Here is a 57,251-nt window from a genome sequence, read left to right on the forward strand (position 1 = left end):
ACCATCGCGGACAAGGACACGGTCGTGGCGCTGACGGCGACGAACACGTACACGCCGGTGCCGACGCCGTCGCCGACGCCGTCGCGTCCGGGCAGGCCGCTGGCCAGGACGGGTGCGTCGAACGTGCTCGTGCTGGGTGTGCTGGGCTCGGTGCTGGTGGCTGCCGGTGGTGTGGTGGTCGCGCTCAGGCGTCGTCGTGAGCAGGCCTGACGGCGGGGCGCCTGGGTGGCTGCTGGCTGTCCCTGGCCTGTCCTGACGGTGGTGTGAGCCGCCGCCGCTAGGAGCGTGAGCGTCCTCATCCCGGTGCCCCGGGGTGGGGGCGCTCACGTGTGCCGCCCCGGGTGGAGGCGAGCCCCACCACACCTACCACCAACAGCTGCGCCTGCGGTGTCTCTCACACCGTCAGGCGAGGGGCGTAGGTCTTGTGTCAGGATAGTATGATGCGGTTCTTGACGCGGGCTGCCGGCGCGCCTCGAGGACCTGACCGCTACGACGTGCCCTGTCCAGGTCCGGCTTGATGACTGTGAGAGACGAGAGTATGCAGACGCAGATGCGGAGCCTGGCGTCCAGGGGGGCGAGGTCGAGGGTGGTTGCCACCGCCCTGACGTTGCTGGCGGCCCTGGCCCTGGTGGTCCAGGGGCTCGCCGTGCCCGCGGTGGCCGCCCAGGCCAACACCCTGTCCAGCGTCAGGACCGCAACCGTCTTCGACGACGTGCCCTCCGGCTTCGGCGGGTTCAACATACTGAAGCTTGTCGGTGGCGACGCGCACGACGTGGTCCGCAAGGACACGGACTTCACGGTGGAGATCCGTTACGTCCTGCCCCGCACCGCCGACGTCTACCTGGGGTGGCAGCCGCCGGGGATCCTGGAGGAGGACAATATGTCCGGTTCCACGAGCATGACGTTGAAGGCCAATGACGCGGTCTCCTTTCCCGGGTCATTCCCTGCCGAGACCAGGATCATCCTGAGCGAGGACACGGCCAGCATCGTCCCCGCCCCGAACGGCTACACCTGGGGCGCCCCGGTCTTCACCATCGGAGACGAGCAGGGGCCGACAGGCACCTTGGTCATCGAGGACCAGAAGGCCACCGCGGTCCTGCTCGTCAACACGGCGACGCTCGTGCCCGTGCCGCCGGACCCGCAGCCCACTGCCGACCCGACATCTGCTCCTACTTCTGCCCTGAGCTCGGTGACACCGTCCGCCTCCCCGCCCGCTTCCAGCCCGAGGCCCGGCAGCTCGCTGGCTGCGACGGGGGCCGGCATCCTGGCTCCGCTCATGGCCAGCGGGGCTGCGCTGCTAGGCGGTGGCGTGCTCATGCGGCACCGTCGTCACAGCGGCTCCTGAGTGTGCCGGAGCCTGAGCGCGCCGGCGGCCAGGCGCGACTCAGGCCCTACACTCCCCAGCGTGCGCCTGACCGCTCTGCTGCCCCCACTGCTCCTAGACCCCACCACCGCTGACCTCGTCGCCGACGCGGGCCGCCACCGGCGCACCGACCGCAGCGTCGTCGTTGCCGCCGGGGCCCGGCCCGCCGTCCTGGCCGCCATGGCCTACGGGCAGCAGGGCGTCGCCCGCGCCGTCGGAGCTGAGGACCTGCCCCCCGCGGCGGGACAGACGCCTCCGGCTACCGAGGCCGCCGCCGGCGCCGGGCCACAGGGCGGCACCCCGCTCCTCGTCCTGACCGCCACCACCCGTGAGGCCGAGGACACCGCCGCCGCCCTCACCTGCTACCTGCCCGAGCACGACGTCGCCGTCTTCCCCGCCTGGGAGACCCTGCCCCACGAGCGCCTGTCCCCGCGTGCCGACACGGTCGCCGCCCGTCTCGCCGTCCTGCGCCGCCTGGCCCACCCCGAGGACGGACTCACCGACCCCTCCCGTGGCCCCATCCACGTCCTCGTCGTACCGGTCCGTGCCCTACTCGCCCCCGTCATCGACGGCCTGGGACAGCTCGAGCCCGTCACCCTCGCCGCAGGACTGGAGGCCGGGCTGGAAGCCACCGCCGCCCGCCTGGCCGACGCCGCCTACACCCGCGTGGACATGGTGGAGAACCGGGGCGAGCTCGCCGTCCGTGGTGGCATCCTCGACGTCTTCCCCCCCACGCAGCCGCGTCCCGTGCGCGTGGACTTCTTCGGCGACGAGGTCGAGTCCGTCTCCTCCTTCTCCGTCAGCGACCAGCGCACCGTCGAGGAGCTCGGCACCATCACCGCCTACCCCTGCCGCGAGCTCCTGCTCACCGAGGCCGTGCGCGAGCGCGCCCGACGGCTCCAAGGCGTCATCCCCGGGGCCAGCGACCTGCTTGAGAAGATCGCGGCAGGCATCCCCGTCGAGGGCATGGAGTCCCTCGCCCCCGTCCTCGTGCCGCGTATGGTCCCCCTGCTCGACCTCGTCGGCGACCGCCTCGTCGTCGGACTCGAGCCTGAGCGCCTGCGTAAGCGTGCCGAGGACCTCACCGCCACCACCCAGGAGTTCCTCGCCGCCGCCTGGACCAGCGCCGCCAACGGCGGGCAGGTGCCCGTGGACCTGTCAGCCGCCGCCTTCGCCCACCTTGCCGAGGCCCGAGCCCTCGCCCTGGCCACCAACCGCGGCTGGTGGTCGATGACCTCCCTCAAGGCCACGCCCGACACCGTCGAGCTGCCCCTGCGTGACCCCCGCGGCTACAGCGGCCGGCTCACTGAGGCCGTCACCGACCTCGGCGCGCTCGCCAAGGACGGCTGGAGCGTCGTCGTCACCACCCCCGGCCCCGGGCCCGCCCGCCGCATGGCCGAGCTCCTGTCCGACGCCGACGTCCCGTCGCGCATCGTCAGCCAGCTCGACGAGCCCGCCGATATCGCCCCCGACGGCGTCGTGCGCATCACCCAGGCCAGCGCAGGGCACAGCCTCGTGTCCGACGCGCTGCGCCTCGCCCTCATCGCTGAGTCGGACCTCACCGGCCGCGCCGCCACCGGTCCCCGTGAGCGCAAGGTCCTGCCCGCACGCCGCTCCCGCAAGAGCGTTGACCCCCTGTCCCTGCACCCCGGGGACCTCGTGGTCCACGCCCAGCACGGCGTCGGACGCTTCGTCGAGCTCACGCGCCGCCCCATCGGCTCCGGTAAGAGCGCCGCCACCCGCGAGTACCTCGTCATCGAGTACGCCACCTCCAAGAGGGGTCAGCCGGCCGACCGCCTCCTCGTGCCCACCGACGCCCTGGACCAGGTGAGCAAGTACGTCGGCTCCGACAACCCCGCCCTCAACAAGATGGGCGGCGCCGACTGGCAGAGGACCAAGTCCCGGGCCCGCAAGGCCGTGCGGGAGATCGCCGGCGAGCTCGTGCGCCTCTACGCCGCCCGGACCGCCACCACCGGACACGCCTTCGGCCCCGACACCCCCTGGCAGGCCGAGCTCGAGGAGGCCTTCCCCTACACCGAGACCCCCGACCAGCTCGCCACCATCGACGACGTCAAGGCCGACATGGAGAAGCCCCAGCCCATGGACCGCCTCATCTGCGGCGACGTCGGCTACGGCAAGACCGAGATCGCCGTGCGCGCAGCCTTCAAGGCCGTCCAGGACGGCAAGCAGGTCGCCGTCCTCGTGCCCACCACCCTGCTCGTCTCCCAACACGCCGAGACCTTCACCGAGCGCTACGCCGGCTTCCCCGTCACCGTCGCCCAGCTCTCCCGTTTCCAGTCCGACACCGAGTCCGAGAAGGTCCTTGAGGGCCTGGCTGCCGGCAGCATCGACGTCGTCGTCGGCACCCACCGCCTCATCACCGGGCAGGTGCGCTTCAAGGACCTCGGGCTCGTCATCATCGACGAGGAGCAGCGCTTCGGCGTCGAGCACAAGGAGACCCTCAAGGCCCTGCGCACCGACGTCGATGTCCTGTCCATGTCCGCCACCCCCATCCCCCGCACCCTGGAGATGGCCGTCACCGGCCTGCGCGAGATGTCCACCCTGGCCACCCCGCCCGAGGACCGCCACCCCATCCTCACCTACGTCGGCGCCTACGAGACCAAGCAGGTCAGCGCCGCCATCCGCCGCGAGCTCCTGCGCGACGGCCAGGTCTTCTACGTCCACAACCGCGTCGAGGACATCGACCGCGTCGCCGCCCGCCTCCAGGACGCGGTGCCCGAGGCCCGCGTCGCCACCGCCCACGGGCAGATGAGCGAGAACCGCCTCGAGGAGGTCATCGACCGCTTCTGGCACAAGGAGATCGACATCCTCGTGTGCACCACGATCGTCGAGACCGGCCTGGACGTGTCCAACGCCAACACGCTCATCGTGGACCGCGCCGACCGCTTCGGCCTGTCCCAGCTCCACCAGCTTCGTGGACGCGTCGGGCGTGGACGCGAGCGCGCCTACGCCTACTTCCTCTACCCCGCGGACAAGCCCCTGACCGAGACCGCCCTCGAGCGCCTGCGCACCATCGCCACCAACACGGACCTCGGCGCCGGCATGCAGGTGGCCATGAAGGACCTGGAGATCCGCGGCGCCGGCAACCTCCTGGGCGGCGAGCAGTCCGGGCACATCGCCGGCGTCGGCTTCGACCTGTACGTGCGCATGGTCTCTGAGGCCGTCGCCGCCTACAAGAAGGCCCTGGCCATCGATCCCGCCACCGCTGAGGACGCCGCCGCCCGTGCCGGCGAGGACGGGGCTGGGATCGACGAGGACCTGCGCGTCGAGCTGCCGGTGGACGCCACCATCCCCGAGGACTACGTGCCCCACGAGCGCCTGCGCCTGGAGGCCTACACCAAGTTCGCCGCCGCCCGCAGCGAGGAGGCCATCCGCGACGTCCTCGACGAGCTCACCGACCGCTACGGCCCCGTGCCCGAGGCCACCGGGCGCCTGGCGGCCCTCGCGCGCCTGCGCTCCCTCGCCGCCCGCCTTGGTGTGCGCGAGATCGTCGCCCAGGGACGCTCGATCCGCTTCGCGCCCGTCGACCTGCCCGAGTCCGGGCGCATGAGGCTCACCCGCCTGTACCCCGGCACGACGATGAAGCCCGCCACCCGCACCATCGTCGTGCCCGCCCCCGGCCAGGCCCGCATGGGAGGCGGCGCCATCGAGGGCGAGGAGCTGCTGCGCTGGGCCGAGGTGCTGCTGCACGCCGTCGTCGAGGGGGACGAGGCCTACGAGGTCGAGGCCACCAGGTACCGCCGGCGCAGGTGAGCGGGCCGGGGTGCGGGGAGTGCCGGCCGGGGGCCGGGCGTGACCGGGCCGATGCCGTCGGGCGCCCTGACGCCGTCAGTCACGCCGCAGGTGAACGACGCCTGAGGACCATGGCCCTCGTGATCCGGCCCTCATACCGGTAGTCTGGCCCTGCATCCTGACCCGATTAGCAAGGAGCATCCACAGTGGCCCTCATCGAGAACGTTCACGCCCGCGAGATCCTCGACTCCCGCGGCAACCCGACCCTCGAGGTCGAGATCCTGCTTGAGGACGGCGCCTCCGCTCGCGCCGCCGTCCCCTCCGGCGCCTCCACCGGCGCCTTCGAGGCCGTCGAGCTGCGTGACGGCGACAAGTCCCGCTACCTGGGCAAGGGCGTCGAGAAGGCCGTGGCCAACGTCAACGACATCATCGCGCCCGAGATCATCGGCTACGACGCCTCCGACCAGCGCGGCCTCGACCGCCTCATGATCGAGCTCGACGGCACCCCCAACAAGGGCAAGCTCGGCGCCAACGCCATCCTGGGTGTCTCCCTCGCCGCCGCCCAGGCCTCCGCCGAGTCCGCCGGCCTTGACCTCTTCCAGTACGTCGGCGGCCCGAACGCCCACGTCCTGCCCGTCCCGATGATGAACATCATGAACGGCGGCTCCCACGCCGACTCCAACGTTGACATCCAGGAGTTCATGATCGCCCCCATCGGCGCCAAGACCTTCCGTGAGGCCCTGCGCATGGGCGCCGAGGTCTACCACGCCCTCAAGGCCGTCGTGAAGGGCCGCGGCCTGTCCACCGGCCTGGGCGACGAGGGCGGCTTCGCCCCCAACCTCGACTCCAACCGTGAGGCCCTCGAGCTCATCGTCGAGGCCATCGAGAAGGCCGGCTACAAGCCCGGTGCCGACGTCGCCCTCGCCATGGACGTCGCCTCCAGCGAGTTCTTCAACGCGGAGACCAAGACCTACCAGTTCGAGGGCGAGGCCCGCGACAACGCCTACATGGTTGACTACTACGAGAAGCTCATCACCGACTTCCCGATCGTCTCCATCGAGGACCCGCTCTCCGAGGACGAGTGGGAGGACTGGAAGGCCCTGACCGACAAGGTCGGCGACCGCGTCCAGCTGGTCGGCGACGACTTCTTCGTCACCAACCCCGAGCGTCTGGCCAAGGGCATCGAGATGGGCGCCGCCAACGCCCTGCTCGTCAAGGTCAACCAGATCGGCTCCCTCACCGAGACCCTCGAGGCCGTCGAGATGGCCCACCGTGCCGGCTACAAGTCGATGACCTCCCACCGTTCCGGCGAGACCGAGGACGTCACCATCGCCGACCTCGCCGTCGCCACGAACTCCGGCCAGATCAAGACCGGTGCCCCCGCCCGTGGCGAGCGCATCAACAAGTACAACCAGCTCCTGCGCATCGAGGAGGCCCTGGGTGAGGACGCCGTCTACGCCGGCGCCTCCGCCTTCCCCCGCTTCAAGGCCTGAGCCCTGAGCTGAACGCACCGGTGCCCGGTCGCTGTCGGCCCTCGACGGTGCCCGGGCACCGGTGCGCCTGCCGCACCCTGCCCCCACCCCTGCCCCCGCGCCCCCACCCCCACCCCCACCCCTGCATCCCTCCTCCAACTCCTCGGTTTGCTCTCGAACTCCCTGGGCATGTGCCGTACGCTCGCGCGCAAACCGAGGAGTTGGGGCAGGATGCCCCCATGAGCCCCCGACGTCCCGTGCCCGCCCGCCCTGGCAGCCGCCCCGGCGCGCGCCCCTCGGGACGCCCAGCCTCACGCGCAGCATCCCCCGCCCCCGGCCGTGCCGCAGACCCTCCCACCGCGCCCCGCACCGGCTCGCGCTCCACGCCGCGTGCGGCACGCCCCGAGGCCGCCACCGCGCCCACGCCCGCGCACACCGTCCTGCACCTGGGCGGTGCCGACGGCGTGTCAGTGCCCGCCCGCGTCCTCGTCGTCGCCCTCGCGCTCCTGGTCTCCTTCATCATGACCTTCCCCTACCTGCGCGGCTACCTGACCCAGCGAGCCCAGTACGACGCGGTGCGCCAGGAGATCGCACAGGCCCAGGCCGTCTCCACCGCCCTCGAGGCCGAGCTCGCCAAGTGGCAGGACGACGACTACGTCCGCTCCCAGGCCCGCGAGCGCCTCTCCTACGTCATGCCGGGGGAGACCACCTACGTCGTCGTCGGGGCCGACGCCTTCGAGCAGGAGCAGTCCTCCACCGCCACCACCGCCTCGGGCGCCACCGCCCGCCCCTGGTACGAGATTGTGCGCGAGTCCGCGCGCCTGGCCGGACAGACCGGTGAGGCGGCGCGCACCGAGCCGGCCCAGCAGGGCTGGTCCACCGCCGTGCCCACCGTGCCGACGCCGAGCGCCGCCCCCACCGACACGTCCGCCTACTCCCGAACCACCGGTGAGCTGTGACCGAGAGGACCCCATGACCCAGACCGACGCCGTCACCGACGCCGACCTCGAGGCCCTGCGCGAGCAGCTCGGCCGCGTGCCGCGCGGGGTCGTGGCCATCGCCGCCCGCTGCGTGTGCGGGCGCCCCACCGTCGTGCGCACGGCGCCCCGCCTTCCCGACGGCTCGCCCTTCCCCACGAGCTACTACCTCACCCACCCCGCCGCCGTGAAGGGCTGCTCCACCCTGGAGGCCGAGCACCTCATGGAGGACTACAACGCCCTCCTGGCCGAGGACCCCGACGTCGCCGCCGCCTACGCCGCCGCCCACGAGGACTACCTCGCCCGCCGCGCCGAGCTCGGCACCCCCGAGGAGATCGACGGCGTCTCCGCCGGAGGCATGCCCACCCGCGTCAAGTGCCTGCACGCCCTGCTCGGACACGCCCTCGCCGCAGGCCCGGGCGTCAACCCCATCGGGGACCGGACCCTGGTCGTGCTGCGCGAACGCGGCCTGTGGGACCCCGCCCGCTGCAGCTGCTGACCCACGGCCCGAGGAGCACCATGACACGCGTCGCCGCCATCGACTGCGGGACCAACACCATCCGCCTGCTCGTCGCCGACCTCCTGCCAGGTCCCGACGGCGCCCCCGCCCTGGCGCCCCTCGCCCGTGAGAACGAGATCGTGCGCCTGGGCCAGGGGGTTGACCGCACCGGCCGGCTGGACGAGCAGGCGCTCGCCCGCACGCTCGCGGTCGTGGACGACTACGCCGAGCGGCTGCGCGGGCTCGGCGCGCAGCGGCTGCGCTTCGTCGCCACCTCCGCCACCCGTGACGCAGAGAACCGGGCCGTCTTCGTGGACGGCGTGCGCGAGCGCCTGGGCGTCGAGCCCGAGGTCGTCTCCGGCGAGGAGGAGGCCCGGCTGTCCTTCAGCGGGGCGCTGTCCGCCGCCCACGGGGCCCAGGAGACCACCCGCCTCGTCGTCGATCTCGGAGGGGGCTCCACCGAGCTCGTCCTGGGCACCAGCGCGCCCACCGCCGCCTACTCGATGGACACCGGCAGCGTGCGCGTCACCGAGCGCTACCTCGCCGACGGCGTCACCCCCGCCGCCGAGGCCGTGGCCCGCGCGCACGTGCGCGACCTGCTTGAGGTCGCGGGCCGCAGCGTGCCCGTGGAGCGCGCCACCGAGCTCGTCGGCCTGGCGGGGACCATCACAACCATCACCGCCCACGCCCTGGGGCTCAGCGACTTCGACCCCGAGGCCCTGGACGGCGCCCGCCTCAGCGTCGAGGACACCCTCGCCTCCTGCGAGGCGGTCCTGCACTCCACCCCAGCCGAGCGCGAGTCCTGGGGCTACCTGCGTCCCGGCCGGCGCGACGTCATCGCCGCAGGCGCCCTCGTGTGGTCCGAGGTGGTGGCCCACGCGGTCGAGCGCACCGCCGCCCTCGGCGCCCCGCTGACGACGACCACCACAAGCCTGCACGACATCCTCGACGGCATCGCCCTGTCCCTGGCGGTCCGGGCGTGAGCACCCCGGTCTCCTGGCCCGACGGCGCTCCCGGCAGGCTCACGGCGGCGCTGGCCGCCCTGCGGGCCGAGGTCGAGGTCGGAGGCGCCAGGGCCCCCGGCAGCCCGCGCGCGCCGCGTCCCGTCCCACTGGGCACCGCGGTGCTCGGCGGGACGCTCCCGCTCGTCGCCGTGGCCACCACCGCAGGCAGTGAGCCGGAGGCCGCGCGCCAGGCGCTGGCCGCCTCCACGCGGGGCGCCGACCTCGTCGAGCTGCGGGCCGACCTCATCGAGCCCGAGCCGGGCGCCCCGGCAGCCCCCCAGCACCTGGCCGCCGCCTGGACCTCACCGGGGCTGGCCGCCGCCCGCCTGCTCGCCGCCCGGCAACGCACCACCCCCCTGCTGCTCACCGTGCGCACCACTGCCGAGGCAGGGGGCGCCGACGTCGATGACGCCACCTACCGCCGCGCCCTGCTCACCGCGGCCGGCCTGATCGGCGAGGCCCGCTCCACCGGCCTGGCCGAGAACGTGCGTGCCATCGACGTCGAGATCGCCCGCGGCTGCCTGGGGGAGGTGTCCTCAGCCGCCCACGTGGCCGGGCTTGCCGTCGTCGCCTCCGCCCACTTCTTCACCTCCACGCCCAGCGAGGAGCAGGTCGTGTCCCTGCTGCGCCACATGCAGCAGGAGGGCGCGGACGCCGCCAAGCTGGCCGTCATGCCCCGTGGCGGCAGCGCCGGACACGACGACGTGCTCACCCTCCTGCGCGCAACTGCCCGGGCTCGCGCCGAGCTCGAGGTCCCCGTCATCACGATGTCCATGGGGGAGCAGGGCGTGCCCACCCGGATGGTCGGCGGGGTCTTCGGCTCCGCCCTCACCTTCGCCACCGCCGGGGCACGGGCCTCCGCACCCGGGCAGCCGCAGATCGCCGAGGTGCAGGGCGTCCTCGCCCGCCTGGCCTCCCAGCCCCTACCGCACTGAGCAAGGCCGTGGTGCGTGCGGGTGTCCGGCGTCACCGGGACCGGGCTCGCCCCTCACAGGCCACAGCCCGTAGAGTGACCACGTTGCCCCGGCGAGGGACACGCGCAGCGCGCGTGCATCCGTGATCGACGTGGTGGTGCCGGAAGGTGCTGCGCGTCGTCGCGCCACGCCGGACCACCACACCCGCGGGGCCCGCTCCCCGCCCGAACCGAGGAGACCCACATGGCCCACAACGCCATCAGCCTCAAGGCCACCGTCCGCACCGACTTCGGCAAGGGCTCCGCCCGCCAGGCCCGCCGCGACGGCCTCGTCCCCGTCGTCGTCTACGGCCACGGCACCGAGCCCCACCACCTGCTCCTGGACGAGCACACCACCCGCCTCGCCCTGCGCGGCAACGAGAACGCCCTCGTCGAGCTCGACGTCGATGGTGACAAGGTCCTCGCCCTGGCCAAGGACGTCCAGCGCCACCCGATCCGCCCGGGCGTCCAGCACGTTGACTTCCTCCTGGTCAACCGCAACGAGCGCGTCGAGGTCGAGGTGCCCGTCGTCCTCACCGGTGAGGCTGCCCCCGGCGCCCTGCCCATGATCGAGCTCGCGCACGTCCTCGTCTCCGCCCCCGCCGTCGAGATCCCCGAGGCCATCGAGATCGACGTCACCGAGATCGCCCCCGGCACCGTCATCACCGTCGCGGAGCTGTCCCTGCCCGCCCACGTCGAGGCCGTCACCGACGCCGAGACCGGCGTCGTCAACGTCGCCGCCGAGGCCGCCGTCGCTGACGACGCCGAGGAGACCGCTGAGGCCCCCGCCGCCGAGTGACCTGCACGGCACACACGCACGAGGAGCTCGTATGAGCGACCCCTGGCTCATCGTCGGGCTGGGGAACCCCGGGGCCCGGTACGCCCGCAACCGCCACAACGTCGGCCACATGGTCATCGACGTCCTGGCAGGGCGCACCGGGTCCCGGCTGTCCCGGCACAAGACCCGCGCCGAGGTCGCCGAGGCGCGCCTGGGCACCATGCCCGGCGGCGCCCCCGGCCCGCGCGTCATCCTCGCCACCCCCGCCACCTACATGAACACCTCCGGTGGCCCGGTCAAGGCGCTCGCCCAGTTCTACGGGGTCGAGCCCACCGAGCGGCTGCTCGTCATCCACGACGAGCTCGACATCCCCGCCCACGAGCTGCGGCTCAAGCGAGGCGGCGGCGAGGGCGGGCACAACGGCCTGCGCTCGCTCAGCCAGGCCCTGGGCACGCGCGGCTACGTGCGCCTGCGGGTGGGGGTCGGCCGTCCCCCCGGCCGCCAGGACCCGGCCGACTACGTCCTGTCCGACGTCCCGGCCCGCGAGCGCGAGGCCCTGGCCGTCACCCTCGAGCAGGCGGCCGACGCCGTCGAGGAGGTCGTCACCCTCGGCTTCGAGGCCGCCCAGCACAGGCTGCACCGCGGCTGAGGCGCGTGAGGAGGCGGCGCAGGCTAGGCCATGAGCCCCGTCTCGTAGGCCACCACGACCGCCTGCACGCGGTCACGCACATCCAGCTTCGCCAGCACGTTGCCGACGTGGGACTTGACCGTCGTCGCGGAGACCACCAGGTGCTCGGCGATCTCCGCGTTCGACATCCCCTGCGCCATGAGCACCAGGATCTCGTGCTCGCGCGGCGTGAGCGCCGCGATGCGCTCGTCCTGCACCACCGCCTCCTGGCCGTCCTGCGGCAGGTGCGAGGCGAACATCTCCAGCATCCGCTGCGTCACCCGCGGCGAGACGACTGCCTCGCCCGAGGCCACCGTGCGCACCGCCTCCGCCAGCTCCGCCGGGCGCGTGTCCTTGAGCAGGAAGCCGCTGGCCCCGGCGCGCAGGCCCGCGAAGGCGTACTCGTCCAGGTCGAAGGTCGTCAGGATGAGGACCCTCGTGCCCGGGCACTGGGCGGTGATCGCCTCGGTCGCCTCGATGCCGTTCATCCCCGGCATGCGCACGTCCATGAGGATGACGTCGGGCCGCAGCGCGCGCGCCTGCGCCAGCGCCGAGGCGCCGTCCGCAGCCTCACCGACCACCTCGATGCCGTCCTGCGCTTCCAGCACCATGCGGAAGCCCATACGCATGAGCGCCTGGTCATCCGCCAGCACGACGGTCACGGGGGCGGTGACCTCGTGTGAGCTCACAACGGTATCTGCCACGACGTGGTCCCTTCGTTGCTCTCGTCCCAGCGCAGGACCGCACGCACCCGCCAGCCGGTGGGTGTGGGGCCCGCGTCCACGGTCCCACCATAGACGGCGGCCCGCTCCCTCATGCCGATGAGCCCCTTGCCAGAGCCGTGCACCGGGCTCGTCCCCGGGGCGGCGTCATTGTCCACCGTGAGGACGGCGGTGCCCGTGCGTCGCACGAGCCTCACGAGCACCCGCCGCGTCGTCGGCGCGTAGCGCAGCACATTCGTCAGGGACTCCTGGGCGATGCGGAAGACCGTCAGCTGCAGGCCCTTGTCCTCAGGCAGCGGCTCGCCGACCCACTCGTAGTCCACCGGCACCCCCGCGGCCGTGAAGCGCTCGACCAGGGTCTCCAGGTCCGAGGACTCGGGGGCCGGCGCCGTCGGCAGGTCCCCCGCGGAGGGGTCGGCGGTGGTCGCCGTGAGCCGCAGGGCCTCGATCTGCGCCGAGGCCTGCGTGGGTGCCACGGTGCCCGGCACAGCGAACTCGGGCACGGGCAGCGCCCGCACGGTGGGCACCGCCCCGCTCGCTGCCGTGGGCGGCGCGCCCGCACCGGGCGCTGTGGCCAGGGCGGGCCTCAGGGCCGGGTCAGAGGAGGCGCCCGGGTCGTCCCGCAGCACCCCCACCAGCCGCCGGGTGTCGGCCAGGGCCGAGCGGCCGGTCTCCGCCAGGACGCCCAGCGCCTCCTTGGCCATCTGCGGGTTGCGCTCCACCGCCGCGGCGGCGCCGTCGGCCATCGTCACCATGACCGCCAGGGAGTGGGCGATGATGTCGTGCATCTCCCGGGCGATACGGCTGCGCTCAGTGGCTGAGGCCAGCGCCGCCGCCTGCTCACGGGCCAGGGCGAGACGGTCGTTGCGCTGGGCGAGCTCGATGAGCTGGGCCCGCTGGATGCGCAGGATGATGCCCGTGAGCGTGCCAATGACGTTGATGAGCGCGTAGGGCATGAGGACCTCCACGAAGCCGAGGTGCAGGAGGTTGGGCACGCCGTGCTGAAGGCGCTCGCACAGGATGGACACGAGTGTGGAGGCCACGCAGGCCGCCCACGCCCACCCTAGGTGGCCACGTGAGGCGAGGGTCATGAGCACCACCGGGGTGCCGATGAGTGTCAGCGCCGGCAGGGCCCACGCCACGTGGCCGGCGCTGGCGCCGCCCGCCCCCGTCAGGTGCGCGACGACGAGGGCGTGCGCCAGGGGCACGAAGGTGACCAGGCCCCAGGACACGAGCGGGAGCAGCCTGCGCAGGAAGAGGCCGACGACGCTCAGGAGGGTGGAGGCCACGGCGGCCGCGACGATGAGGCGGGCGCCGGCGGACTCGGTCACAGGCGTGCTCATCAGGGGTGCGAGGCCCAGGGGGATGTTGAGCAGGAGGACGGCCGCGGCGACGAGTGCGTCCGTCAGCAGGACGTGGGCCTCGTACCAGCGCACGAGGCGGCGTGTGGAGGGAGGGACGCTCACGGCTGGTACCTCTGGGGTGGTCATGGCCTCATTGTCCCCGCACCCTCACCGGGGCCGGTGACGTGTCAGGCGTCGCGGCGCGAGAAGACGACGGCGGCGAGCACCATCGGGACCAGGGCCCACAGGGCGAAGCCCAGGGCGGCCTGCCAGTGCTCGAGGAAGGTGACGGTGCCCGGCTGTCCCCACTGCTGGATGGCTCCGAAGGGGTCGTAGACGGCGCGGGCGAGCACGCCCGGCTCAAGGGCCCGGACGGTGGTCGCCCACTCCCACTTCATCGCGGCGAGGGCGAGGGGGATGTCCACGACGAAGAGCAGCGACAGGACCAGGGTGACGGCCCCGGCAGTGGAGCGCATGAGGAAGCCCAGCCCCATGGCGAGCATGGCCGTGCCGGCGTAGGTCAGGCCCGTGCCCCACACGAAGCCGAGGTAGGTGGCGTCGGTCAGGGAGCCGGCCGCCTCACCAGCGAAGGGGACGGAGGCCACCCAGGCGAGGACCACTGACAGGGTGCCGATGACGAAGCTGAACAGGGACAGCACGGTGGCCTTGGCCAGCAGCAGGCGCCCGCGGCGGGGCACGGCCGCCAGGCTCGAGTGGATCTGCCCGGAGGTGTACTCCCCGGTGATCGCCAGGGCGCCGAGCACGGCGACGACGATCTGACCGAGCTGGGTGCCGCCGACGACATTGGCCCAGGGCTTGGGGTCCTCCATCTGGTGCAGGGCGATGACGAGCGCCGCACCGAAGCCGGCGGTGAGCAGGACCGCGAGGGCAGCGGTGACCCAGGTCGAGCGCAGGGTGCGCAGCTTGACCCACTCCGAGCGCAGCGCCCGCCAGAAGGCCTGGCCTGCGCGGCCCGAGGAGGCTGCTGCCTGGGCGGCGGGGGCGCGGTGTGCCGCGGAGCGCCGTGAGGCGGTGGAGGGCTGGGCGGGGGAGGGGCTGGTGGTCATGTCGGGCTCCATCGAGGACTCCAGGGAGGAGAAGGTGTGGGTCATGGGGGTGGTGGCACTCATGTCAGCGCGTTGACGAGGCGCGGTGGGAGGTGTGGGCGCCGCCCGCGGTGGCAGCCGGGGCTCCGGCGGCGTACTCGACCTCGCCGCCGGTCAGCTCCAGGTAGGCCTCCTCCAGGGAGGCGCGCTGCGTGGTGAGCTCGTGCAGGACGATGCCGTGTGAGGCCGCGGCCTCGCCGATGCGTGCGGCCGGCACGGTCGTTGTCGTGAGCGTGTCCGGTGCGGCGAGCTGGGTCTGGACGCCGTCGGCAGCCAGGAGCTCGGCCAGGCGGCCGGCGTCGGGGGACACGACCCGTACGACGTCGCTGGTGGCGGAGGCGATGACCTCGTCCACGGGGCCAGAGGTGAGGATGTGCCCCCGGCCGATGACGATGAGGTGGTCCGCGGTCATGGACATCTCGCTCATGAGGTGGGAGGAGATGAACACGGTGCGCCCCTGGGCCGCCAGCGAGCGGCAGGTCTCGCGCACCCACTTGACGCCCTCGGGGTCCAGGCCGTTGACCGGCTCGTCGAAGATGAGCACCTGCGGGTCGCCGAGAAGCGCCGCGGCGATCCCCAGGCGCTGGCCCATGCCCAGGCTGAAGCCCTTGACCCTCTTGCCGGCGACGGAGGTCAGTCCCGTGGTCTCAAGGACCTCGTCCACGCGCCGGGTGGGGATGCCGTTGGAGACCGCCAGCTGGGTGAGGTGGGCCCGGGCGGTGCGCGAGCCGTGCAGGCCCTTGGCGTCGAGCAGGGCGCCGACCTCGCGCAGCGGCGTGGCCAGCTCCCGGTAGGGGCGGCCGTTGACCGTGACGGTGCCGCTGGTGGGCTTGTCCAGTCCCATGATCATGCGCATCGTCGTTGACTTGCCAGCGCCGTTGGGGCCGAGGAAGCCGGTGACGCTTCCGGGCTCGACGGTGAAGGAGATGTTGTCAACGGCGGTCTTGGAGCCGTAGCGCTTGGTGAGACCGACGGCTTCGATCATGGGGATCAGCTCGTTTCTGGACGGCGGGCGCTTCGGCCGGCGGGTGCCGACGCCGCGTGTGCCCCCAGGCTAGGAGGCGTCGTTGCGCGGGCCCTCGGCCGGGGTGACGACATCCGTGGAGCGCGGTGACGGGTCCTGCGGCGGAGTCCTCTCCTCCTCAAGGAGGAGGGACGGGGCCGCCCGGGGCCCAGGTGCCGTCCAGGAATGTGGGGCACAATGCGGCTGTTGTGCCACGCAGGTGCTGACGGGCCGGCTCGCCGGACGCCGTCGGCCCCGCACGTGGCCCCGTCCGAGAAGGAAACACAGGACATGAGCAACCCGTTCTTTGACCGCAACCCGGCCTTCAAGCAGGGGGCGACGGCGACGTCCACCCGCACTCCTGCGGGCTACCCGACGATGCCCGGCTACGAGCCCGGCCGTCAGAGCCAGCAGCAGACGGGCTACGCCCCGGGCTCCTACGGCTACCAGGGCCAGCAGCAGACGCAGCAGGGGCAGGTCTACGGCCAGCAGCCCTACCAGCAGTACGGGCAGGTCAGCCCCGAGCAGCTCGCCGGGCTCGAGGCCCAGTACGGCGCGCCTGCCGCCACCAACGTCGATCGAGGGCGCATGACCTACGACGACGTCATCATGCGCACCGCCGTCCTGCTCGGTGTCATCGTCGTGGTTGGCGCAGTGTCCTGGATGCTGGCCACCAGCTCCGCCACCGCCGGCTTCGGCTTCATGGCGATGGCGGCCGGAAGCGTGGGCGCCCTGGTCATGGGCCTGGTCAACTCCTTCAAGAAGGAGCCCAGCCCGGCGCTCATCCTCGCCTACGCCGTCTTCGAGGGCATGATGCTCGGCGCCGTCTCCGGCGTCATGGAGCTCGTCTACCCCGGAATCGTCATGCAGGCCGTGGCCGGGACCGTCGCCACTTTCGGCGTCGTGCTCGCCGCCTACAAGGTCGGAGAGTTCCGTCTCAGTGGCAAGGCCTCGAGGATCCTCCTGGTCGCCATGGGCGGTTACCTCCTCTTCAGCCTCCTCAACCTCGTCCTCATGCTCGCCGGGCTCGTGAGCGACCCCTGGGGCCTGCGGGGCGCCACCGTCATGGGGGTCCCGCTGGGCCTGCTCATCGGTGGGCTCGCCGTCGTCATGGCCGCTTTCAGCCTTGTCGTGGACTTCGAGTCGATCCAGCGCGGTGTCGAGCGCGGCCTGCCCACCCGCTACGCCTGGGCCGGGGCCTTCGGGCTCACCGTCACCCTCGTGTGGCTCTACGTTGAGATCCTCAGGATCCTCGCGATCGTTCGAGGCAACGACTGAGCACAGGCCCCGGTGCCCGGCTGCGCGCGCTGCGGCCGGGCGCCCGCTAGGCTCGAGCCATGATCAACCTCAACATGCCCACGGTCGAGGGCGCCAAGGGCGCCAAGCCTGTCCTCACCTTCTCCTCCTCTGAGGCCCCCGAGGGCCTGCAGGTCCAGGTGCTCGACGCCGGCGACGGCCAGGTCGTCGAGGCAGGGGACCACATCGTCTGCCACTACCTTGGCCAGTGCTGGGACGGCAAGGTCTTCGACAACTCCTACGACCGCGGCGCCCCGCTGGACTTCCAGATCGGCGTGGGCATGGTCATCCGAGGCTGGGACGATGGCCTCGTCGGCCAGCGGGTTGGCAGCCGTGTGCTGCTGTCCATCCCCTCTGAGCTCGGTTACGGCGACCGTGGCGTGCCCCAGGCCGGCATCAAGGGTGGCGACACCCTCGTCTTCGTCACGGAGATCCTGGGCGTCATGTGACGCCTGCCGCACCTGCGGCGCTTGCGCACCTCGCCCCGCCCCGGCCCTCCCGGCCGCGGCGGGGCGATGCCGTGTGCTCCGGGGCGCGTGTGCCTCGGAGCGCGTGGGGCGGCAGGGCCCCGGTGAACAGATGCGCACGCCGCCTTGAGGGCGGCGTGCGCATCTGGTGGTGCTGCGGCGCGGGGCAGTGGGTCCCGCTGTGCCGGGTCAGGCGCGGCGGGTGCGCTTGAGCGCGAGGGCTCCGGCGCCCGTCAGGCCCAGGGCGGCGACGAGCGCGCCCAGGCCCGGGGCTCCGGTGCGCGCGAGGGAGCCGGAGGCTGCGCTACCCGGGCGGCCGGGCTGTGAGGGGGCGGCGGAGCCGGACGGCGCGGCCTGGCTGGACGTGGGGCCGGCAGTGGGGCCCGCGGTGGGGCCCGCGGTGGGGCCCGCGGTGGGGCCCGCGGTGGGGTCGGCGGTCGGCGCGGGGGCGGCCTTGGTCGTCACGCGGAAGGAGGGGGCTGTCGCAGGCGTGCCGTCAACGAGGACCTCCGGGGCGTAGGTGGCCTCGGCGCCGTGGGTGGCGGGGGCCTCCCGGGTGACCTCCACCTCGGCCGTCCAGGTGCCGTCCTCGTCCACCGTCCCGGTGACCGGCTGGCCGTCAACGGTGACGACGGGCGCGGTGGTGGGAGCGACGGGGTCCGCAGCGGCGGGCTGCGCCTGGGAGCCCAGGTTCCAGGCCGCCAGGTTCTCGCCGCCGTAGCCGCCCCGGCGGAAGGCCGTGAGCCTCGCTCCGCCCTCGGGCACCGTGCACGTGACGGTCACCTCCTGGCCCGGGGCCAGCTGGTGCTCCGCGGGGGTGCAGGTGCCGCCGGGCAGCTCGGCGCCCTGGTCGTTGGTGACGTGCAGGCGCATGTCGGCGGACAGAGGGAAGATGCCGCCGGAGTTCTTGATGAGCAGCGAGGCCTGGCGCGGGGCGGTCGCCGGGACCTGCGAGGGGACCGTGACCCGGTAGCTCCTCGTGACCGTGCTGGACGGCTCGACGTCCAGGGCGTCGGCCGGCGAGCTCAGCAGCTCGACCTGAGGGGTGCCCCAGGCGGTCTCGGGGGCGGGCTGGTCAGCGGTGTAGGAGGCCACGAGGCTGCCGGACCTGCCCGGCCCGCCGCACTGGTGGCCCGTTCCGACGCAGCTCAGGGACGGCGGCTCCGGGGCGGTGGCGGCGGTGGCCGCGGTGGCGGGCAGCAGGACGCCCCCGGCCATGAGGGCGACGGTGGCGGCCGCAGCGAGCGGGTGACGGAGTCTCATGGGGAACCTCAATCAAGACACGGGACAACAAGTGAGGAAAGCCTATCCGTAGGCCCTGGTCGCCTGGCGCCCTGCGTGGGGTGCCGTGGCTCAACTCACGTACCCAGGGGGTCCGCCCAGTGGCCGGTCCCACCGGCGGAGGTGACGCCGTGACCGCTAACCTGGCCGCTGTCAGCACCCGGCACGCACAAGGAGATCCCATGCCCCGCTACCGCAGCGCCACCTCCACCAGCGGCCGCAACATGGCCGGTGCCCGCGCGCTCTGGCGGGCCACCGGTGTCAAGGACTCCGACTTCGGCAAGCCCATCATCGCCATCGCCAACTCCTTCACCGAGTTCGTCCCCGGGCACGTCGGCCTGCGTGACGTCGGCAGGATCGTCGCCGAGCAGGTTCAGGCCGCCGGCGGCATTGCCAAGGAGTTCAACACCATCGCCGTCGACGACGGCATCGCCATGGGCCACGACGGCATGCTCTACTCCCTGCCCAGCCGCGACATCATCGCGGACTCGGTGGAGTACATGGTCAACGCCCACTGCGCCGACGCCATCGTGTGCATCTCCAACTGCGACAAGATCACCCCCGGCATGCTCATGGCCGCCCTGCGGCTCAACATCCCCACGGTCTTCGTCTCCGGCGGGCCCATGGAGTCCGGCAAGATGACCGCCAACGACGGCACCACCCGCAAGCTCGACCTCATTGACGCGATGATGGACGCCGCCGACCCCACCGTCTCCGACGAGACCATCAGCGTCATCGAGCGCCTGGCCTGCCCCACCTGCGGCTCCTGCTCCGGCATGTTCACCGCCAACTCCATGAACTGCCTCACCGAGGCGCTGGGCCTCGCCCTGCCGATGAACGGCACCCTGCTGGCCACCCACGCGGACCGCGGCGAGCTCTTCCGCCAGGCCGGCCGTCAGGTCGTCGAGATCGCCAAGCGCTACTACGAGCAGGACGACGCCAGCGTGCTGCCCCGCTCGATCTGCACCAAGGCCGCCTTCGAGAACGCCATGAGCCTGGACATCGCCATGGGTGGCTCCACCAACACGGTCCTGCACCTGCTCGCCGCCGCCCAGTCCGCCGAGGTGGACTTCACCATGGCGGACATCGACCGTCTCTCGCGCGTCGTGCCGCACCTGTGCAAGGTCGCCCCCTCCACCAACCTCGTCCACATCGAGGACGTCCACCGCGCCGGCGGCATCATGGGCATCCTCGGGGAGATCGACCGCGCGGGCCTGCTCGACACGACGACGACCAACGTCCTGGGCACCACCCTGCGCGCCACCCTCGACGAGTACGACGTCGCCCGCCCCGGCGCCGAGGTCTGCGACGCCGTGCGCAGCGGCTACCTCGCCGCCCCGGCGGGTGTGCGCACCACCCAGATGTTCTCCCAGGCCTCACGTTGGGAGCACCTGGACACCGACCGTGCCGAGGGCGCCATCCGTGACCGCGCCCACGCCTTCTCCCAGGACGGGGGCCTGGCGGTGCTCTTCGGCAACATCGCTGAGAAGGGCTGCATCGTCAAGACCGCGGGCGTGGACGCCTCCATCCTCACCTTCACCGGCCCTGCCGTCGTCTTCGAGTCCCAGGAGGACGCCGTCGAGGGCATCCTGGGTGGGGCGGTGGCCAGTGGTGACGTCGTCGTCATCAGCCACGAGGGCCCGCGCGGCGGGCCCGGCATGCAGGAGATGCTCTACCCGACGACCTACATCAAGTCGATGCACCTGGGCAAGGAGTGCGCCCTGCTCACCGACGGCCGCTTCTCCGGCGGCACCTCCGGCCTGTCCATCGGCCACGTCTCCCCGGAGGCGGCCGCCGGCGGGCTCATCGGCCTGGTCCAGACCGGAGACCTCATCGAGATCGACATCCCCCGCCGCTCGATCGTCCTCAAGGTCGATGAGGCCGAGATCGCCCGGCGGCGCGCCATCGAGGAGGCCCGCGGTGAGGCCGCCTGGAGCCCGCACACCCAGCGTCCGCGTCAGGTGAGCACGGCGCTGCGCGCCTACGCGATGCTCGCCACCTCCGCCGACCTCGGGGCCGTTCGGGACCTGAGCAGGCTGCCGCGCTACTGAGCGCCCCGCGAGGTGCCCGGGTAGCCAGGGGCGGCGCCCCGCGAGGTGCCCGGGGACGCGTGTGCCCCGGGTGCTGAAGGCGGGCGCCCACCCGAATTGAGAACGGATATCGTTGTCACATAGACTGCGAGCGTGACAATCGTTATCAGGAACCTGGCGGTGGAGATCGCCGGACGACGCCTCGTCAACGGCGTCTGCCTCGACCTCGCCCCCGGCAGCTCCTCCGCGCTCGTCGGCGCCTCCGGGGCGGGCAAGTCCCTCACGTGCGCCGCGCTCGCGGGCACCCTGCCTCCAGGCGCCCGGGCCGAGGGGCTGCTGATGCGCCGCGGCAAGGAGGAGCCAGACGGCCGGCCCGGCAACGCCGTCCTTCCCCTTCCCGCCCAGCAGCGTCCCGAGGACCTGCGCGTCGCCCTCGTCCAGCAGGACCCCGCCACCGCCCTGCACCCCCTGCTGCCCGTCATCGAGCAGGTCGCCCGCGCCGCCCGCACCACCCGCCGCGGAGCCGGACGACGACGCGGCGTCGCCCGCGCGCTCGAGCTCCTCACCGCCGTCGGGCTGGGGGCCGAGCTCGCCGAGCGCGTCCCCGGACGGCTCAGCGGTGGGCAGCGCCAGCGCGCCGCCCTCGCCCTCGCCCTCGCCTGCGACCCCGCCCTCCTCATCGCCGACGAGCCCACGACGGCCCTCGACGTCATCGCCCGCGCTGAGGTCCTCAACGTCCTCACCGCCGTCCTGGCCCGTCTCGGGGACCAGGCCCCCGCCCTGCTGCTCGTCACCCACGACCTGCCCGCCGCCGCCCTGTGCCAGCACGTCGTCGTCATGCACGACGGGCGCGTCATCGAGTCCGGTGAGGCCCTGAGCGTCCTCACCCGGCCCCAGCACCCCCTGACGAGGGCCATGTGCGCCGCAGCCCGGGAGGAGACCCGTGCCGGCGCCCTGGCCGCCACCTGGGCCCGCACCGTCTTCGGTAGGCGCCCAGACGGCGCCGCCCACGCCCTTGGGCTCTCCACCCTCCCGGCAACGGAGGCCGCCCGGTGAGCAGCCCCTCGCTCGCCGTGCGCCACCTCACCCGCTCCTACCCCGGTGAGGGTGGCCGCCCCCACCGCGTCCTCGACCGCCTCGACCTGCGCCTGGCAGGCTCCGAGACCGTCGCCCTGCTCGGCCGCTCAGGCTGTGGCAAGACCACCCTCCTGCGCGCCCTGCTCCTCATCGACCGACCCCAGCGCGCCGACGGCGGTGACATCCTCCTCGACGGCCGCAGCGTCCTCGCCGGTGGGCGCAGCGCCCGCGCTCTGCGCCCCTACCGACGCGCCGTCCAGTACGTGCCCCAGGACCCCGCCGCCAGCCTCGACCCCCGCCACGACGTCCTCGCCCAGGTCACCCGCACCCTGCGCAGCCTCGGGGTGCCCGGCGGCCCCGAGGAGCACGAGGCCACCGCCACCACAGTCCTCAGCGCCCTCGAGCTGCCCCGCGGGTTGTGGCGCCGTCACCCCCACGAGGTCTCCGGCGGCCAGGCCCAGCGTGTCGCCCTCGCCCGCGCCCTCGCACCCGCGCCCCGGTTCCTCGTCCTCGACGAGCCCGTCTCCGGCCTCGACCCCGCTCTGCGCCACCAGGTCCTCGACCTGCTCACCGGGCTCAGCGACGCCGACGGCGGCCTCTGCCTGCCCGTCGGCACCGACGGCGGCGCACCGGCGGGTGCCGGGACCCCGGGTCTCCTCCTCGTCTCCCACGACCTGGCGGCCGTCGCCCGCGTGTGCCGACGCGCCCTCGTCATGGACGGCGGCCGGATCGTCGAGGACGTCCCCACGGCCACGCTCCTGACCGCCCCACAGCACCCGGCCGCCCGCGCCCTGCGGGACGCCGTGCCCCAGATGCCCGCCGGCTGAGCCGGCACCCACACCCCGAAAGGACCCTCATGGACACCACCCTGGTCACCCGACGCCGCGTCCTGGCCCTCCTCGCCGCCGGGGCTGCCGCCGGCGCCGTCGCCTCCTGCTCCCGCAGCACCGCCGGCTCGGCCGCCACCGCCTCCGACGGGCGCATCCGCCTCGCCATGCTCCAGCCGCCCCGCTCCGGCCTCAACCCCCTGTCCGACGACGCCTTCAAGCTCTCTCGCTGGTCCACCGCCGAGACCCTCGTCGTCCTGGACGCCGACGGCAACGCCCTGCCCTGCCTCGCCACTGGCTGGACCCGCGAGGACGCCACCACCTGGCGCTTCACCATCCGCCAAGGCGTCACCTTCCACGACGGCACCGCCCTGACCGCCGAGCAGGTTGCCGCCGACCTCACCTTCGCCGCCGCCTACTCCACCCCGCCGCGCATCCTCGACGGCACCGACCTGGCCGCCGTCGCCGACGGCAACGACGTCATCGTCACCACCTCGACCCCCGACCCCCTCGTGCCCCAGCGCCTGTCCAGCCCCCAGCTCGCCATCCTCGCGGCAGCCGCCTACCCCGCCGACCTCAGCCCGGACGGCCCCGTCAACCCCCAGCACCACGGCACCGGTGCCTTCATCCTCACGCAGGTCGGTGGCACCGCCACGGCCACCCTCGATCGCAACGAGGACTACTGGGCGGGCGCTGCGGCCGCCACCGGCATCGACGTCTCCTACGTGCCCGACGGCACTGCCCGAGGCGCGGCCCTGCGCACCGGTGAGGCGGACATCGTCGAGGCCGTGCCCGTCTCCCAGGCGGCCACCATCGACGACGTCCTCCTCCACGAGGTCCCCATGCCCCGCACCGCCACGCTCTACCTCAACACCCGAGGCGGTGCCTTCGCCGAGCACGGCCTACGAGCCGCCGCCCGCGACGCCATCGACGTCGCCGGCCTCGTGAGCACCATGTACGAGGGGCACGCCGACGTCGCCGCCGGGCTCCTGGGGCCCGCGCTCGGCTGGAGCGCCCAGCAGCGCGCCTGGGGCTCGCAGGCCTGGGCGGGCCGCGACGGCGCCGCCGCCACCGGTGCGGCCCCCGGCGCCACCCGCGCCAGCGCCGTGCCCGCCGGCACCACCATCACGCTGGGCACCTACACCGACCGGCCCGAGCTCGCCGAGATCGTCGTCCTCATCGCCCAGCAGCTCGAGGCCGTCGGCTTCACCGTCACCCAGGACGTGCGCGAGTACGCCCAGATCGAGGCTGACGCCCTTGCCGGGCACTTCGACGCCTTCCTGCTCTCGCGCGCCACCGTCCTGGACTCGGGTGACCCTGTGGCCTACATGGTCTCGGACTTCTCCTCCAGCGGCTCCTTCTCACTGTGCTTCCTCCAGGACGCCGAGGTTGATGCCGCCCTGGCAGCCGCCGCGGCCCTCGAACCCGGCGACGAGCGCCGCGCCGCCATCGTCGCCGCGGAGCAGCGCATCCTCGCCACCGACTGCGCCGTCCCGCTGCTGCACGAGCGCGTCCTGCAGGGCGAGGGCGCCCGCCTGACCGGGGCCGAGCGCGACCCTCGTGAGCGCGCCCTCGTCACCACCGCCACCAAGGTCGCATGAGACGGCCCGCATGGCTCACGGGCGCCGATGGCCCGCCTGCCGTCACCGCTGTCTCCAGGGTGCTCGCCGTCGCGGCCCTCATCGCCCTGGTCGGGCTGCTGCCCTGGCTCAGTGGCAACGACCCGGCCCTGACGGTCCTGCGCGCCGCCTCTGCCGAGCGTGAGGCCACCGCCGAGGTCCTGGCCGCGGTCCGTCAGCGCCTGGGCCTGGACGGTGGGCCCGTGGGCGTCATCGGCCACTGGCTCGCCGGGCTCGCCCACGGCGACCTCGGCACCTCGTGGGTCTCCGGAGCCGCCGTCGGGCCCGGGACCCTCGAGGCCTTCGGCGTCTCCCTCACCCTCATGGGTGCGGGCCTCGCCGTCGCCGCCGTCACCGCCGCCCTGCTCGCCGCACCCTTCCTGCACGATGCCCTCACGGGACGGAGTCGCAGCCGCGGTGGGGCCGTGGCCGCCGCCCTGACCTCCCTGCCCGAGTACCTGCTCGCCCCGGTGCTCCTGCTCCTCATGAGCGTCCACGCCGGGTGGCTGCCGCCCTACGGCTGGGGAGGTCCCGCGCAGCTCGTCCTGCCCGCCCTGTCCCTCGGCCTGCCCGCAGGGGGCCTGCTCGGCGGGCTCGTGGCCGACGCCGTGTCCGCCGTCGCCGCCGAGGCCTGGGTCGCCACCTGGGCCACCGCCGGCATCCGTGGGCGTGCTCTCGCCCTGCCCCTGCTGCGTCGTGCCCTGACCCCGCTCACCGGTCAGGTCGCTCTCGTCGTCGTCGGCCTGACCGGCGGGGCCGTCGCCGTCGAGAAGGTCTTCGCCATCCCCGGGCTCGGACGCGCCCTGCTCGGCGCCGCCACCGCTCAGGACGTGCCCGCCCTCCAGGCAGGCGTCACCCTCCTGCTCGCCCTGGCCCTGGGCGCTGGGGTCCTTGCCTCGCTCGCCCGGCGCCTGCTGCTCGGGCGTGCCGCCGGGGCCGGTGGCATCGCCGCCGCCCCCGCCGTCAGCCGTCCCGGACGCGGCGCGCCGCTCGTCGCCCTCGGTGGTGGCCTGACACTGGGCCTCCTCGTGCTCGCCGGCCTCGGGCGCGACCCCTACGCCGTCGTCGCCGGGCGCCTCGAGGCCCCCGGTGCCGCCCTGCCGCTCGGTGCCGCCCTGCCGCTCGGTGCCGACGCCCTCGGGCGCGACGTGCTCGCCCGTGTCTCCCAAGGTGCGCTCTCCACGATGGCCACCGCCCTCGTCGTCACCGCCGCGTGCCTGCTCATCGGCCTCCTGCTCGCCCTGGTGCCACGCGCCTGCGCCGGTCCCGTCGAGGTCGCGAACGCCGCCCCGCCGGTCCTCGCCGGGCTCATGGTCGCCGCCGTCACCGGCCCCAGCGCCCTCGGCGCCGCCGTCGCCGTGGCCTTGGTCGGCTGGGCCCCGCTGGCGGCACACGCCGCCGCCCTGGTCCAGGAGGCCCGCGAGCGCCCCGACATCGCCATCGCCCCCGTCCTGGGGGAGGGGAGGGCGCGGGTCGCGCTCACCCGGGTGCTGCCCGCCGTCGTCGGACCCCTCCTGCGCCATGGCGCCCTGCGCCTGCCCGGCACAGCCCTCGCCCTGGCCGGGCTCGGCTTCCTCGGCCTGGGCGCCCAGGCACCCGATCCCGAGTGGGGGCTCGTCCTCGCCGAGGCCCTGCCCTATATCGAGCGCGCGCCCTGGGCCGTCGCCGCTCCCGCCGTCGCGCTCGTCCTGCTCAGCATCACGGCCGTCGCCACCTCCCGCAGCGCCCGGCGCGGCTGAGCGGTGCGGGAGGCGCGGCTGGTGCGGGAGGCGCGGCTGGGCGCTGCGTGCTGGCGGATCACGCGCGTGCGGTTGGATCACGTGCGTCGCGCTTTTGGGTGATCCGTCGGCGTGGAGGTGATCCGACGGGGCCGGAGGTGATCCGTCGGTGCGGTGGGGCTCAGGCCTGGCACAGCGTGGCAGGGGCCGTGGAACGGCCGCGCGAGTCCGTGGCCGCGCGAGTCGTGGCCGGCGCAGACCTCGGTAGGGTGAGCGCGTGAATGAGCTTGGCACCGATGGCATGACCTGGGACTCCGCCCGCTACCTCAAGGAGGTGCTGCGCGCGCCCGTGTACGAGGCTGCCGAGCACACCCCGCTGCAGCCGATGCCCGCTCTGTCCGCCCGCCTGGGCTGCACCGTCCAGGTCAAGCGCGAGGACCTGCAGGCCGTCCACTCCTTCAAGATCCGCGGCGCGTACAACGCCATGCGCTCCCTCGACGAGGCTACCCGCGCCCGCGGCGTCATCACCGCCTCAGCCGGCAACCATGCCCAGGGCGTGGCCCGTTCAGCATCCCTGCTCGGGGTCAGCGCCACCATCGTCATGCCCACCGTCACGCCGCGCATCAAGGTGGATGCCGTGCGCGCCCTGGGCGGTGAGGTCCTTCTCCACGGGGACAACTTCGACGCCGCCGCCCGCGAGGCCCGGCGCCTGGCCGAGGCTGAGGGCCGCACCTACGTCGCCCCCTTCGACGACCCGCGCGTCATCGCGGGGCAGGGCACAATCGGCCTCGAGCTCATCCAGCAGGACGCCGAGCTTGACCGGGTGTTCGTGCCGGTGGGCGGTGGCGGCCTCGTGTCCGGCATCGCCGTGCTGGTCAAGGCCCTCATGCCGGACATCGCGGTCATCGGCGTCGAGCACGAGGAGTCAGCCTGCCTGAGCGCGGCCCTGCAGGCCGGTGAGCCGGTCACCCTCGGTCACGTTGGCCTCTTCGCAGAGGGTGTCGCCGTGCGCCGTATCGGTGACGAGACCTTCCGTCTGTGCCGGGTGCTGCTCGACGACGTCGTCACCGTCTCCTCCGACGAGGTCTCGGCCGCCGTGCGCGACCTGTTCGAGGACGTGCGTGCCGTGCCCGAGCCCAGTGGGGCGGTGGCGCTCGCGGGGCTCAAGAAGTACACCGCTGAGCACGTCCTCCGTGATGAGCGGCTGGCCTGCGTGCTGTCGGGCTCTAACCTCAACTTCCACCAGCTGCGCTACATCTCCGAGCGCAGCGAGATCGGTGAGCAGCGTGAGGCCATGCTCGGGGTGACGATCCCCGAGCGCCAGGGCGAGTTCCTGCGCTTCGCCTCCGTGCTGGGCGGGCGGGCCGTCACCGAGTTCAACTACCGCGTCTCCGCCAGCGCGGACCCGGGCCAGCCGGCGCGGATCTTCGTCGGTGTGCGCCTGAGCCGCGGACGCCAGGAACGGCGGGACATCGTCGCCGACCTTGAGGACGCCGGCTACGGGGTCGTCGACCTCACCGAGGACGAGCTCGCCAAGGTGCACGTGCGCTCGATGATCGGTGGGCGTGCGCCGCGCGGCATGGTGGAGCGGCTCTTCTCCTTCGAGTTCCCCGAGTCCCCGGGGGCGCTCGTGCGCTTCCTGGAGGTGCTGGGCACGCGCTGGAACGTCACGCTGTTCCACTACCGCACCGACGGCGCCGACTACGGGCGCATCCTGTGCGCCTTCGAGGCCGGGCCGGGCGACGTCGAGCTGACCGAGCACATGGACCGTCTCGGCTACGCCTACCGGGAGGAGACCGAGGACCCGGCGGCGACGTTCTTCCTCGCGCGCTGAGCTGGCGGGCGGTGAGTGGGGCGGGGCCGTGGCGGGGGTCACGGGTGGCGCTGTAGCGGGAGGCGGACCAAAGGCCTAGGGTAGTTCACGGATCAACTACTTCTGAGGAGCTCCCATGACCAGGATCGCCGTCATCACAGGTTCCGTCCGCCCCGCCTCCGTCGGTGTCCCCGTCGCGCAGTGGGTGGCCGACAAGGCCAGCACCGTCGAGGGCGTCGAGGCCACCGTCCTCAATCTCGCCGACTTCAACCTGCCGATGTTCGTCGAGGACGTCGCCCCCGCCGTGCGGCCCGCCACCGACCCGGCCGCGGTGCGCTGGAACGAGGCCCTGGCCGCCTACGACGCCTACGTCTTCGTCACCCCCGAGTACAACCGCTCCATCCCCGGGGCCCTGAAGAACGCCATCGACTTCATCACGCCCTCCGTCCTGGAGCACAAGGCAGTCGGCCTCGTCTCCTACTCCTTCGGCTCCGGCTTCCGCCCCATCGAGGCGCTGCGCGTCATCCTGGCCAACTTCACCACCGGGGTCGTGCGCCCGCAGGTCAACCTGCACCTGGCTACCGACTTCCAGAACATGAGCGTCTTCGCGCCCGCCGCCTTCCGCGAGGGCGAGGTTCCCGCCATGGTCGAGGCCATCGTCGCCCAGGACCGGGCGCTGTCGGTCCTTCGCTGACGCCAGCGCCCCGCGCCCGTCGGCGGCGCACGAGACGGTCACTCCTCCCTGCTCACCACGGGGAGCCCTTGAGCAGCCGGGCCCTTCTTCCGCACGATCACGCCGAAGAAGGGCCCGGTTGCTGGATGGTGCCAGTCTGTGGCTAGGCCTGAGCGACAGGGGCCACCGCCAGCGAGCGGAAGCGGTTGACCGCGGCCGCCACGTCCACCATCCTCGGGCGCACCAGGAAGGCTGCCTGCTCGTCGAGGGCGTCCAGCCCCTCGTCGTCGAGCAGAGCCTCCAGGTTGCCCAGGCACTCGGCCAGCGTGGACACGCCGTCGAAGCGCTGCTCCAGCAGCGCCCGCAGCGCGTAGGCGACCGCCTCGGCCTGGCCGGGGTCCACGATGCCGGCGACGTCCGAGACGTCCACGTCCTCCCGGTCCAGTGTGAGGGCGTCAGTGCCCCGGGCCCGCGTACGCACGGGACCGCGGCGCTCGCGCCCGGGGGAGGGCAGCGGGACCCGCGCCGTCGGGGAGGGGAAGGCGCTCAGGGCGGTCACCGGCCGCGGCAGGTCGGCGACGACGGCGGCCGCCCGGGCCGTGGCGTCGCGCAGCTCGTAGGAGTCCATAAGCAGCACCTGGTCGGCGACGTCGAGATAGTCGCCCGAGCCGCCCATGACGAGCACGGTTGACACTCCCCGGTCCCGCGCCATCGCGCCGACCCGGTCCACGAGGGGCGTGATCGGCTCGTGCTCGTCGGCCACCAGGGCGCGCATCCGGGCGTCCCGGATGAGCAGGTTCGTCGCGCTCGTGTCCTCGTCCAGCAGCAGGGCCGAGGCCCCGGCCTCCACCGCCTCCACGAGCGAGGCGGCCTGCGAGGTGGAGCCGGAGGCGTTCTTCGTCGTGAAGGAGGCTGTGTCCTGGCCCCCCGGCAGGTGCGAGATGAAGGGGGTGAGGTCCACCGAGGTCACCGCCCGCCCGTCCGCAGCCCGCGCCTTGACCGCGTCGGGGACCGTGGCCACCAGCTCGCGCCCGTCCCCAGGCACGTGCGGGTACACGCCCCGCTCGATCGCCGTCAGCAGGGTGGACTTGCCGTGGTAGCCGCCACCGACGATAAGCGTCACCCCCGGGCCGACGACGGTGCCGCGCACCATGCCCGCGTGCGGCAGGCGCACGCTCGCGGCAAGGGTGTCGGGGGCTGTGAGCGGGACGGCGCTCGAGCGCATCGGCTCGTCGGAGACACCCGAGCGGCGCGGCAGCAGCGAGCCGTCCGCGAGGAAGGAGACCCAGCCGTTGGCGCGTACCGCCTCGGTCAGGGCGCGGTGGTCCTCGAGGGTGGCGACGTGCGCCAGCAGGCGCTCAGCGCGCTGACCGGTGAGGTCGAGGGCGGCGGCCACCTCCCGCGTGAGGTCGCGGCCGAAGATGCGCGAGGCCTCGTGGCCCTGGATGGATCGCCCGCGGGCGGGAAGCGACACGCGGGCGCGCACCTCGACCACCCAGGTACCGGGCTCAGCGCCGGGCAGGAAGGTGACGCAGGAGCGCTCGAGAATCTCCTGGCCGGGCGCCGCGATCGACAGGCTCGTGCCCTTGAAGCCCTGGTGGAGCTCGCGGCTGAGGAAGTCGCCGACGGCGGTGCGCCGGTCCCGTGTGGACAGCAGCTCGCGCTCGCCCAGCACCTCCAAGCCCGCCAGACCGGTGGGGACCTCGACCCGGATGCGGGTCGGTGGTGCGTAGGGGTCTGGCTGGACCCGGTCAACGTGCAGCACCCATCCCTCGGGGGCCGTGTAGTGGCCGATGATCGCCTTGTAGGCCGCGTAGGAGCGGTTGTCGAGGGCGTGGAGGTGCCCGACGAGGTCGGACAGGCTGCCCTGGCGGGGTTGGTCGTCGTAGTCGCGGCGGGGGCGGTCGGGGCGGTACCCGCCGCGCCGCTCGCGTCCTGGCCGGTCCGGACGGAGGCCGGCGTGTGCCCGGTCTGTGCGGTCAGCGGGCTCGCCGCCCGTGTGCCTGCGCTCAGTCATGGGGCGATCCTGGCACACGCGGCGGGGTGGGCCGCCCGACGGTGCTACGCCTCGGGCGCGTCCTCGGGGGCGAGCACGTCCACCTGCGCGGGAAGGTCGATGACGCCGACCGGGCAGGTCACCCCGTTGGGCCCGTGGTTGCAGTAGCCGTCGGGGTTCTTGGCCAGGTAGCCCTGGTGGTAGTCCTCCGCCAGGTAGAAAGGGCCTCCAAACTGCGAGTACAGGCTGGAGGCCTGGGAGATCGTGGTGACGCAGGTACCCATGCCCAGGCGTGTGAGCTCGCTCTGGAACAGGTCCCGGACACGGTGGGCTGCCGCGTCCTGCTCCGGCGTCGTCGTCCACACGGCGGAGCGGTACTGGGTGCCGATGTCGTTGCCGTGCCGGTTGAGCTGGGTGGAGTCGTGGTTCTCCCAGAAGAAGCGCAGCAGCGCCTCAGCACCCTCGCCCGCGACGTGGGGGTCGTAGGCGACGCGCACCGTCTCGGCGTGACCCGTCTGCCCGGTGCACACCTCACGGTAGGTGGCGTTCGGCGTCGTCCCGCCCATGTAGCCGACGGCGGTGGACACCACGCCGGGGCGGCGCCACAGGAAGCGCTCGACGCCCCAGAAGCAGCCGCCCGCGAGGTAGATCACCTGGGTGCCCTCGGGCCAGGGGCCGTTGAGCGGGGTGTGGAGGACGGCATGGAGGCCCGGATCCGGCAGGAGGGTCTCGTCGCGGCCAGGCAGGACGGTGCTGCGCGCGTGAGTCATGGCGCGCATGCTACCGGCGTGGTGGGCGGCGGGTGCGCGAGGCTCATCCCCTGCCCCAACTCCTCGGTTTGCGCGCGAACGTACGGCAAACCCCCAGGGAGTTCGCGCGCAAACCGAGGATCTCGACGGGGAGCGGCGGGGGAGCGGAGACGTGGCGGGGGAGCGGCGGGGCGCGGTCGCGCGGTCACAGGGCCTTGACTGAGATGATCTCCGCCGTGATCTGCTTGCCGTTGGGGGCCGTGTAGGTCACCGTCTCACCGGCCCGGTGGCCCGACAGGGCCTTGCCCAGCGGGGCGTCAGGAGAGAAGACCTTGACGCCCGCGGGGACGTCGGCCGCGATCTCCTGCCCGCCCAGCGCGAAGGTCTGCTCCTTGCCTGCGACCCGCGCGGTGACCACCGTGCCCGCTACGACGGTGCCGTCGTCCACCACCGCGCCGATCTGGGCGTGCTCCAGCAGTTCGGTGAGCTGGGCGATGCGAGCCTCGTTGAGCGAGGCCTCCTCACGGGCCGCGTGGTAGCCGGCGTTCTCGCGCAGGTCCCCCTCCTGGCGGGCAGCCTCCACGCGCTGGGCGATCTCCTTGCGATCGGTCTCCTTGCGACGGGCCAGCTCGGCGGTGAGGCGGTCGAAGGCGTCCTGGGTGAGCCAGGTGCCCTGGGTGGACTCGGACATGGCATCTCCTTGAATGCAGGTCCCGGCGCCGGGGCGGTCCGACGCCGGGACGTGTGAGGTCTCGTACCCGGCGGTGAGGCCGGGCTCATGTGGCTCAGCAGTCTAGCCGCAGGCCCGGGACGGGGCCTGGGGCCATGCTGCGGGCAGAATCCCGGGCGAGGTCCCGTTTCCCGGCCACGGTGGCCCTGCCGCCGGGAGGCGGGAGGCTCCGTCGGCCCTCCTGCGCCGCGCCCCCGGGCTCACAGGACGGCGAGGTAGCAGGCGACGCACTGGCACGCCCAGGCCACGACCGTGCACACGTGGAAGACCTCGTGGAAGCCGAACCAGCGCGGCAGCGGGTCGGGATGCTTGCGGGCGTAGACGACGCCGCCGACCGTGTAGGTCAAGCCGCCGGCGACGAGCAGCCACACGATTGCTGGGCCCCCGGTGTGCCAGAACTGCGGCAGGAACCACAGCGCCACCCACCCCAGGACGATGTACAGCAGGGTCGTCAGCCAGCGCGGCGCCGTCGGCCACAGGACGGAGGTGACGATGCCAATGAGGGCCCCACCCCACACGAGCCCGAGCACGAGGGCCGCCGTGCGCGTGTCCAGCAGCGCCACCGACAAAGGCGTGTAGGTCCCGGCGATGAGCAGGTAGATGTTGGCATGGTCCACGCGCCGCAGGACGGTGGTGACGGAGGCCGGGAAGTGGCCGTTGGAGATGTGGTAGAGGCCGGAGTTGGCGAACAGCAGAAGGGAGCACACGAGGTAGGCGGCGCAGGCCCAGGTCAGGGCGGCACCGTCCGCCAGGACGGCGAGCACGAGGCAGGCGGCCAGGGCCAGGGGAGCGGTGGCCGCGTGGATCCAGCCGCGCAGGCGGGGCTTGACGGCCAGGGCCGCGTCGCGCGCGGCGTCCCTGGCGGCGCTGGCGAGGGTGCAGGCGGCGCCGGCCGCCCCGCCGGCCGTGGGGGGAGTGGTGCTGGGGTGATGCGTCACGGGTCCGGGGTGGGTGGTCATGATTCCTCCGGCGCTCCAAGTAAGTTACGGTCCCGTAGGTTACGCCTGCGTAGGTTCGGGGGGAAGGGGTGCTGCTGTGCCGGGCGTCTCCCGTCCGGGTGGGGCCGCGCCCACCTGCCCGGCCCGGCCGGCCTCGCGTACCGTTGGGTGTGGCGCGCACCGTGCGGGCCCGCAGTGCCGCCACCGGGCGGCCGAGTGGAAGGCAGGTGCGAGATGGCCGGCAACACCCTCGTCTACGACCTCTACGAGCGTCGGCTCGCCTCCCAGGTCGAGGCCGGTCGCGTGCCCGAGCACGTCGGCGTCATCCTCGACGGCAACCGCCGCTGGGCCAGGCAGATGGGCATCGGCACCTCCCAGGGTCACAAGCGCGGCGCCGACAAGATCGAGGACTTCCTCGGCTGGGCCCACAGCGCCGGCGTCAAGGTCGTCACCCTGTGGCTGCTGAGCACCGACAACCTCAACCGTGACCCCGCCGAGCTCTCACCCCTGCTCGACATCATCGCCACCGCCGTCGAGGGCCTGGCCCGGGCCGGCACCTGGCGCCTGCGCCTCGTGGGAGCCGTGGACCTGCTGCCCGAGCCCGTTGCCCTGCGCCTGCGCGCCGCCGCCGACTCCACCCGCCCTGACGACGCCGACGGGCGTATGCAGGTCAACGTCGCCGTCGGCTACGGCGGCCGCCAGGAGATCGCCGACGCCGTGCGCGAGGTCCTGCGCGAGCGCGCAGCCGCCGGGGCCAGCCTCGAGGAGGTCGCCGAGAGCCTGTGCGAGGAGGACATCACCGCCCATCTCTACACCAAGGGGCAGCCCGATCCCGAGCTGGTCATCCGCACCTCCGGCGAGCAGCGCCTGTCCGGCTTCCTCCTGTGGCAGTCCGTCCACTCCGAGTACTACTTCTGCGAGGTGTACTGGCCGGACTTCCGGCGTATCGACTTCCTGCGCGCCCTGCGCGACTACGCCAGGCGGGAGCGGCGCCTGGGTCGCTGATAGGGCCGACGGCGAGGCTGCGCGAGGGGCGGCGCCCGGCAGCGCCGACCGCGTGTCGTGGGTCACAGTCGGCTTAGGCTGGTAGGCACGAGGCGGTTGGCCGCCGGGGCGCCGCCACTACCCCTGGAGCGGCGACATGCGCACCTACGTCCTGGACACCTCCGTCCTGCTCTCCGACCCCCGAGCGTTCCTCCGCTTCGCTGAGCACGCCGTCGTCCTGCCCGTCGTCGTCATCACCGAGCTCGAGGGCAAGCGCCACCACCCCGAGCTCGGCTACTTCGCCCGCTCCGCCCTGCGCCTGCTCGACTCCCTGCGTGAGAAGCACGGTCGGCTCGACCGCGCCGTCCCGCTCAACGACCTTGGCGGCACCCTGCACGTTGATCTCGACAACGACAACCCGAGCGTCCTGCCCACAGGCATGCGCCTGGGCGACAACGACACCCGCATCCTCAGCGTCGCTGTGACCCTCGCGCGCGCCGGTGAGGACGTCACCGTCGTCTCCAAGGACCTGCCCATGCGGATCAAGGCTGGCGCGGTGGGCCTCAAGGCGGACGAGTACCGTGCCCAGCTCGCCAGCGACTCGGGCTACACCGGTATGACGAGCGTGTGCGTCACGGCTGAGGAGATGGGCGCCCTGTGGGAGGACGGGGCCCTGCCCCTGGACGTGTTGGCCGACGACGAGGCCGCCGCCCGTCTGGCCGAGGAGCCGGTCCACACCGGTGTCACCGTCACCTCCCCACGCGGCTCGGCCCTCGCGACGGTCGTTGACCAGGCCCTGCGCCTGGTTCGCCCGGACCGTGAGGTCTTCGGTGTGCGCGGGCGCTCCGCCGAGCAGCGCGTGGCCATCGACCACCTGCTCAACCCCGCCATCGGCATCGTCTCGCTGGGTGGCCGAGCGGGCACCGGCAAGTCCGCACTCGCCCTGAGCGCCGGGATCGACGCCGTCGTCAACCGCCGCGAGCACCGCAAGGTCCTCGTCTTCCGCCCCCTGTACGCGGTGGGAGGCCAGACCCTCGGCTTCCTGCCAGGCGACAGCGGGGAGAAGATGCAGCCCTGGTCCGAGGCCGTCTTCGACACCCTCACCTCCGTCATCCCCACCGAGCGCATCGACAGGGTCGTCCAGCTCGGCCAGATCGAGGTCCTGCCGCTGACGCACATCCGTGGGCGCTCCTTCCATGACGCCTTCGTCGTCGTGGACGAGGCGCAGTCCCTCGAGCGCAACGTCCTGCTCACCGTGCTGTCACGCGTGGGGCAGAACTCCAAGGTGGTGCTCACCCACGACGTCGCCCAGCGCGACAACCTGCGTGTGGGGCGCTGGGACGGCGTCGCCTCGGTGGTCGAGTCGCTCAAGGGCAACCCGTTGTTCGCGCACATCGACCTCGTGCGCACCGAGCGCAGTGAGATCGCTGAGCTTGTCACGACGATGCTCGACGACGTGCCCCTGTACTGACTGCGGCTGACCGGTCCCGGCGCCGGGACCGCCGGTGGGCAGCGCCGCCCGGCCCGCCCACCGGCGGCGCTCAGGCCAGCTCGGCGCGCGTGGGAGGGTTCGCCCCAGCGCGCGAGACGGTGACGTCCGCGATCGCTGCGGCGTGGCGCACGACGCGCTCGAGGGTGGCCGAGTCGATGGAGCGAAGGGCCTCGCGCCGGTCAGCGCCGACCAGGTCCTCGCACCACAGGCCGTCCTCGAGCCCGCCCATGAAGGAGTCGCCGGCGCCCACGGTGTCCGCGACGACGACGCTGGGGTCTGCCGGGACCTCGACGCGCTGGCCCGAGGCCGACAGGGCCAGGGCGCCGTGCTTGCCCCGGGTGACGACGACGAGTGCCGCCCCCAGGTCCAGCCAGCCGCGCAGCACCGTCTCCAGCGCCTCGTCGGAGGAGGCGTCGACGCCGTAGAGCCAGGTGACGTCCTCGTTGGAGCACTTGACGAGGTCAGACAGGGCGACAAGGGACTCGACGGTGGCTCGAGCCGCCGCGGGCTCGCCCATGAGCTGGGGGCGGGCGTTGGGGTCGTAGCAGACCGTCGCCGTCGCCCGGTGCTCCTCCAGGGCCCGGTGCACGGTGGAGGCGCCCGGCTCGAGGATGGCGGCGATGGAGCCCGTGTGCACGAGGACGGGCGCCTCGTCGCGCTGCGGGAAGGGCGGGTTCCAGTCGAGGTCGAAGACGTAGGTGGCGGCGCGGTCGGCGCCGATGGTCGCCTGGGCGGTGGAGGTGCGCGCCGCGCCGTCACAGCCGGGGGCCAGGCGGACACCGGAGGCCTCGAGGTGGGACCGGATGGCGGCGCCGCGCGCGTCCGCGCCGATCCAGCAGGTGAGCTCGGCGTCCCGGCCCAGGCGCGCCAGGCCGAGGGCCACGTTCGCGGGAGAGCCGCCGGGGATCTCGCGGGGCTCCTCGCCGGGGTGGATGACGACGTCAACAAGGGCCTCGCCGATGACGAGGGCGGTTCCGGCGCGGCCGGTGGTGGTCGTGTAGGTCATGGCGGGTCCTTCGTGTGTGGCGGGTGGGGCGAGGGGTGGGTGGTTGTGGTGTCGCTCGTTGTGGGCCCGGGCGGGTGGGGCTGGGCACGTGGTGAGGCTGCGGCGCCTGGGGTCTGTGGCTTCCTCGCCACGTGGTGTCAGGCCTCGCTGCCGACGGCCTCCTGACGGGCGACGGCGGCCAGGCGGGAGCGGGCGTCGTCGAGCCAGGACTGGCAGCGGGCAGCCAGGGCCTCGCCCCTCTCCCACAGGGCCAGCGCCTCCTCGAGGGGCACCTGGCCGGCCTCCAGGCGCTGGACCACGGTGACCAGCTCCTCGCGCGCCCGCTCGTAGGACAGGGAGGCGACGTCCGCGTGGGCGTCGCCGACGCCGGCGTCGCTTCCGAGGGGGGAGGTGTCCGGGCTCAGGCTCATACGGTGATTCTTGCACGGCAGGGTGTGCCGCAGGTGGACCTGGCGCATGGGAGAGAACGGAGTGAACACGGATGCCAAAACGTCTTGACAGGGGTGTCGAGCAGGGGTGAGAGTGGAGGCGTCAAAACGATTTGGCCCGGTGTCGTGCCCTGCGGCACCGGCCCCTCCCCAAGGACCAGCCCCGGAGGACAACGATGTCTGCACGCACCCGCACCCCTGAAGCGAGGCCACGCACCAGCCTGCGCCTGCGCCTCGCCCGCCACTGGCAGCTCTACCTCCTGCTGGCGCCCGCGGTCATCTACCTCGTGCTTTTCAAGTACTGGCCGATGTACGGCGTCCAGATCGCCTTCCGCAACTACAACCCCATCGACGGCTTCATGGGCTCGGAGTGGGTTGGCCTCGAGCACATCACGCGCTTCCTGGGTTCCTTCCAGTTCAGCCGCGTCTTCTTCAACACCATCGCCATCAACGTCCTGGGCCTGTGCTTCGGCTTCCCCGTGCCGATCATCCTGGCGCTGCTCATCAACCAGCTCGGATCACGCCGGCTCAAGGCCTTTATCCAGACCGTCCTGTTCTCCCCGGCCTTCATCTCCACCGTCGTCGTCGTCGGCATGCTCTTCGTGCTGCTGTCGCCGCGCTCAGGCATGGTCAACAACGTCATCACGCTGATGGGCGGCACCCCGATCAACTTCATGAATGAGGAGGGGTGGTTCCGGCCCATCTACGTCCTGAGCGACATCTGGCAGAACGCCGGCTTCTCCATGATCATCTACCTCGCCGCCCTCGCGGCCATCGACCCCAGCCTCCACGAGGCCGCCCGCGTCGACGGCGCCAACCGGTGGCAGCGCCTGTGGCACATCGACCTGCCCGGCATCCGCCCGATCGTGTCCATCATGCTCATCCTGGCCGTGGGCAACCTGCTCAACCTCGGTTTCGAGAAGGCGCTGCTTATGCAGACGGACCTCAACCTCGGTGCCTCACAGATCATCCAGACCTACGTCTACGACGTCGGCCTCAAGAGCGCGCAGTTCTCCTACTCCGCCGCCATCTCCCTGTTCAACTCCGTCCTCAACATGATCCTGCTGCTGGTCTTCAACCAGGTCGCCAAGCGCGCCGGCCAGACCAGCCTCTTCTGAGCCGAGGTCCCCATGACAACCGCAGCCGCTGTTTCCACCCGCACCCCCCAGCACGGCATGGCAGACTCCGGTCCTACCCGCCGCAACACTCTCTCCTCCAGGTTCTGGGGCCGCGTCGCCGACCCCCTGTACGCCGCCTTCGTCATCATCCTGCTCGGCACGGCGGTTGTTGCGATCATCTACCCGCTGTACTTCGTCGTCATCGCCTCCATCTCGGATCCCAACCAGGTCTACGAGGGCAACGTGTGGCTGTGGCCCAGCGGCATCACCCTTGAGGGCTACGAGCGCATCTTCTCCACGCCCACGGTCCTGCGCGGATTCGCCAACTCCCTGCTGTACACGACGGTGGGCACCGCCGTGTCCGTGTGCTCCATCCTTGGCGCCGGGTACGCGCTGTCGCGCAGGACGCTGCCCTTCCGCCGCTTCTTCATGGTGTTGTTCATCATCACGATGTTCTTCGACGGAGGCATGATCGCCCGCTACCTCGTCGTGCGTGACCTGGGCATGCTCAACACCATGTGGGCTGTCGTCCTGCCCGGCGCCATCGGCGTCACCAACCTCATCATCGCCCGGACCTTCTTCTCCACGACGATTCCCGAGGAGCTCCACGAGGCCGCCGAGCTCGACGGCGCCAGCGAGCTGCGGTACTTCTTCCGCATCGTCCTGCCGCTGTCCAAGGCGCTCATCATGCTGCTCGTCGTCACCCACGCCGTCGCCTACTGGAACTCCTTCTTCGACGCGATGATCTACCTCAACGATGAGACGAAGTACCCGCTCCAGCTCGTGCTGCGCAACATCCTCATCCAGTCAGACGTCTCCGGCTCGGGCCTGTCAGCCACCGGAATGGACTCCTACGCCGAGTCCCAGCGCATTGCCGAGCTCATGAAGTACGGGATGATCGTCGTATCGACCTTCCCGCTGCTCGCCGCGCTCCCCTTCACCCAGAAGTATTTCGCCCAGGGCGCCATGATCGGCGCCGTCAAGAGCTGAGAGGTCGAGACCATGACCCGCACCACCGCCCTCACCCCCCTGACCGCCGCCGCCCTGTCACGCCGCACCCTGCTGCGCGGCACCCTGCTGACGGCCGCCGCCCTGACGCTGGCCGCCTGCTCGGGCAAGAGGACCGACGCCGACTACCGCGTCGAGGACGAGTCCGCCGCCGCGGGCCTCGGCGAGCCCGGCGAGCTGCCGATCGTCACCACGCCGGTGACCGTCGTCGCAACCGGCTCGCGCTCTGCCCTGTCCGTGCCCTACGAGCAGATGCAGCTGACCCAGCAGTGGGCCACTGACACCCAGGTCGAGATCACCTGGAACATGCTCACCGAGGACGTCTACAGCGAGAAGAAGAACCTTCTGCTGGCCTCCGGCGACCTGCCTGACATCCTGTGGAACACCGGCCTGTCCGACGCCGAGATCGCCACCTACTCCTCCAACCACACGCTGGTGCCCCTCGACGAGCTCTTCGAGGGAAACTGCCCCAATATCACCCGCCTGCTCCAGGCCCGCCCCGACATCCGCTCCGCCATCACCAGCGAGGACGGGCACATCTACACCCTTCCGTCGGTCGAGGAGCTGGGCCTGGTGCAGTACCCCAACTTCCTCTACCTCAACACCGACTGGCTCGCGAAGGTCGGCATGGACATGCCCGAGACCATCGACGAGCTCCATGACGTCCTGCTCGCCTTCAAGGAGAAGGACCCCTCCGGAACCGGCCGTCCCATCCCCCTGTCCTTCATCCCCGGCTCCTTCTGCGCCAACCCCTGGGACCTCATCACGGCCTACGGCGGCCAGGCCGACAACAACGACCACCGCATCGTCATCGACCGCAAGGTCGTCTTCACGGCGGGCACCGAGCAGTGGAAGGCGGGGGTCAAGGCACTGTCCGCCTGGTACCAGGAAGGTCTCATCGACGTCGAGTCCTTCTCCCAGGACGACACCGCCTACCTCGCCAAGGGCAAGACCGAGCAGGAGTCGCTGGGGGCCTTCTACTGGTGGGAGACCACCGAGTTCGTGGGGGAGGACCGCGAGGGCCACTACGCCCTGTGCCCTGTCCTGGCAGGCGCGGACGGCGTGCGGCGTGCGTCGGTGTCCAACAACCAGGAGATCTCCCGAGGTGCCTTCGCCATGACCCGCACCTGCCGCTACCAGGCCGCCGTCATGCGCTGGGTGGACCGCATGTACGACCCGGTCATGTCCGCCCAGAACGCCTGGGGCCCCATTGGCGTCACCTTGCAGTACAACGACGACGGCATGCTCGACCAGATCCCTGTCGCTGAGGGAGAGTCCGCTGGTGAGCGGCGTCAGAAGGTCGCACCCGGAGGGCCCAAGGCGACGACTGCCGAGGACTTCCTCACCGTCGTCCTGCCGGAGCCGCGTGCCGCCTTGCGTCAGGAGCTCGTCGTCACCGAGTATGCGCCCTGGGCGGCGAATGACGCCTTCCCGCCAGTGACCTTCACCAACGCCGAGCTCGACGACCTGTCCCTCATCGACGCCGACATCACGAGCCTGGTCAAGCAGCGGTTCGCCACCTGGATCGTCAGTGGTGGTATTGACGCGGGCTGGGATGATTACCTGGAGGACCTGCGCTCAACGGGTCTGGACCGGCTCATGGAGATCTACCAGGCCGCCCTCGACCGCTACTACAAGGAGCTGGACGCACGCTCATGAGCACCCAGACGCAGGCCGCCGCGCCGTGGCCCACGACGCCGGCCCACAGGGTCGAGATCGCCCCCGCTGCCCAGCGCCGGCGGGCCGAGGCGGACCCGGCCCGGCCCCGCTGGCACGTCACACCGCCGTGGGGGTGGCTCAACGACCCCAACGGCCTGTCGGTGCAGCCGGGTCCCGACGGGCAGCCGGTCCTGCACCTGTTCTACCAGCACAACTCGCACGCGCCCGTCCACGAGCTCATCGAGTGGGGCCACCAGGTCTCTGCCGACCTCGTGCACTGGCGCGACCTGCCCGTCGCCCTGACCCCCGGCCCCGCGGGGCCGGACGCCTTGGGCTGCTGGTCGGGTGTCGTCGTCGACGACATGCGGCCCGACGGCACGCGTGTGCCGACGATGATCTACTCCGGCAGCTCTGACCGTCCCACCCAGACGGCCTGCCTGGCCGTCGCCGAGCCGGGCGACCCCTGGCTGACCCGCTGGGTCAAGGAGGACGAGGCCAACCCGGTCATCGACACCGCACGGCGCTCGGTCGGCACCGACCTGCCGGAGATGCGCGACCACAGCGTGTGGCGCGAGGACGGGCGCTGGTACCAGGTGATGGGCTCGGGCCTGCCGGGTCAGGGCCGTGACGGCGCCCAGGGCGGTGCCGCCCTGTGCTTCAGCAGCGAGGACCTGCGCACCTGGACCTACGAGGGGCCGCTCGCCGTCGGCGACGGGGACGTCAGCGCCACCGGCACCGTGTGGGAGTGCCCTGAGCTGTGCACCCTGGGCGGGCCGGGCGCTGAGCGCGACCTTCTGACCGTCTCGGCGTGGCACGAGGAGGTGACGATGCGCACGATGTGGATGACCGGTGAGCGCACCGGGACCCGCATGCGCATCGATGCCGTCGGCCGCAGCGACCTGGGGGAGAACTACTTCTACGCCCCCCAGTCGGTGCTCCTGCCCGACGGGCGCCGCGTGGTCATCGGGTGGATGCAGCCCAACCGCAGCCGCGACCAGCGCATCGCGGACGGCTGGGCCGGCTCGATGAGCGTGCCGCGCACCATGACCCTGGCCGCGGACGGCACCCCCCGCTTCGCGCCCGTGGCGGAGATCGAGAGCCTGCACGGCGCCCGGCTCCTTGAGGCCGACGGCGAGGCCGCCCGCAGCGCCCGCCTCGCGTCGCGCAGCGTTGACCTCGTGCTCAGTGGCCGCCTGACGCAGGGTGCCGTCACCATCGACCTACTGGCCGACGCCTCGGGCGAGCGCCGCACGCGCGTGAGCCTGATCCGGCGTGAGGCGCCCGGCGGGCGTGGCCAGGCGGCGTGGACCGGCTGGCTGAGCGTCGACCGCAGCGCCAGCGCCGAGGAGGGCTCCCCCTGGCGGGGGGAGGAGTCGCGGCTCCTTGAGGGGCCGGTGCCGCTGGGGGCCGACGGCGAGGTGGAGCTGCGTGTGCTGCTGGACCGCTCCAGCCTGGAGGTCTTCGTCAACGGCCAGCCGCTGTCGGCCCGTGTGGGGGCGGACCCGGACGACGACCGTCTCGTCCTTGACGCCCCTGGGCTTGAGGACGCGGCACTGAGCGCCTGGCACATGGAGGACGCCTACACCCTCGGGCGGCTGGAGCCCTGAGATGGAGCGGGTGACGATCAGGGACGTGGCCCGCGAGGCCGGGGTGTCGGTGACGACCGTCTCCCAGGCTCTCAACAACCCCGAGGGCTCGCGGGTTGCCCCCGCCACCCGCAGCCACGTCCGTGCCGTCGCCGGGCGCCTGGGCTACCGGGCGAACCCGTCCGCCCGGGCCCTGCGCCTGAGCCGCACCGACACGATCGCCCTCGTGGGCCGTGACCTGGTCACCACCGAGTTCCTGGGTGGTCTCATCCGCGGCGCCCAGGATGAGGTGCGCCGCCACGGGGGCATGCTCATCGTCGCCGACACCGGCGAGGATGGCGGCCATGTCATTGAGAACCTGCGCGACCACCGGGTCGACGGCATCATCCTCGGCGCCTTCTACCACCAGGAGCTGACGGTGCCGGCGGCGCTGCGGGGGCTGCCGACGGTCCTGGTCAACGCCTTCACGCGTGAGAGCGGCTACTCCTGGGTGGTGCCCGATGAGGAGGTGGGCGGGCGCAGCGCCGCCGAGGTGCTGCTCGCGGCCGGCCACCGCAGGCTCGCCATGATCGGCAACCACGACGACATCCCGGCCGCTCACGGGCGTCGCGCGGGTTTCACGGCCCGGTGCCGTGAGGGGCGTGTGGATCCTGTGGTGCGCGAGTGCGCGCCCAATGCCGAGGCCGCCCGTGACGAGGCGCTGGCGCTGCTGTCGGGCCCGGACCGGCCCACCGGCGTGTTCTGCTTCTCCGACGCCATGGCCATCGGCGTGTACTTCGCGGTGCTGAGCCTGGGGCTGCGCATCCCCGAGGACGTCTCCGTCGTCGGTTTCGACGCCATGGGGCTCATCGACAACTCCCTGACGCCGCGCCTGACCTCGGTGGCGCTGCCGCACGCGCAGATGGCGGCGTGGGCGGTCGAGAGGCTCTATGAGCAGCTGGAGGGGCGGGGCGCGGACGGGCGGGGCCCGGCGGGGGTGCGTCATGAGCGGATCGTCGGCAGGGTGGTCGACGGCGGGTCGGTGGCACCGCCCCGGCTGTGAGCGGTGCCAGTGGCGGGCCCGACCCCGGTGGACCCGTTGCGCGTTGCGGCTGGTGTGGCGGCGGGCCGCGGTGCGTGCGGCCCGCCACCGACGGTGCGCGGCCTGTTGCTGATGGCGTGCGTTGGGCCGTACCGGCGGGCTGCCCCGGGCTCAGGAGCCGGGGGTGGCGGTGGGGGGCTTGGTGGCGCCCACGACCTGGGCGACGAGACGGCCGCGGGCGAGCACCCCCTCGATGAGGTCGCCCTTCCTCAGGTCCTCCGCACTCGTGACGACGCCGACGCCCGGCTTGCGCAGGATGGCGTAGCCGCGGTCGAGGACCCCCTGCGGGGACAGCGCCGTCAGCTGGGCGCGGTGAGCCCTGAGGTCCGCTCCTGCCAGGTCGATGGTGGCCGCCAGGGCGCGGCGCATCCGGTCGCGGGTGCGTCCCAGCTCCGCCTCCTGGTCGCGGACGATGAGCGTGGGGTCCGCCATGACGGGGCGCTCGCGGATGCGCTCGAGGCGGGTCTGCTCCTCGTCGAGGCGGGCGGTGAGGGCTGAGCGGATGCGCGAGCGCGCCTGGTCGAGCCCGACGGTCTCCTGGGCCAGGTCCGGCACGATCCGTCGGGCCGCGTCCGTGGGGGTGGAGGCACGGTAGTCGGCGACGTCGTCGAGCACCGGGCGGTCCGTCTCATGACCGATGGCGGACACCAGTGGTGTGCGTAGGGCGGCTGCCGCACGCACGAGCCCCTCGTCGGAGAAGGGCAGGAGGTCCTCGACGGAGCCTCCGCCGCGGGCGACGACGATGACATCGACCATCGGGTCGGCGTCGAGCTCCTTGATGGCGGCCGTCACCTGGCTGACAGCGTGCACGCCCTGGACAGCCACCTCGCGGACCCGGAAGGGCAGCCCCGGCCAGCGCAGGCGGGCGTTGACGATGACGTCATCCTTGGCCTTGGCGTCGCGCCCGCACACGAGGCCCACCGTGCGGGGCAGGAAAGGCAGGGGGCGTTTGCGCTCCGGGGCGAGCAGGCCCTCGGCGGCGAGCGTGCGGCGCAGCTGCTCGATGCGGGCCAGCAGGTCGCCGGTGCCGACGGCGCGCACGTCGTCGAGCTGGAGCTGGAGGGAACCGCCGCGGGTCCAGAAGGTGGGGCGGCCGTGGGCGACGACGCGCATGCCGTCGGCGACCTCAGCGCCCATGGCCTGCTCGGAGGAGAGGAGGTCGCGGCGGTACATGGCGGCGCGCAGGCTGACCTCGGTGGACACGTCCCGCAGGGTGAGGAAGGACATGCCGGAGCGGCGGTTGACCTGCACGACCTGGGCCTCGACCCACACCTCGGTCATACGGGCGATGTAGCCCTCGATCTTGGTGGACAGCAGCGACAGCGGCCACGGGTTGTCCGGCGTGGTGTCGCGGGCGAGCCGCGCGGGCTCGCGGACAGTGGCCGGGTTGGCACGCTGGGCGTCATGACGCTGGGCGGCGAGGCTCGACGAGGGCTGCGGGGTCACGGGGTCACTGTGCCACGTCGGCGGACGGCGCCTGTCCACGTCGGCGTGCGGAGGCGAGGCCGGGTGAGGGCATCAGGGACACCGCTCGCCCTGGCCGTCGGGAGGCGTGAGCTCGGAGGCGGTGAGTGCGCGCACCTGCGCGTCGTCAGGGGAGACCTGCCGCGGGCTCGCCACCTCACCTGCCAGCGATCCCAGGCTGCGCGCAGTCACCAGGAGCCGCGACTCCAGGGAGGCGACCGTGCGGTTGTAGGAGACGACCGAGCGGGTGAGGCTCGCTCCCAGCGCGTCCAGGTGCCCGGCCACCGTCCCCAGGCGCTCGTAGAGCGTGCGCCCGAGCTCGAGCAGCTCCTGGGCCTCCTGCGTCACCGCCGTGCGCGCCCACGCGGCCGCGCAGGTGCGCAGCAGCGCCAGGAGGGACGCCGGGGAGGCCAGGGCCACGCCCTGGCCCAGGGCGTGCTCCATCAGCGTGGGATCCGCCTCCAGTGCCGCCGCCAGCACCGGCTCGGCCGGCACGAACAGGACAACGAGCTCGGGCGAGGCCCCCAGCGCCCGGTCGTAGCCGCGCGCCGCCAACGCGTCCACATGCGAACGCAGCGCCGCCGCGTGAGCCTTGAGCAGGCGCCGGCGCTCGGACTCATCCGGCTCGCCGTCGTCGGCCCCGCCCAGACCCACCGCCCGCAGATAGGCGTCCATCGGAGCCTTGGCGTCGAGGGCGAGGAAACCGTCCCCCGGGAGCCTCACGACGACGTCGGGACGAGAACCCGAGCCCGACCGCGCGCCCGATGCCCCGGCGGCCCCGGAGCCCCCCGAACGGGAGGCGAGCACGGAGGCGACCGAACGCTGCTCGACGAAGTCCACATGGGTGAGCATCCCCGAGGCCTCCAGCACACGCGCGAGCTCGACCTCCCCCCACATGCCGCGGCTCGAGCGCGAGCGCAGGGCGCCCGCCAGCGCCGTCGTCGCCCGGCGCAGTCCCTCCTCCGCCTGGGCTCCCGCCCGCAGCTGCTCCGAGAGCGTGGCGTGCTGGGCGGCACGCTCGCGCTCCATGAGCTCGACACGCGCGCCCACCTGCTCCAGCTGGGCGCGCACAGGCGCGAGTGCCCGCAGGACCGAGCCGTCACGTTCCGCCCGCTCCTCCGCCAGCGCCGCCCGCTGCGCGAGCTCCTCGGCGCGCGCCCGCCACTGGGCGGCGTCGGCACGGGCACGCGCGGCCTCGTCACGGCCCCCGGCCCGGGCCGCGGCCGAGCGCGCCACGGCCAGCGCGTAACCGAGCGCGCCACCGACCGCCAGGCCGATGAGCAGGATGAGCAGGAGCAGGGCTGAGGAGGTCATGGCACGAGGGTGCCCCAGGGGTGTGACACGAATCCGGTGCCGGGTGCGGGACCCGGGCCTCGCCGTCGGACCCGTAGACTCCGGGCGTGGCCCTTACCATCGGAATCGTCGGACTGCCCAACGTCGGCAAGTCCACCCTGTTCAACGCCCTCACCCGCGCGACCGTGCTCGCGGCGAACTACCCCTTCGCCACTATCGAGCCCAATGTCGGCGTCGTGCCGCTGCCGGACCCGCGTCTGGCGGCCCTCGCCGAGATCTTCGGCTCCGAGCGCATCCTGCCCGCCACCGTGTCCTTCGTCGACATCGCCGGGATCGTGCGCGGTGCGAGCGAGGGCGAGGGCCTGGGCAACCAGTTCCTCGCCAACATCCGTGAGGCGGACGCCATCTGCATGGTCACCCGCGCCTTCGACGACCCCGACGTCGTCCACGTCGACGGCAAGGTCGAGCCCGCCAGCGACATCGAGACCATCGTCACCGAGCTTGTCCTGGCCGACATCCAGACCCTCGAGAAGGCCGTGCCGCGCCTGGAGAAGGAGGTGCGCGGCAGGAAGACCGACCCGGCCGTGCTGGAGACCGCCAAGGCGGCCCTGGCGATCCTGGGGGAGGGACGGCTGCTGTCCGCTGCCGCCGGCGAGGCCGGTCTCGACGCTGAGGCGCTGCGCTCCTTCCAGCTCATGACCACCAAGCCCTTCATCTACGTGTTCAACATGGACGACGACGGCCTGCGCGACGAGGCCAGGCAGGCCGAGCTGCGCGCCCTGGTGGCGCCGGCCGAGGCCATCTTCCTCGACGCCCAGTTCGAGGCCGAGCTCGTCGAGCTCGAGCCCGAGGAGGCCGCCGAGATGCTGCACGAGAACGGCCAGGACGAGGCCGGCCTCGACAAGCTCGCCCGTGTCGGCTTCGACACGCTCGGGCTCCAGACCTACCTCACCGCTGGTCCCAAGGAGTCGCGCGCCTGGACGATCCGCAAGGGCTGGACGGCGCCCCAGGCGGCGGGCGTCATCCACAGCGACTTCGAGCGCGGCTTCATCAAGGCCGAGGTCATCTCCTTCGAGGACCTTGTGGAGCAGGGCTCGGTGGCCGAGGCGCGCGCCCACGGCAAGATGCGCATGGAGGGCAAGGACTACGTCATGCGCGACGGCGACGTCGTGGAGTTCCGGTTCAACGTCTGAGGCCGGTTGGCGACGCATGTCCGACGCCTCCATCCGCGCCGGCGAGCTGGAGATCTCCTCCGGCGCCCGGCAGCGGCTTGTGGGGACCTGCTCACCGGCCTCGAGGAGCCCGCGGGCACCGAGGTGATGGCGGGGCGGTGGTGGGTGCCCGCCTGGTTTCACACCCGAATATGTGACCGACCCCTGGGTAGCCTGGTGGTGCTGCCCTCCCCAGCACTCCGTGACCCGTCCGACCCAGGAGGACGCGATGACCCGCCCCCGTCACAACCTCACGGCCACTGTCGCCACCGTGCTGCTCGCCGTCGCCCTGGGAGTGGTCTCTCCGGCTGCCGCCGACGGTGCCGTCCCCGGCGCTGTCTCCCACGAACAAGGCACGTACGCGACGCCGGCCGCCGAGCCCAGCGCCCCAGACACCACAGGCTCGGGTGCGGCTGTCCCCTCGCAGGACGGTGCCGCAGCGGACCCTGAGCCCTCACTTCCTGCCTCAGACCCGACGCCGTCGACCGACCCCGCGGAGGAGGAACCGCCCGCCCCGCAGCCCACCGTCGGCTCCTGGGTCCACGACCCCGTGGGGTGGAGCTACGTTCTCAGTGACGGCACTGCGGTCTCCAACCAGGTCAGGGAGATTGACGGCGTCACCTACGCCTTCGACGCCACCGGTCACATCGCACGCGGCTGGTGGCGTGACACCGAGGGGCGCTGGTACCTGTCCACCGACTACGGCGTGCGCACCGGCTGGCAGCACGACGGCGCCGCCTGGTACTACCTCGAGCCCACCGGCGTCATGCGCACTGGCTGGCTGCTCGACCGCGGTACCTGGTACTTCCTGAAGGACTCCGGTGCCATGGCCACCGGGTGGCAGCATGACGGCAGCGCCTGGTACCGCTTCACCTCCTCCGGCGCCATGATGTCCTCGATGTGGGTCCGTGACGGTGCCACGTGGTACTACCTCGGGGCGAGCGGCGCGATGGCAACGGGGTGGCTCAACTACGGTGGTACCTGGTACTTCCTCAAGGAGTCGGGTGCCATGGCCACCGGGTGGTTGCACGACGGCGCCCAGTGGTACCACCTGTCCAGCAGCGGAGCCATGACCACGGGGTGGCTCCACAGCGGCGACTGGTACTACCTCGACCCCTTGAGCGGTGGTGCGATGGCCACCGGGTGGCGGGGCATCGCCGGACGCTGGAACTACTTCGACGCCTGGGACGGTTTCTGGGTCTCCGACCGGGCGGACTTCGACGCCGACTGGGCTTACGCGCGCACTCTCTACAGCCCGACGAACTACCTCATCGTCGTGGACACCAGCGCGCCGCACTGCATGTCCTTCTACTGGCGCGACGGCGCCTGGCAGCCCCACCACGACTGGCCCTGCTCCGTGGGGGCGGCCGCGACCCCCACGGTTCGTGGCACCTTCTCCATCGGCTCGCGCGGATACTCCTTCGGCTCCGGCTACACCGCCTACTGGTGGACCCAGTTCCACCGCGACTACCTGTTCCACTCAGTCCTCTACTACCAGGGGACCCACACGATCAAGGACGGCACCCTCGGCGGGCACGTCTCCCACGGCTGCGTGCGCATGCGGATCGAGGACGCCAAGTGGATCCACGACAATATCCCCTCGGGGACCTACGTCGTCGTCTACTGACGCCGTGCCCCGGCGGGCAGCGACACTGTCCGCAGGAGGCACCTATACCGCCCAGGAGGACCCATGAGACTGTGGAGCCTGCACCCGAGCCTGCTCGACCGGGCCGCCCTCGTTGCTGGGTGGCGTGAGGCTCTGCTGGCGCAGAAGGTCCTGCGGGGCCAAACCGTCGGCTACCGTCACCACCCCCAGCTCACGCGCTTCCGGCAGGCTGACCTTGGCGCCGCCGTCTGCCCCGCCGCTGCTCACAACTCCGGTGGCAGTGGGCCGGCCGCCGACCACTCTGAGACGCTGATCGCCGCCTACCTGCACGGCCTCGCCGACGAGGCGGACCGCCGCGGCTACCACTTCCGCCGCGAGCTCGTTCTCGCCCAACCCGCACCTGACGGCCGCCTCACGGTCACCAGCGGACAGCTGGCGCTCGAGCTCGACCACCTGCGTCGCAAGGTGAGCGTGCGTGCTCCCCAGTGGCTCACGCGCCTGGACCGGGCGGCGCCGCACCCCCTCTTCGTCGTCGTCGAGGGCCCAGCCGAGCCCTGGGAACGTGCCACTCGGTGAGACATCGCTCCCGTGTGGCCGACAAGGGCCGCCAAGCCCACGCAAGCCACTGCCCTGCTCCTACCGGCGTCGGAGCCGCTCCGACATGACCAGGCCCAGGGCCCCGAGCGCCATGAGGAAGAAGGGGAAGATCCACAGCCCCGTCACCGAGGAGAGGACACCGAACAGCGGCGGCATGACCGTCGAGCCCGTGTAGGCGGCCGCCATCTGGATGCCGACGATGGCCTGCGAGTGCTCCCGCCCGAAGTTCGCAGGCGTGGAGTGGATGATCGCCGGGTACACCGGGGCCGAGCCCACGCCCGCGAGCACGAGCCCGGCGAAGGACACGCTGCCCAGCGGTAGCGCGAGCACGAGCGCGCCGAGAACCGCCAGGGAGAAGCCGAGGCGGATGAGCGTGCGGTCGCCCAGATGGTCCGCGACGAAACCAGCGAGAAAGCGTCCCGCGGTCAGCCCCAGGATGTAGAAGGCGCCGAATCGTGCCGCGAGCGTCGGGTCGAAGCCCCGGTCGTTGACGAAGTAGGTGGCGCCCCACAGCATGGCCGTCATCTCCATGGCGCAGTAGGAGAAGAAGGCCAGCAGCACGCAGGGCACGCCCGGGATGCGCAGGGCCCCGCCCAGCGACACCGCCTTCGCCTCGGGTGCCTCGCCCGCGGCGGCCGTGTGGGTGGTGGCGACCTTGCGCCACATCGGCAGGGTGACGAAGAGGAAGGCCGCCAGCACGACCTGGAGCCAACCGATACCCGAGTAGGCCGCCGCCCAGCCACTGCCCGACGACAGGGCGAAGCTCATGATGAAGGGGCTGATGGAGGCCCCCACGCCCCAGAAGGAGTGCAGCCAGTTCATGTGGCGGGCGTTGTAGTACAGCGCCACATAGTTGTTGAGTGCGGCGTCGACGGCGCCTGCCCCGAGCCCGTAGGGCACCGCCCAGGCCAGCAGCATCCAGAACTGGGAGGCGGTGGAGAAGCCGAGCAGGGCCAGGGCGGTCATGGCGACGCTCACCGCGGTGACGAGGCCGACGCCGAAGCGCCGCGTGAGCCGGTCGGAGCTGAGCGAGGACACGATGGTGCCCATGGAGATGACGACGCTGACGATGCCGGCGAAAGAGGTCGGCACCCCCAGGTCCTCGTGCATGACGGGCCAGCCGGAGCCGACGAGAGAGTCCGGCAGGCCGAGGCTGACGAAGGCGAGGTAGATGATCGCGAGCAGCAGTGCGTACACGACGGTGTCTCCGGGGCGCGAGGGTTAGGGCAGGACGATGCTAATCGAGTGGTCGCTCAATTGCTGGTCGCCCATACGACCCGGCGTCCGCCCCGGGCGGGGCGGACGCGCAGGTCTCCGGCGCAGCGGCCGGTGAGCCACCCGGGGTGACGATGGCCTCGCCGTCGTGCGTGAGACGCATGACCTTGCGGAAACATCCAGGTGGGAGACTGTCGGCCGATCCGGAACGTCTACCAGGAGGCACACCATGATCAGGGTCGCGATTAACGGCTACGGGAACCTCGGACGCGGCGTCGAGCAGGCCGTGAGCAAGACCGAGGACATGGAGGTCGCCGTCGTTCTCACCCGGCGCGACCCCGCCCAGGTCACCACTCTCGGGGCCCCCGTCGCCCGGCTTGGCGAGGCCGCCGAGTGGGTCGGCAAGGTGGACGTGTGCATCAACTGCGGCGGCTCCGCCACCGACCTCATGGAGCAGACCCCCTCCGCCGCCGCACTGTTCCACACGGTTGACTCCTTCGACACGCACGCGCGCGTTCCCGAGCACTTCGCCGCCGTCGACGACGCCGCGAAGGCTGCCGGCCACATCGCCCTTGTCTCCGCCGGCTGGGACCCGGGCCTGTTCTCCATGCTGCGGGTGCTCGGTGACGCCGTCCTGCCCGACGGCGAGACCACCACCTTCTGGGGGCCCGGCGTCTCCCAGGGCCACTCCGACGCCTTGCGCCGCATCGACGGCGTCTTGGACGCCAAGCAGTACACGCTGCCGGTCCCGGCAGCGGTTGAGCAGGCCAAGACCGGCTCCGCCGCCGGGCTCACCACCCGCGACAAGCACACGCGCGACTGCTACGTCGTGGCCGCCGAGGGTGCGGACAAGGCGGCCATCGAGGCGGAGATCGTCGCGATGCCCAACTACTTCGCCGACTACGACACCACCGTCACCTTCGTCACCGCCGAGGAGCTGGCCGCGGGGCACTCCGGCATCCCGCACGGCGGGCAGGTCATCCGCCGCGCCAGCACCTCCGACGGCGTCCACGAGACCATCGGCTTCGAGCTGGCCCTGGACTCCAACCCCGAGTTCACCGGTGCGGTGCTGGTGGCAGTCGCCCGCGCCGTGGTGAGGATGGCGGCGCGCGGTGAGAGCGGTGCGCGCACCGTCTTCGACGTCACGCTCGCGGACCTGTCCCCCCGGAGCCCGGAGGAGCTGCGCGCCAGCTTCCTGTGAGGCGGGCCCACCTCCTGTGAGCTGAGCAGGGCCGCGCCGGGCTGGGTGGTCCGGCGCGGCCCGGATGCCGGGGTCCCGGGCGGGTGCGGAGGATGGGCTCCGTGAGGCGGCGCGGTTCGTGCCGAAGCCCTCGGCCCTGTGAGCGGGCCGCGCGGTCGGTCGGGGCTCGTGCGCATGACACTGTCTGAGGCCGGATTGGCGCAGGACCCTCAGGAAGATGAGTGGCGGCGCCGTCGTGAGGTTGTGTCTGCGCCGCGAGCTGTCCCCCAACAGCTCTTTCCCGAAACCAGACGTTCACTCGCCAATGAGGAACACCTGTGCCCGCGTGTACCGCATCGTCTCCACTCGTCTCACCGGAAAAGCGGCATTGATCGTGCGGATTCGAACAACCATCGGTATTTCTCTTCTAGCTCTCGCGCTGGGTCCTGGCGGTGGCGCCGGTGCCGCCGCGTGGGTGCTGACATCACCCAGTGAGACCGTCAGTGACACGACCGAGACCACTGACACTCAGGTGGTGCACTCCCTGGAGCTCGCGCAGGACGTCACCCTCCTGAGCCTCAAGGTCACGGGACTGATGTCGCGCTCCGGGGGGGCGGGGCCCACATCAGCATCTGGACCGTCCCCCGGCACCAAGGAGACTGTCCACATCAAGTACAGCTTCGATGCGCAGGTCGGCTTCGACGGCTTCGAGGTGACGATCGAGCAGACGGGCGAGTCGGCGTACACGATCACCGTGCCCTCCTTCCGGTTCCTGTCCTACAGCGACCCGTCATTCGAGACCCTGTTCGTTGACGGTGAGGTGCTGTCCGGTATCTCCCCGGGAATCGACCAGGTGCAGATGGTCAACGACATCTTCAGCGGTGACGCCAAGGACCAGCACGTCGCTGACAACACCGATCTGCTCAAGCTTCAGTGCGAGACCTTTTGCAACAACATCGTGCACGCCATCGACCCCGGCATCCAAGCGCAGCGTCTGCACACCTGGAGGCGCCGTCGCGCCGGGAACGGACACGGCCGACTACGCCGTAGCGGCACTGGTGTCCACGCAGCGGACATGACGCCGAGCGCACGTCCAGATGCGAGCGGAACCCGCAGAACTCCGCGGGTGTCCGGTGGACGCGTGGAATGCGATCCCGGTCATGTCCGCGGCGTGGACATCGAGTCGGATGAGCACGTGAATGGCTCCGGCGTCGAGCCGGTCACCACGGAGCAGTAGCCCGGCGTCGAGGGCGTCGCCGGCCGGAACGCCATCGAGCTGTCCCGGGCGGCACGAGCACGTGGCTCGAGCCCCGTCACCTGCTCGCCTCACCGCATCGGGAAGGACCTCATGAGATGTCGAGCCTGATGCGGTGAGGCGAAGGTGCGCACGACGATCACCATTGAGGACGATCTTCTCGAACAGGCTGCTGAGCTCACCGGCATCCACGAGCGCTCTGCGCTCGTGCGCGAGGCCGTAGAGACCCTGGTTCGCGTGGAGAGCACGCGCCGCCTGGCGCGGCTCGGAGGATCCGACCCCGTTGCTCAGGCGGGACGACGTCGATGTGAGGAACCTGCATGGTCCTCGTCAACACGAGCGCCTGGATCGATCGCCTGCGCTCATCCGAGCCCGACGGCCGCCCGCCACGGTGCGAGCGGCCGTCCGCAGCAGCACTCAGTGGTGCGCGACCGTGCGCCCCGTCTCACGGGCGTTGGACTCGGCCGTCATCATCTTGAGGATCTCGGAGATCTTGAGACCGCGCGTGGGCACCGCCACCGGGTCCTCGAACAGCAGGTCGCCGAGCACGTTCTGGACGTACTCCATGTCCTTGTCCCCACGCCCCGACAGGTTGACGAGGATGTTCACGGGCTCGCCGTCGTAGCCCTTGGCCTCCAGCTCCTCAGCCATCTTGAGCGCCTGCGCCAGCGCGTGCGAGGACTCCAGCGCCGGGATGATGCCCTCGTAGCGGCTGAGCATGCGGAAGGCCTGCAGGGCCTCGTTGTCGTCGATCCCCAGGTACTCGGCCCGGCCCGTCTGCATGAGCCAGGCGTGCTCCGCGCCCACACCCGGGTAGTCCAGGCCCGCGGACACCGAGAAGGACTCGCCGACGTTGCCGTCGCTCGAGCGCAGCACGTAGGAGCGTGAGCCGTGCAGGATGCCGATCTCACCGCGGTTGAGCGGGGCCCCGTGACGGTGCGTGTCCAGGCCCTCGCCGGCCGGCTCCACCCCGATGAGCCGCACCTCGGCGTTGCCCGGCTCGTCCTTGAGGTACTCGGCGAAGGCGCCGATCGCGTTGGAGCCGCCACCGACCGCCGCCACCACGTAGTCCGGCAGACGGCCCGTGCGCTCGAGCATCTGCTGACGCGTCTCGCGGGAGATCACCGACTGGAACTCCTTGACGAGCGTCGGGAAGGGGTGCGGCCCGCAGGCTGAGCCCAGCAGGTAGTGCGTCGTCGCCAGGTTCTCCACCCAGTCGCCCAGCGCGATGTCGATCGCGTTGGACATGGAGCCGCCCTCGTCATTGGTCACCGGCACGACCTTGGCGCCCATGAGGCGCATACGGCGCACGTTCGGCTGCTGGCGGGCCACGTCTGTCGCCCCCATGTAGATCGTGCACTCCATGCCCATGAGAGCGGCCACCATGGCGGTGGCGGTCCCGTGCTGGCCGGCGCCGGTCTCCGCGATGAGCCGTGTCTTGCCCAGCCGCTTGGCGAGCAGGGCTTGCGCCAGCACCTGGTTGCCCTTGTGGGCGCCGCCGTGGGCCAGGTCCTCACGCTTGAGGAAGATGCGCGCCTTGCCTCGCCCGTGGCCCTCAAGGGGCAGGTTGGCGCACTCGGTGATGGGGGTCGGGCGTCCCAGGTACTCGCGCTGGAGACGGTCGAGCTCAGCGAGGAAGGTGGGGTCCGCGATGGCATCGACGTAGGCCCTCTCGAGCTCGTCGAGCACGGGCAGGAGCTCATCGGGCACGTACTGTCCACCGAACTCGCCGAAGAAGGCGGGGATGAGGGTGTCTCGGGTCTGGACCGCGGGGGTCTGGTCGCTGGTCATGGGTGGGTCCTTCTCGGTCATGGGTCGCGACGACGCAGGGTCCGCCGGACACGCGACCGGCCCGCAGCCTCAGGTGAGGAGCGAGCCGGGTGGTCGGTGCGCAGATGTGAGGGCTCGCCGGGTCAGGCGCGCCGCCACGATCCACGTGCTGTACACATGGCGGTGATGCTAGGGGCCGGTCGTCCGGCGGGGCAAGGCGTGCTCAACCGGTGGCCAGCGTCTGGGTGATCTCCTGACGCACCTGCGGTGCCGCGCCTCGCCGCGTCACCACCGTGTCGATGACGACGAGTCCCAGCACCACCGCGAAGCCCACGAGCCCCAGGCCCACGACCGCCCCGAGGTGCGCGTCCGGGGCGAGCAGGGCGCCGTCGTCGGACTGCCACGGCCACAACGCGCGCAGGCCGCCCACCATGAGGCCCGCCAGCGCCGCCAGGGTCATGGCCTCGTAACGGGTCAGCAGCAGCTGCAGGGCCTTGACGACGAGTGCCAGCCCAACGACGGCACCCAGCGCGAAGAGCCCGAGGTAGCCCAGGTCGAGGCTGTCCACGGCTCGCAGCGTCGGCTGGTACAGGCCCAGGGTGAGCAGCAGGAAGGAGCCGGACAGCCCCGGCAGGACGAGGGCGGACACGGCGATGGTCGCCGCGACGACGATGACGAGGGGGTGCGGCGTCAGGCTCGTGGGCTCCAGGGACACGAGCAGGAAGGTCAGCAGGGCCGCGACGACGCCGACGGCAAGCAGACGCAGCGGGTGCTGTCGGCGTGTGCGTGCCCCGAGAGGCACGGCCCCGATGGAGGAGGTGACCATGCGCACCGGCACGGCCACGGAGGCGAGCACCATCCCCAGGAAGAGGCCGCGCATGAGCGTGGGGTGGTGCTCGACGGCGTCGGCCATGGGGCCGGCGACGGTGAGGACTGCTGCCGCCATCCCGGCCATGACGGGCAGGAGCACACGCCACTGCACCTCGGCGAGGCGGGCACGGGCGCCGGCGGCGCGGTCAGGGCCGGTGAGGAGCACCTTGGCTGCGGAGATGAGGGACGAGGCGGAGCCGATGAGCTCGTGGTAGATGCCGACGACGAGCGCGACCGTGCCGCCGGAGACGCCGGGGACGGTCTCGACCGCGCCAATGAGGGCGCCGCGCACGACGTTGCCCAGGACGGTGGTGCGCCGGCGCGGGGCGTGCTCGCCAGGCGCGGCGGTGCCGACCGTCTGGCCCTGGGGCAGGGCAGGGGCGGGGGCGGTGGGCGTCATACGGGTCTCCTTGGGCTCGGGCGCTGTCAGCGACGACGCTAGGGGCTGATCCTGTGCGCGTCATGTGTGCCTGGCGTGAGACGTGTCGCGGCCCGGGGTGTCGCGCCGCAGTTGCCAGGTCCCGGGCCGGCGGCGGACAGTGGCCCCGTGACCAGCAGCCTCAACACTCCAGACCACGACCCGCGTGGCGCCGTCACCATCGACGCGCGCGGCGGTGCCCCTGCTGCCCAGGGCGGTGCTGCGGCCGCCGAGCCGCGGGGGCGGCTCACGGTGCGCGCCGCCCGGCCAGAGGATGCCGCCCGCGTCGCCCGCCTGCTGTGCCTGCGCGCGGGCACGAGCGTTGACCAGGCGAGGCAGCAGGCACCGACCATGATCGAGAACCTGCCGGCCCTCGTCATCGCCACCCTCACGCCTGAGGACGTCAGCGCCGACGACGAGGACGCCGACTCCCTGGCGGTCCCGGTCGCGCTCTCCGGTGCCTTCTTCCTGCCCGAGGGTATGTTCGAGGAGGACGGCTGGATGGTCACCGGTCTGCTCACCGACCCCGACGTCAGGCGCGGGGGCATCGGGCGGGCCGTGCTCGCCGAGCTCGTGCGGCAGGTCGGCGCGCTCCAGCCGGGTGCCGTGCTCCAGACCTTTGTGGACGCCACCCACCACGCCGCGGTCGCCATGCACATGTCCGTCGGTTTCCAGAGGGTCGAGGAGAGGCGGACCTTCGCGGGTATGGAGATGCCCGAGGGCGGCGTGGTGCTCGCCGTCGTCTGCCCCGGCTGAGTCCGGTGCCCGCGCCCACGCTGACTCAGGGCTGGGTGGGGGCCGACGTCGGCACCGGCGTCGGGTCCGCCAGCCTCAGGGCGTCACGCGGCACCGTGTACTCCACGCCCGGGTAGCGGCCGAACTGCTCCTCGTCCGTGCGCGGACCGTAGGCGTCCAGCATGGCCAGGGCCTGGCCCGGAGTCGGCCATTGCGCAGAGGCGGACGAGCCCGTGGCAGTTGCCGGCGGGAACCAGGCCGTTGACTCCTTGGGCCGCCGCATGATCCGGCCGGGGGCGCGTCGGTCTCGCAGCGCGTGCGCCCGCCACGTGTGCACGGGGTGGGAGGAGCCCCACACCACCAGGTGCAGCCACAGGCCCTTCTCACGGGCGGCGCGGTCCGCCATCGCGTGCAGGTTGACC

At 72.3% G+C, this 57,251-nt stretch carries 49 protein-coding genes and 1 pseudogene (1 of these 50 running past the window's edge); 33 read left to right on the forward strand and 17 right to left on the reverse strand.

Features of this window, described 5'->3' with window-relative positions:
* From ACSJJR_RS06110 to pth, 10 genes are all read left to right on the forward strand, one after another.
* A partial coding sequence (locus ACSJJR_RS06110) for an LPXTG cell wall anchor domain-containing protein (protein ID WP_435942689.1) occupies positions 1–210 on the forward strand: 210 nt, incomplete at its 5' end.
* Positions 211–586: 376 nt separating this feature from the next.
* On the forward strand, positions 587–1,345 hold the full coding sequence (locus ACSJJR_RS06115; protein WP_435942690.1) for a hypothetical protein: 759 nt from the start codon (positions 587–589) through the stop codon (positions 1,343–1,345).
* A gap of 60 nt (positions 1,346–1,405) precedes the next feature.
* Positions 1,406–5,137, forward strand: coding sequence for a transcription-repair coupling factor (gene mfd / locus ACSJJR_RS06120; protein ID WP_435942691.1), 3,732 nt, complete (start codon positions 1,406–1,408; stop codon positions 5,135–5,137).
* Between the two features lie 185 nt (positions 5,138–5,322).
* Positions 5,323–6,609 carry a phosphopyruvate hydratase gene (eno, locus tag ACSJJR_RS06125; protein ID WP_435942692.1) on the forward strand — a complete coding sequence of 429 codons (1,287 nt, stop codon included), beginning with the start codon at positions 5,323–5,325 and terminating at the stop codon, positions 6,607–6,609.
* 218 nt (positions 6,610–6,827) lie between these two features.
* Positions 6,828–7,547 (forward strand): septum formation initiator family protein, encoded by a 720-nt coding sequence (locus tag ACSJJR_RS06130; RefSeq protein ID WP_435942693.1) that lies wholly within the window; start codon positions 6,828–6,830, stop codon positions 7,545–7,547.
* Between the two features lie 13 nt (positions 7,548–7,560).
* A complete protein-coding gene (locus ACSJJR_RS06135; protein ID WP_435942694.1) occupies positions 7,561–8,064 on the forward strand; it encodes a DUF501 domain-containing protein in 504 nt (167 codons plus the stop codon).
* 20 nt (positions 8,065–8,084) lie between these two features.
* The gene (locus ACSJJR_RS06140; RefSeq protein ID WP_435942695.1) at positions 8,085–9,047 is read left to right on the forward strand and encodes a Ppx/GppA phosphatase family protein; all 963 of its coding nucleotides are present in this window, start codon (positions 8,085–8,087) and stop codon (positions 9,045–9,047) included.
* Complete coding sequence (locus ACSJJR_RS06145) at positions 9,044–10,003, forward strand: type I 3-dehydroquinate dehydratase (protein WP_435942696.1); 960 nt, start codon at positions 9,044–9,046, stop codon at positions 10,001–10,003. Before ACSJJR_RS06140 ends, ACSJJR_RS06145 begins: the two co-directional genes overlap by 4 nt.
* Positions 10,004–10,225: 222 nt before the next feature.
* The gene (locus tag ACSJJR_RS06150) at positions 10,226–10,819 is read left to right on the forward strand and encodes a 50S ribosomal protein L25/general stress protein Ctc (protein ID WP_435942697.1); all 594 of its coding nucleotides are present in this window, start codon (positions 10,226–10,228) and stop codon (positions 10,817–10,819) included.
* Positions 10,820–10,850: 31 nt separating this feature from the next.
* Positions 10,851–11,447 (forward strand): aminoacyl-tRNA hydrolase, encoded by a 597-nt coding sequence (gene pth / locus ACSJJR_RS06155; RefSeq protein ID WP_435942698.1) that lies wholly within the window; start codon positions 10,851–10,853, stop codon positions 11,445–11,447.
* Positions 11,448–11,470: 23 nt separating this feature from the next.
* Here the strand turns inward: pth and ACSJJR_RS06160 are convergent, their stop codons facing one another.
* Genes ACSJJR_RS06160 through ACSJJR_RS06175 form a run of 4 tightly spaced genes read right to left on the reverse strand, consistent with a single transcriptional unit; the run spans position 11,471 to position 15,621 of the window.
* Positions 11,471–12,169, reverse strand: a complete 699-nt coding sequence (locus tag ACSJJR_RS06160) for a response regulator (protein ID WP_435942699.1) — start codon at positions 12,167–12,169, stop codon at positions 11,471–11,473.
* Positions 12,151–13,677 (reverse strand): histidine kinase, encoded by a 1,527-nt coding sequence (locus ACSJJR_RS06165; RefSeq protein ID WP_435942700.1) that lies wholly within the window; start codon positions 13,675–13,677, stop codon positions 12,151–12,153. The genes ACSJJR_RS06160 and ACSJJR_RS06165 overlap by 19 nt, the downstream gene beginning before the upstream one ends.
* 41 nt (positions 13,678–13,718) lie before the next feature.
* The gene (locus ACSJJR_RS06170; protein WP_435942701.1) at positions 13,719–14,660 is read right to left on the reverse strand and encodes an ABC transporter permease subunit; all 942 of its coding nucleotides are present in this window, start codon (positions 14,658–14,660) and stop codon (positions 13,719–13,721) included.
* Between the two features lies 1 nt (position 14,661).
* Positions 14,662–15,621 carry an ABC transporter ATP-binding protein gene (locus tag ACSJJR_RS06175; protein ID WP_435942702.1) on the reverse strand — a complete coding sequence of 320 codons (960 nt, stop codon included), beginning with the start codon at positions 15,619–15,621 and terminating at the stop codon, positions 14,662–14,664.
* Between the two features lie 309 nt (positions 15,622–15,930).
* Between ACSJJR_RS06175 and ACSJJR_RS06180 the strand changes: the two genes are divergently transcribed.
* Both ACSJJR_RS06180 and ACSJJR_RS06185 read left to right on the forward strand, forming a co-directional pair.
* Positions 15,931–16,917, forward strand: a complete 987-nt coding sequence (locus ACSJJR_RS06180; protein ID WP_435942703.1) for a Bax inhibitor-1/YccA family protein — start codon at positions 15,931–15,933, stop codon at positions 16,915–16,917.
* Positions 16,918–16,976: 59 nt separating this feature from the next.
* Complete coding sequence (locus ACSJJR_RS06185; RefSeq protein WP_435942704.1) at positions 16,977–17,384, forward strand: FKBP-type peptidyl-prolyl cis-trans isomerase; 408 nt, start codon at positions 16,977–16,979, stop codon at positions 17,382–17,384.
* Between the two features lie 207 nt (positions 17,385–17,591).
* On the opposite strand, the gene ACSJJR_RS06190 is transcribed toward ACSJJR_RS06185, so the two are convergent.
* Positions 17,592–18,665, reverse strand: coding sequence for a hypothetical protein (locus ACSJJR_RS06190; RefSeq protein WP_435942705.1), 1,074 nt, complete (start codon positions 18,663–18,665; stop codon positions 17,592–17,594).
* Positions 18,666–18,865: 200 nt separating this feature from the next.
* On the opposite strand from ACSJJR_RS06190, the gene ilvD reads away from it, so the two are divergent.
* The 7 genes from ilvD (at position 18,866) to ACSJJR_RS06225 (ending at position 28,461) form a co-directional block, all read left to right on the forward strand.
* Positions 18,866–20,734 carry a dihydroxy-acid dehydratase gene (gene ilvD, locus ACSJJR_RS06195; protein WP_435942706.1) on the forward strand — a complete coding sequence of 623 codons (1,869 nt, stop codon included), beginning with the start codon at positions 18,866–18,868 and terminating at the stop codon, positions 20,732–20,734.
* A gap of 132 nt (positions 20,735–20,866) precedes the next feature.
* Positions 20,867–21,769 (forward strand): ATP-binding cassette domain-containing protein, encoded by a 903-nt coding sequence (locus ACSJJR_RS06200; protein WP_435942707.1) that lies wholly within the window; start codon positions 20,867–20,869, stop codon positions 21,767–21,769.
* Positions 21,766–22,617 (forward strand): ATP-binding cassette domain-containing protein, encoded by an 852-nt coding sequence (locus tag ACSJJR_RS06205; protein ID WP_435942708.1) that lies wholly within the window; start codon positions 21,766–21,768, stop codon positions 22,615–22,617. Before ACSJJR_RS06200 ends, ACSJJR_RS06205 begins: the two co-directional genes overlap by 4 nt.
* Before the next feature lie 29 nt (positions 22,618–22,646).
* Positions 22,647–24,218: an ABC transporter substrate-binding protein gene (locus ACSJJR_RS06210; protein WP_435942709.1), complete on the forward strand. Its 1,572-nt coding sequence runs from the start codon at positions 22,647–22,649 to the stop codon at positions 24,216–24,218.
* Positions 24,215–25,975: an ABC transporter permease subunit gene (locus ACSJJR_RS06215; RefSeq protein WP_435942710.1), complete on the forward strand. Its 1,761-nt coding sequence runs from the start codon at positions 24,215–24,217 to the stop codon at positions 25,973–25,975. The genes ACSJJR_RS06210 and ACSJJR_RS06215 overlap by 4 nt, the downstream gene beginning before the upstream one ends.
* A 280-nt stretch (positions 25,976–26,255) precedes the next feature.
* Positions 26,256–27,788 (forward strand): threonine ammonia-lyase, biosynthetic, encoded by a 1,533-nt coding sequence (gene ilvA, locus ACSJJR_RS06220; protein WP_435942809.1) that lies wholly within the window; start codon positions 26,256–26,258, stop codon positions 27,786–27,788.
* A gap of 115 nt (positions 27,789–27,903) precedes the next feature.
* Positions 27,904–28,461 carry an NADPH-dependent FMN reductase gene (locus tag ACSJJR_RS06225; protein ID WP_435942711.1) on the forward strand — a complete coding sequence of 186 codons (558 nt, stop codon included), beginning with the start codon at positions 27,904–27,906 and terminating at the stop codon, positions 28,459–28,461.
* A 142-nt stretch (positions 28,462–28,603) separates the two neighbouring features.
* Here the strand turns inward: ACSJJR_RS06225 and ACSJJR_RS06230 are convergent, their stop codons facing one another.
* The 4 genes from ACSJJR_RS06230 to trhA form a co-directional block, all read right to left on the reverse strand.
* Positions 28,604–30,457 (reverse strand): P-loop domain-containing protein, encoded by a 1,854-nt coding sequence (locus ACSJJR_RS06230; protein ID WP_435942712.1) that lies wholly within the window; start codon positions 30,455–30,457, stop codon positions 28,604–28,606.
* Between the two features lie 44 nt (positions 30,458–30,501).
* Complete coding sequence (gene msrA, locus ACSJJR_RS06235) at positions 30,502–31,206, reverse strand: peptide-methionine (S)-S-oxide reductase MsrA (protein ID WP_435942713.1); 705 nt, start codon at positions 31,204–31,206, stop codon at positions 30,502–30,504.
* Between the two features lie 184 nt (positions 31,207–31,390).
* Positions 31,391–31,876 (reverse strand): GreA/GreB family elongation factor, encoded by a 486-nt coding sequence (locus ACSJJR_RS06240; RefSeq protein WP_435942714.1) that lies wholly within the window; start codon positions 31,874–31,876, stop codon positions 31,391–31,393.
* Positions 31,877–32,115: 239 nt separating this feature from the next.
* Positions 32,116–32,874 carry a PAQR family membrane homeostasis protein TrhA gene (trhA, locus tag ACSJJR_RS06245; RefSeq protein ID WP_435942715.1) on the reverse strand — a complete coding sequence of 253 codons (759 nt, stop codon included), beginning with the start codon at positions 32,872–32,874 and terminating at the stop codon, positions 32,116–32,118.
* A gap of 213 nt (positions 32,875–33,087) precedes the next feature.
* Here trhA and ACSJJR_RS06250 point away from each other — a divergent pair, with 213 nt between their 5' ends.
* Entirely contained in the window at positions 33,088–33,858 is a 771-nt protein-coding gene (locus tag ACSJJR_RS06250) for an isoprenyl transferase (protein ID WP_435942716.1), read from the forward strand.
* 136 nt (positions 33,859–33,994) lie between these two features.
* Positions 33,995–35,308, forward strand: coding sequence for a PhoH family protein (locus ACSJJR_RS06255; protein ID WP_435942717.1), 1,314 nt, complete (start codon positions 33,995–33,997; stop codon positions 35,306–35,308).
* A 70-nt stretch (positions 35,309–35,378) separates the two neighbouring features.
* Here ACSJJR_RS06255 and ACSJJR_RS06260 read toward each other — a convergent pair whose 3' ends face one another.
* Together ACSJJR_RS06260 and ACSJJR_RS06265 are read right to left on the reverse strand one after the other, a co-directional pair.
* Positions 35,379–36,335 carry a PfkB family carbohydrate kinase gene (locus ACSJJR_RS06260; RefSeq protein WP_435942718.1) on the reverse strand — a complete coding sequence of 319 codons (957 nt, stop codon included), beginning with the start codon at positions 36,333–36,335 and terminating at the stop codon, positions 35,379–35,381.
* Between the two features lie 137 nt (positions 36,336–36,472).
* On the reverse strand, positions 36,473–36,745 hold the full coding sequence (locus ACSJJR_RS06265; protein ID WP_435942719.1) for an exodeoxyribonuclease VII small subunit: 273 nt from the start codon (positions 36,743–36,745) through the stop codon (positions 36,473–36,475).
* Positions 36,746–36,939: 194 nt separating this feature from the next.
* Here ACSJJR_RS06265 and ACSJJR_RS06270 point away from each other — a divergent pair, with 194 nt between their 5' ends.
* The 5 genes from ACSJJR_RS06270 to ACSJJR_RS06290 are packed head-to-tail and all read left to right on the forward strand — an operon-like array spanning position 36,940 to position 43,176.
* A complete protein-coding gene (locus tag ACSJJR_RS06270; RefSeq protein ID WP_435942720.1) occupies positions 36,940–37,881 on the forward strand; it encodes an ABC transporter permease in 942 nt (313 codons plus the stop codon).
* 12 nt (positions 37,882–37,893) lie between these two features.
* On the forward strand, positions 37,894–38,871 hold the full coding sequence (locus ACSJJR_RS06275) for a carbohydrate ABC transporter permease (protein ID WP_435942721.1): 978 nt from the start codon (positions 37,894–37,896) through the stop codon (positions 38,869–38,871).
* Between the two features lie 12 nt (positions 38,872–38,883).
* Positions 38,884–40,548: an extracellular solute-binding protein gene (locus ACSJJR_RS06280; RefSeq protein ID WP_435942722.1), complete on the forward strand. Its 1,665-nt coding sequence runs from the start codon at positions 38,884–38,886 to the stop codon at positions 40,546–40,548.
* The gene (locus ACSJJR_RS06285) at positions 40,545–42,155 is read left to right on the forward strand and encodes a glycoside hydrolase family 32 protein (RefSeq protein ID WP_435942723.1); all 1,611 of its coding nucleotides are present in this window, start codon (positions 40,545–40,547) and stop codon (positions 42,153–42,155) included. The genes ACSJJR_RS06280 and ACSJJR_RS06285 overlap by 4 nt, the downstream gene beginning before the upstream one ends.
* A 10-nt stretch (positions 42,156–42,165) precedes the next feature.
* Positions 42,166–43,176 (forward strand): LacI family DNA-binding transcriptional regulator, encoded by a 1,011-nt coding sequence (locus ACSJJR_RS06290; RefSeq protein WP_435942724.1) that lies wholly within the window; start codon positions 42,166–42,168, stop codon positions 43,174–43,176.
* Between the two features lie 150 nt (positions 43,177–43,326).
* Here the strand turns inward: ACSJJR_RS06290 and xseA are convergent, their stop codons facing one another.
* Positions 43,327–44,661, reverse strand: coding sequence for an exodeoxyribonuclease VII large subunit (xseA, locus tag ACSJJR_RS06295; RefSeq protein ID WP_435942725.1), 1,335 nt, complete (start codon positions 44,659–44,661; stop codon positions 43,327–43,329).
* Positions 44,662–44,733: 72 nt separating this feature from the next.
* A complete protein-coding gene (locus ACSJJR_RS06300) occupies positions 44,734–45,993 on the reverse strand; it encodes a DNA recombination protein RmuC (RefSeq protein WP_435942726.1) in 1,260 nt (419 codons plus the stop codon).
* Positions 45,994–46,079: 86 nt separating this feature from the next.
* Here ACSJJR_RS06300 and ychF point away from each other — a divergent pair, with 86 nt between their 5' ends.
* From ychF to ACSJJR_RS06315, 3 genes are all read left to right on the forward strand, one after another.
* The gene (gene ychF, locus ACSJJR_RS06305) at positions 46,080–47,165 is read left to right on the forward strand and encodes a redox-regulated ATPase YchF (protein WP_435942727.1); all 1,086 of its coding nucleotides are present in this window, start codon (positions 46,080–46,082) and stop codon (positions 47,163–47,165) included.
* A gap of 247 nt (positions 47,166–47,412) precedes the next feature.
* On the forward strand, positions 47,413–48,810 hold the full coding sequence (locus ACSJJR_RS06310; protein WP_435942728.1) for a L,D-transpeptidase family protein: 1,398 nt from the start codon (positions 47,413–47,415) through the stop codon (positions 48,808–48,810).
* 63 nt (positions 48,811–48,873) lie between these two features.
* Positions 48,874–49,365, forward strand: a complete 492-nt coding sequence (locus tag ACSJJR_RS06315; protein WP_435942729.1) for a pyrimidine dimer DNA glycosylase/endonuclease V — start codon at positions 48,874–48,876, stop codon at positions 49,363–49,365.
* Between the two features lie 60 nt (positions 49,366–49,425).
* On the opposite strand, the gene ACSJJR_RS06320 is transcribed toward ACSJJR_RS06315, so the two are convergent.
* Complete coding sequence (locus tag ACSJJR_RS06320; protein WP_435942730.1) at positions 49,426–50,583, reverse strand: MFS transporter; 1,158 nt, start codon at positions 50,581–50,583, stop codon at positions 49,426–49,428.
* A gap of 247 nt (positions 50,584–50,830) precedes the next feature.
* On the opposite strand from ACSJJR_RS06320, the gene ACSJJR_RS06325 reads away from it, so the two are divergent.
* The 3 genes and pseudogenes from ACSJJR_RS06325 to ACSJJR_RS06335 all read left to right on the forward strand — a co-directional run.
* A complete protein-coding gene (locus ACSJJR_RS06325; protein ID WP_435942731.1) occupies positions 50,831–51,802 on the forward strand; it encodes a diaminopimelate dehydrogenase in 972 nt (323 codons plus the stop codon).
* A gap of 325 nt (positions 51,803–52,127) precedes the next feature.
* On the forward strand, positions 52,128–53,018 hold the full coding sequence (locus ACSJJR_RS06330; protein ID WP_435942732.1) for a hypothetical protein: 891 nt from the start codon (positions 52,128–52,130) through the stop codon (positions 53,016–53,018).
* 144 nt (positions 53,019–53,162) lie between these two features.
* Positions 53,163–53,282: pseudogene (locus ACSJJR_RS06335) on the forward strand (type II toxin-antitoxin system VapB family antitoxin); the annotation flags it as partial.
* A 171-nt stretch (positions 53,283–53,453) separates the two neighbouring features.
* Here the strand turns inward: ACSJJR_RS06335 and trpB are convergent.
* Both trpB and ACSJJR_RS06345 read right to left on the reverse strand, forming a co-directional pair.
* Positions 53,454–54,827: a tryptophan synthase subunit beta gene (gene trpB / locus ACSJJR_RS06340; RefSeq protein WP_435942733.1), complete on the reverse strand. Its 1,374-nt coding sequence runs from the start codon at positions 54,825–54,827 to the stop codon at positions 53,454–53,456.
* 202 nt (positions 54,828–55,029) lie between these two features.
* Complete coding sequence (locus ACSJJR_RS06345; protein ID WP_435942734.1) at positions 55,030–56,076, reverse strand: DUF368 domain-containing protein; 1,047 nt, start codon at positions 56,074–56,076, stop codon at positions 55,030–55,032.
* Positions 56,077–56,223: 147 nt separating this feature from the next.
* Between ACSJJR_RS06345 and ACSJJR_RS06350 the strand changes: the two genes are divergently transcribed.
* Positions 56,224–56,850, forward strand: a complete 627-nt coding sequence (locus tag ACSJJR_RS06350; protein ID WP_435942735.1) for an N-acetyltransferase family protein — start codon at positions 56,224–56,226, stop codon at positions 56,848–56,850.
* Between the two features lie 25 nt (positions 56,851–56,875).
* Here the strand turns inward: ACSJJR_RS06350 and ACSJJR_RS06355 are convergent, their stop codons facing one another.
* A protein-coding gene (locus ACSJJR_RS06355) for a M48 family metallopeptidase (protein ID WP_435942736.1) crosses the window boundary here: on the reverse strand, positions 56,876–57,251 show its 3' portion. 860 nt of this gene lie beyond the right edge of the window; the window shows 376 of its 1,236 coding nt (coding positions 861–1,236); its start codon lies beyond the right edge, outside the window; the stop codon is at positions 56,876–56,878.

The organism is Actinomyces sp. W5033, from assembly GCF_051303165.1.

Bases quoted from the DNA above. Each gene is read 5' to 3' on its own strand.
- ACSJJR_RS06130 (WP_435942693.1), top strand. From the start codon at position 6,828: ATGAGCCCCCGACGTCCCGTGCCCGCCCGCCCTGGCAGCCGCCCCGGC.
- ACSJJR_RS06135 (WP_435942694.1), top strand. From the start codon at position 7,561: ATGACCCAGACCGACGCCGTCACCGACGCCGACCTCGAGGCCCTGCGC.
- ACSJJR_RS06140 (WP_435942695.1), top strand. From the start codon at position 8,085: ATGACACGCGTCGCCGCCATCGACTGCGGGACCAACACCATCCGCCTG.
- ACSJJR_RS06150 (WP_435942697.1), top strand. From the start codon at position 10,226: ATGGCCCACAACGCCATCAGCCTCAAGGCCACCGTCCGCACCGACTTC.
- pth (WP_435942698.1), top strand. From the start codon at position 10,851: ATGAGCGACCCCTGGCTCATCGTCGGGCTGGGGAACCCCGGGGCCCGG.
- ACSJJR_RS06165 (WP_435942700.1), bottom strand. From the start codon at position 13,677: ATGACCACCCCAGAGGTACCAGCCGTGAGCGTCCCTCCCTCCACACGC.
- ACSJJR_RS06170 (WP_435942701.1), bottom strand. From the start codon at position 14,660: ATGAGTGCCACCACCCCCATGACCCACACCTTCTCCTCCCTGGAGTCC.
- ACSJJR_RS06175 (WP_435942702.1), bottom strand. From the start codon at position 15,621: ATGATCGAAGCCGTCGGTCTCACCAAGCGCTACGGCTCCAAGACCGCC.
- ACSJJR_RS06180 (WP_435942703.1), top strand. From the start codon at position 15,931: ATGAGCAACCCGTTCTTTGACCGCAACCCGGCCTTCAAGCAGGGGGCG.
- ACSJJR_RS06185 (WP_435942704.1), top strand. From the start codon at position 16,977: ATGATCAACCTCAACATGCCCACGGTCGAGGGCGCCAAGGGCGCCAAG.
- ACSJJR_RS06190 (WP_435942705.1), bottom strand. From the start codon at position 18,665: ATGAGACTCCGTCACCCGCTCGCTGCGGCCGCCACCGTCGCCCTCATG.
- ilvD (WP_435942706.1), top strand. From the start codon at position 18,866: ATGCCCCGCTACCGCAGCGCCACCTCCACCAGCGGCCGCAACATGGCC.
- ACSJJR_RS06210 (WP_435942709.1), top strand. From the start codon at position 22,647: ATGGACACCACCCTGGTCACCCGACGCCGCGTCCTGGCCCTCCTCGCC.
- ACSJJR_RS06215 (WP_435942710.1), top strand. From the start codon at position 24,215: ATGAGACGGCCCGCATGGCTCACGGGCGCCGATGGCCCGCCTGCCGTC.
- ilvA (WP_435942809.1), top strand. From the start codon at position 26,256: ATGACCTGGGACTCCGCCCGCTACCTCAAGGAGGTGCTGCGCGCGCCC.
- ACSJJR_RS06225 (WP_435942711.1), top strand. From the start codon at position 27,904: ATGACCAGGATCGCCGTCATCACAGGTTCCGTCCGCCCCGCCTCCGTC.
- ACSJJR_RS06230 (WP_435942712.1), bottom strand. From the start codon at position 30,457: ATGACTGAGCGCAGGCACACGGGCGGCGAGCCCGCTGACCGCACAGAC.
- msrA (WP_435942713.1), bottom strand. From the start codon at position 31,206: ATGACTCACGCGCGCAGCACCGTCCTGCCTGGCCGCGACGAGACCCTC.
- ACSJJR_RS06240 (WP_435942714.1), bottom strand. From the start codon at position 31,876: ATGTCCGAGTCCACCCAGGGCACCTGGCTCACCCAGGACGCCTTCGAC.
- trhA (WP_435942715.1), bottom strand. From the start codon at position 32,874: ATGACCACCCACCCCGGACCCGTGACGCATCACCCCAGCACCACTCCC.
- ACSJJR_RS06250 (WP_435942716.1), top strand. From the start codon at position 33,088: ATGGCCGGCAACACCCTCGTCTACGACCTCTACGAGCGTCGGCTCGCC.
- ACSJJR_RS06255 (WP_435942717.1), top strand. From the start codon at position 33,995: ATGCGCACCTACGTCCTGGACACCTCCGTCCTGCTCTCCGACCCCCGA.
- ACSJJR_RS06260 (WP_435942718.1), bottom strand. From the start codon at position 36,335: ATGACCTACACGACCACCACCGGCCGCGCCGGAACCGCCCTCGTCATC.
- ACSJJR_RS06265 (WP_435942719.1), bottom strand. From the start codon at position 36,745: ATGAGCCTGAGCCCGGACACCTCCCCCCTCGGAAGCGACGCCGGCGTC.
- ACSJJR_RS06270 (WP_435942720.1), top strand. From the start codon at position 36,940: ATGTCTGCACGCACCCGCACCCCTGAAGCGAGGCCACGCACCAGCCTG.
- ACSJJR_RS06275 (WP_435942721.1), top strand. From the start codon at position 37,894: ATGACAACCGCAGCCGCTGTTTCCACCCGCACCCCCCAGCACGGCATG.
- ACSJJR_RS06280 (WP_435942722.1), top strand. From the start codon at position 38,884: ATGACCCGCACCACCGCCCTCACCCCCCTGACCGCCGCCGCCCTGTCA.
- ACSJJR_RS06285 (WP_435942723.1), top strand. From the start codon at position 40,545: ATGAGCACCCAGACGCAGGCCGCCGCGCCGTGGCCCACGACGCCGGCC.
- ACSJJR_RS06300 (WP_435942726.1), bottom strand. From the start codon at position 45,993: ATGACCTCCTCAGCCCTGCTCCTGCTCATCCTGCTCATCGGCCTGGCG.
- ACSJJR_RS06310 (WP_435942728.1), top strand. From the start codon at position 47,413: ATGACCCGCCCCCGTCACAACCTCACGGCCACTGTCGCCACCGTGCTG.
- ACSJJR_RS06315 (WP_435942729.1), top strand. From the start codon at position 48,874: ATGAGACTGTGGAGCCTGCACCCGAGCCTGCTCGACCGGGCCGCCCTC.
- ACSJJR_RS06325 (WP_435942731.1), top strand. From the start codon at position 50,831: ATGATCAGGGTCGCGATTAACGGCTACGGGAACCTCGGACGCGGCGTC.
- trpB (WP_435942733.1), bottom strand. From the start codon at position 54,827: ATGACCAGCGACCAGACCCCCGCGGTCCAGACCCGAGACACCCTCATC.
- ACSJJR_RS06345 (WP_435942734.1), bottom strand. From the start codon at position 56,076: ATGACGCCCACCGCCCCCGCCCCTGCCCTGCCCCAGGGCCAGACGGTC.